At 42.2% G+C, this 50,600-nt stretch carries 41 protein-coding genes and 1 riboswitch; of the genes, 6 read left to right on the forward strand and 35 right to left on the reverse strand.

Annotation, left to right across the window (positions count from 1 at the left end):
* Window positions 1-339 precede the first annotated feature (339 nt).
* From HZA08_02175 to HZA08_02185, 3 genes are all read right to left on the reverse strand, one after another.
* Window positions 340-1,845, reverse strand: coding sequence for a hypothetical protein (locus HZA08_02175; GenBank protein ID MBI5192230.1), 1,506 nt, complete (start codon window positions 1,843-1,845; stop codon window positions 340-342).
* Between the two features lie 113 nt (window positions 1,846-1,958).
* Window positions 1,959-2,843 (reverse strand): alpha/beta hydrolase, encoded by an 885-nt coding sequence (locus HZA08_02180; GenBank protein MBI5192231.1) that lies wholly within the window; start codon window positions 2,841-2,843, stop codon window positions 1,959-1,961.
* 169 nt (window positions 2,844-3,012) lie between these two features.
* A complete protein-coding gene (locus tag HZA08_02185; GenBank protein ID MBI5192232.1) occupies window positions 3,013-3,477 on the reverse strand; it encodes a YbaK/EbsC family protein in 465 nt (154 codons plus the stop codon).
* A 155-nt stretch (window positions 3,478-3,632) separates the two neighbouring features.
* On the opposite strand from HZA08_02185, the gene HZA08_02190 reads away from it, so the two are divergent.
* Window positions 3,633-5,603 (forward strand): ABC-F family ATP-binding cassette domain-containing protein, encoded by a 1,971-nt coding sequence (locus tag HZA08_02190; GenBank protein MBI5192233.1) that lies wholly within the window; start codon window positions 3,633-3,635, stop codon window positions 5,601-5,603.
* Between the two features lie 3 nt (window positions 5,604-5,606).
* Here HZA08_02190 and HZA08_02195 read toward each other — a convergent pair whose 3' ends face one another.
* The 18 genes from HZA08_02195 to metF all read right to left on the reverse strand — a co-directional run bounded on the left by HZA08_02195 (window position 5,607) and on the right by metF (window position 21,500).
* Window positions 5,607-5,834 (reverse strand): hypothetical protein, encoded by a 228-nt coding sequence (locus tag HZA08_02195; protein ID MBI5192234.1) that lies wholly within the window; start codon window positions 5,832-5,834, stop codon window positions 5,607-5,609.
* On the reverse strand, window positions 5,818-6,621 hold the full coding sequence (gene panB / locus HZA08_02200) for a 3-methyl-2-oxobutanoate hydroxymethyltransferase (protein MBI5192235.1): 804 nt from the start codon (window positions 6,619-6,621) through the stop codon (window positions 5,818-5,820). Before panB ends, HZA08_02195 begins: the two co-directional genes overlap by 17 nt.
* An 86-nt stretch (window positions 6,622-6,707) precedes the next feature.
* Window positions 6,708-7,583 carry a bifunctional methylenetetrahydrofolate dehydrogenase/methenyltetrahydrofolate cyclohydrolase FolD gene (gene folD / locus HZA08_02205; GenBank protein ID MBI5192236.1) on the reverse strand — a complete coding sequence of 292 codons (876 nt, stop codon included), beginning with the start codon at window positions 7,581-7,583 and terminating at the stop codon, window positions 6,708-6,710.
* Window positions 7,584-7,768: 185 nt separating this feature from the next.
* Window positions 7,769-8,359: a 5-formyltetrahydrofolate cyclo-ligase gene (locus HZA08_02210; protein MBI5192237.1), complete on the reverse strand. Its 591-nt coding sequence runs from the start codon at window positions 8,357-8,359 to the stop codon at window positions 7,769-7,771.
* 190 nt (window positions 8,360-8,549) lie between these two features.
* Window positions 8,550-10,220, reverse strand: a complete 1,671-nt coding sequence (gene recN, locus HZA08_02215) for a DNA repair protein RecN (GenBank protein ID MBI5192238.1) — start codon at window positions 10,218-10,220, stop codon at window positions 8,550-8,552.
* Between the two features lie 19 nt (window positions 10,221-10,239).
* Window positions 10,240-10,569, reverse strand: coding sequence for a thioredoxin (gene trxA / locus HZA08_02220; protein MBI5192239.1), 330 nt, complete (start codon window positions 10,567-10,569; stop codon window positions 10,240-10,242).
* A gap of 133 nt (window positions 10,570-10,702) precedes the next feature.
* Window positions 10,703-12,052, reverse strand: a complete 1,350-nt coding sequence (locus HZA08_02225) for a S41 family peptidase (protein ID MBI5192240.1) — start codon at window positions 12,050-12,052, stop codon at window positions 10,703-10,705.
* A 53-nt stretch (window positions 12,053-12,105) separates the two neighbouring features.
* On the reverse strand, window positions 12,106-14,259 hold the full coding sequence (locus HZA08_02230; GenBank protein ID MBI5192241.1) for a peptidoglycan DD-metalloendopeptidase family protein: 2,154 nt from the start codon (window positions 14,257-14,259) through the stop codon (window positions 12,106-12,108).
* Between the two features lie 175 nt (window positions 14,260-14,434).
* A complete protein-coding gene (locus tag HZA08_02235; protein ID MBI5192242.1) occupies window positions 14,435-14,806 on the reverse strand; it encodes a YraN family protein in 372 nt (123 codons plus the stop codon).
* Between the two features lie 22 nt (window positions 14,807-14,828).
* Entirely contained in the window at window positions 14,829-15,500 is a 672-nt protein-coding gene (locus HZA08_02240) for a ribonuclease HII (GenBank protein ID MBI5192243.1), read from the reverse strand.
* The gene (gene rplS / locus HZA08_02245; protein ID MBI5192244.1) at window positions 15,457-15,855 is read right to left on the reverse strand and encodes a 50S ribosomal protein L19; all 399 of its coding nucleotides are present in this window, start codon (window positions 15,853-15,855) and stop codon (window positions 15,457-15,459) included. Before rplS ends, HZA08_02240 begins: the two co-directional genes overlap by 44 nt.
* A gap of 105 nt (window positions 15,856-15,960) precedes the next feature.
* The gene (gene trmD, locus HZA08_02250) at window positions 15,961-16,713 is read right to left on the reverse strand and encodes a tRNA (guanosine(37)-N1)-methyltransferase TrmD (GenBank protein ID MBI5192245.1); all 753 of its coding nucleotides are present in this window, start codon (window positions 16,711-16,713) and stop codon (window positions 15,961-15,963) included.
* Window positions 16,714-16,803: 90 nt separating this feature from the next.
* Complete coding sequence (gene rimM / locus HZA08_02255) at window positions 16,804-17,346, reverse strand: 16S rRNA processing protein RimM (protein ID MBI5192246.1); 543 nt, start codon at window positions 17,344-17,346, stop codon at window positions 16,804-16,806.
* Window positions 17,322-17,552, reverse strand: coding sequence for a KH domain-containing protein (locus tag HZA08_02260; GenBank protein MBI5192247.1), 231 nt, complete (start codon window positions 17,550-17,552; stop codon window positions 17,322-17,324). The genes rimM and HZA08_02260 overlap by 25 nt, the downstream gene beginning before the upstream one ends.
* 54 nt (window positions 17,553-17,606) lie before the next feature.
* Window positions 17,607-17,879 carry a 30S ribosomal protein S16 gene (gene rpsP, locus HZA08_02265; GenBank protein ID MBI5192248.1) on the reverse strand — a complete coding sequence of 91 codons (273 nt, stop codon included), beginning with the start codon at window positions 17,877-17,879 and terminating at the stop codon, window positions 17,607-17,609.
* A gap of 91 nt (window positions 17,880-17,970) precedes the next feature.
* A complete protein-coding gene (locus HZA08_02270) occupies window positions 17,971-18,843 on the reverse strand; it encodes a diguanylate cyclase (GenBank protein ID MBI5192249.1) in 873 nt (290 codons plus the stop codon).
* Window positions 18,844-19,188: 345 nt separating this feature from the next.
* The gene (ffh, locus tag HZA08_02275; protein MBI5192250.1) at window positions 19,189-20,535 is read right to left on the reverse strand and encodes a signal recognition particle protein; all 1,347 of its coding nucleotides are present in this window, start codon (window positions 20,533-20,535) and stop codon (window positions 19,189-19,191) included.
* Between the two features lie 101 nt (window positions 20,536-20,636).
* Window positions 20,637-21,500, reverse strand: coding sequence for a methylenetetrahydrofolate reductase [NAD(P)H] (gene metF / locus HZA08_02280; GenBank protein MBI5192251.1), 864 nt, complete (start codon window positions 21,498-21,500; stop codon window positions 20,637-20,639).
* A gap of 140 nt (window positions 21,501-21,640) precedes the next feature.
* Between metF and HZA08_02285 the strand changes: the two genes are divergently transcribed.
* Window positions 21,641-23,344, forward strand: coding sequence for a hypothetical protein (locus HZA08_02285; GenBank protein MBI5192252.1), 1,704 nt, complete (start codon window positions 21,641-21,643; stop codon window positions 23,342-23,344).
* 394 nt (window positions 23,345-23,738) lie between these two features.
* Window positions 23,739-24,380, forward strand: coding sequence for a HEAT repeat domain-containing protein (locus HZA08_02290; protein ID MBI5192253.1), 642 nt, complete (start codon window positions 23,739-23,741; stop codon window positions 24,378-24,380).
* Between the two features lie 74 nt (window positions 24,381-24,454).
* Here the strand turns inward: HZA08_02290 and HZA08_02295 are convergent, their stop codons facing one another.
* The 5 genes from HZA08_02295 to HZA08_02315 all read right to left on the reverse strand — a co-directional run bounded on the left by HZA08_02295 (window position 24,455) and on the right by HZA08_02315 (window position 34,285).
* Window positions 24,455-29,155, reverse strand: coding sequence for an Ig-like domain-containing protein (locus tag HZA08_02295; GenBank protein ID MBI5192254.1), 4,701 nt, complete (start codon window positions 29,153-29,155; stop codon window positions 24,455-24,457).
* Between the two features lie 285 nt (window positions 29,156-29,440).
* The gene (locus tag HZA08_02300; GenBank protein ID MBI5192255.1) at window positions 29,441-31,780 is read right to left on the reverse strand and encodes a tetratricopeptide repeat protein; all 2,340 of its coding nucleotides are present in this window, start codon (window positions 31,778-31,780) and stop codon (window positions 29,441-29,443) included.
* Between the two features lie 121 nt (window positions 31,781-31,901).
* Window positions 31,902-32,534, reverse strand: coding sequence for a hypothetical protein (locus HZA08_02305; GenBank protein ID MBI5192256.1), 633 nt, complete (start codon window positions 32,532-32,534; stop codon window positions 31,902-31,904).
* Window positions 32,535-32,721: 187 nt separating this feature from the next.
* The gene (locus HZA08_02310; GenBank protein MBI5192257.1) at window positions 32,722-33,573 is read right to left on the reverse strand and encodes a TPM domain-containing protein; all 852 of its coding nucleotides are present in this window, start codon (window positions 33,571-33,573) and stop codon (window positions 32,722-32,724) included.
* Window positions 33,574-33,703: 130 nt separating this feature from the next.
* Window positions 33,704-34,285 carry a LemA family protein gene (locus tag HZA08_02315; GenBank protein MBI5192258.1) on the reverse strand — a complete coding sequence of 194 codons (582 nt, stop codon included), beginning with the start codon at window positions 34,283-34,285 and terminating at the stop codon, window positions 33,704-33,706.
* Between the two features lie 294 nt (window positions 34,286-34,579).
* Here HZA08_02315 and HZA08_02320 point away from each other — a divergent pair, with 294 nt between their 5' ends.
* On the forward strand, window positions 34,580-37,201 hold the full coding sequence (locus HZA08_02320; GenBank protein MBI5192259.1) for a PAS domain S-box protein: 2,622 nt from the start codon (window positions 34,580-34,582) through the stop codon (window positions 37,199-37,201).
* Between the two features lie 200 nt (window positions 37,202-37,401).
* On the forward strand, window positions 37,402-39,249 hold the full coding sequence (locus tag HZA08_02325; GenBank protein ID MBI5192260.1) for a hypothetical protein: 1,848 nt from the start codon (window positions 37,402-37,404) through the stop codon (window positions 39,247-39,249).
* A 111-nt stretch (window positions 39,250-39,360) separates the two neighbouring features.
* Here the strand turns inward: HZA08_02325 and trpS are convergent, their stop codons facing one another.
* The 9 genes from trpS to HZA08_02370 all read right to left on the reverse strand — a co-directional run bounded on the left by trpS (window position 39,361) and on the right by HZA08_02370 (window position 49,921).
* Window positions 39,361-40,341, reverse strand: coding sequence for a tryptophan--tRNA ligase (trpS, locus tag HZA08_02330; protein ID MBI5192261.1), 981 nt, complete (start codon window positions 40,339-40,341; stop codon window positions 39,361-39,363).
* Between the two features lie 135 nt (window positions 40,342-40,476).
* Window positions 40,477-41,124 (reverse strand): site-2 protease family protein, encoded by a 648-nt coding sequence (locus HZA08_02335; protein ID MBI5192262.1) that lies wholly within the window; start codon window positions 41,122-41,124, stop codon window positions 40,477-40,479.
* 163 nt (window positions 41,125-41,287) lie between these two features.
* The gene (gene oadA, locus HZA08_02340; GenBank protein ID MBI5192263.1) at window positions 41,288-43,147 is read right to left on the reverse strand and encodes a sodium-extruding oxaloacetate decarboxylase subunit alpha; all 1,860 of its coding nucleotides are present in this window, start codon (window positions 43,145-43,147) and stop codon (window positions 41,288-41,290) included.
* Window positions 43,148-43,265: 118 nt separating this feature from the next.
* Entirely contained in the window at window positions 43,266-44,684 is a 1,419-nt protein-coding gene (gene accC, locus HZA08_02345) for an acetyl-CoA carboxylase biotin carboxylase subunit (protein ID MBI5192264.1), read from the reverse strand.
* Between the two features lie 200 nt (window positions 44,685-44,884).
* Window positions 44,885-47,572 (reverse strand): PD40 domain-containing protein, encoded by a 2,688-nt coding sequence (locus tag HZA08_02350; protein ID MBI5192265.1) that lies wholly within the window; start codon window positions 47,570-47,572, stop codon window positions 44,885-44,887.
* Window positions 47,529-48,554, reverse strand: a complete 1,026-nt coding sequence (locus HZA08_02355) for a DUF1566 domain-containing protein (GenBank protein MBI5192266.1) — start codon at window positions 48,552-48,554, stop codon at window positions 47,529-47,531. The genes HZA08_02350 and HZA08_02355 overlap by 44 nt, the downstream gene beginning before the upstream one ends.
* 77 nt (window positions 48,555-48,631) lie before the next feature.
* Window positions 48,632-48,773, reverse strand: a riboswitch (cyclic di-GMP riboswitch).
* Between the two features lie 100 nt (window positions 48,774-48,873).
* A complete protein-coding gene (locus HZA08_02360; protein ID MBI5192267.1) occupies window positions 48,874-49,116 on the reverse strand; it encodes a DUF4926 domain-containing protein in 243 nt (80 codons plus the stop codon).
* 143 nt (window positions 49,117-49,259) lie between these two features.
* The gene (locus HZA08_02365) at window positions 49,260-49,673 is read right to left on the reverse strand and encodes a PIN domain-containing protein (GenBank protein MBI5192268.1); all 414 of its coding nucleotides are present in this window, start codon (window positions 49,671-49,673) and stop codon (window positions 49,260-49,262) included.
* Window positions 49,670-49,921: a hypothetical protein gene (locus HZA08_02370; protein ID MBI5192269.1), complete on the reverse strand. Its 252-nt coding sequence runs from the start codon at window positions 49,919-49,921 to the stop codon at window positions 49,670-49,672. Before HZA08_02370 ends, HZA08_02365 begins: the two co-directional genes overlap by 4 nt.
* A 227-nt stretch (window positions 49,922-50,148) precedes the next feature.
* On the opposite strand from HZA08_02370, the gene HZA08_02375 reads away from it, so the two are divergent.
* The gene (locus HZA08_02375) at window positions 50,149-50,451 is read left to right on the forward strand and encodes a hypothetical protein (GenBank protein ID MBI5192270.1); all 303 of its coding nucleotides are present in this window, start codon (window positions 50,149-50,151) and stop codon (window positions 50,449-50,451) included.
* Window positions 50,452-50,600 lie beyond the last annotated feature (149 nt).

Consider the following 50,600-nt stretch of genomic DNA (forward strand, 5'->3'; position numbering starts at 1 on the left):
TCCCGCTGATTTTCATGGCCCTTTGTGAACCCTCTGTTCATGCGAGTTCATCCGAAAATCACCCCCCCATGCCCCCCCTTGAAAAAAGGGGGGGATTGCCGTTGGCCATTGAGAACCTTTCCCCCCCTTAACAAGGGGGGGCTTGGGGGGGTGATTTTCATCCTCATTTGTGAAACCTCCGTTTCATGACGGTTCATCCGAAAATCAACCCTATCCCCACCCTAACCCTCCCCTTGAAGGGGAGGGAATAAACTTAGCATTCTCTCCCTTGTTTCTAACGTCTTGCTTCTACCTTCTGACTTCTTGCTTCTGACTTCTGCTACCCTCACCCCCCCCGCCTCACTCCCTCGCAAAAAACACATCCCCCGATGTATTTCTATAGTCCGTCCATATAACATATCCCTTTCCATCAATAACTGCGACGGATGGTTTTTCATGCCATGTTCCGAGGTCATCATTAACAATCCGGTTTGTTGTAAATGTTACACCATCACTACTTTTTTTAGCAAAATAAATATCCTTTGTCCCATTCCTCTGGTCGTCCCAGACAATATATACGTAATTATTATCAGATGCAATAGAAGGATAAGCAGGCCCGCCGATATAACCTGCGTTGCTGCTATCCGGTATAGAAAGGCGTTGGGTAATAGTATCACTTGCAACATCAATAATTGCAAGGTCAATATCATAGGAATTTGTTACCTCTTTCTCAAACGCAGGGGATGTTATTTCTGCCCTCTGCCAGGAAACATAAACCTTATTGCCATCAGGTGTAACGGCAACCGATGGAAACCTTGCTTGAGAATCACTGCCTGTAATTGAATCAACCTGTTTAGGGATAGATGCTGTTGTATTTATAACCTTACTCATCAATATGTGCGTTTGTGAGGGAGTGGGAAATCCGGTAAGGTCCTCCCATACTAAATACGCTATGCCGTCAGAATCTACTGCAATTGAGGGGCGCCTACCGTTAACTGATATTTTCACCTGAGAAAAAGTCTGACCGGCATCAGTACTCCTTGCAAAATATATATCAGGATATTTATCAATATCAAGGGAGTTTTCCCTGTATTCCCATACAATACAAATTTCTCCTGAGTTACTGATTGCAATTGACGGAGAAGAGTCATAGTCAAGAGATCCGAAAATATCCTGATTAATCTTTTTTACAGCACTAAAACTATTACCGTTATAAATACTCATTAATATATCAGCATCACCTTCTCTATAATCCTCCCATACCGCATAAGCATTTCCGGAATTATATACGCCAATTGCCGGAGAATTCTGCTTAGCTGAAGAGGATTCGTCAATTGGAACAAGCTGAGGAAAAGTAACACCATTATCACTGCTTTTCGAAAACCATACATGTGAATTACCCAGAGAGTTATCAGCCCATACAGTGTAAATATTTACGTTATTACCTGAGTCTTTGAATACTGCTATACCCTTCTGTCCTGATGAATAAGTGTCGGCTTTGTTTTTCCCCTCGGCATAATGTTTTGTAAGCCTTTTATTATTGTTAAAGGTTGTGAGAAATGCAGTTGCACTTCCTGTTGTCCCGGAGGAATCTGTTGCAGTAAGAACTACCTTTTCAGGTGCGGTAGAGGGGTCGGATGGCGCCTTATAACTACCGGAGGAATCAATTACACCCAATAAAGGTTCAGAATCGTTTTTTATACCCCATGTTACAGAAGTCCCTGACGGAGAAACAGAGAATTGTTCGGTAGCGTCCATTTTAACTACTGTTGATTCAGGTAAGACTGTAATTAATTTCTTGGAAGGTTCTTTGCTTGTACAGGCGGTGAGTATAAGTAACGCAAAAATTAGTGTTATATATTTCAATCGAAAATCTCCAAAGCTTACCCCCACCCTGACCCTCCCCCCTCAAGGGGGAGGGAATTCTTTTCTTTATTCTTACTTCTTACATCTAACTTCTTGCTTCTCGCACCTTCCTTCTACCCTCTCCCCTTTATCTCCTCAACAAACTTTTCTATTGCAAATAAGGTTTCTTTTCTTGCCTCATAGAATCCCACATGCCCTACCCCGGCCAGCATTAATACCTCAGAATGGGCCGGCCTTGTTATCTGTTGAGGCATTTTATCATAAGGTATCAGCAGGTCATCTTTTCCAATAATAAACAGGACAGGGTAATCCGCTTTATCAAATATGTGCTGACGGTCTTTACGATCACGCATCCCTGCAAGAGCGGCAATCAATCCCTCTTTTGTGATATTTTTTGCGATTGCAAGTATCTTATCCACATCAACCTTTAATTTTTCAAGATTTGCTGCTGCAAACATCTTAGGTATCATTCCTTCGACAAAGGCATCTTTGTCCTTTTTAATAACCTCAATCGCCCTGTCCCGGTCAATCTTTTTCTCCTCAGTATCAGCCATTGCAGAAGAGTGAAAAAGACAAAGGCCGTTTACCTTTTCAGGAAACATCTCTGCAAAGGCAAGTGCTGTGTACCCCCCCATGGAATGACCGGCAATAGTGCATCTTTCCACGTTACATGCCTTCAAGACCTCATTAACACACTCTGCCTGCATTTCCATGGTGTTGGCAGGGGAATTACCCCATCCCCACCCTACCCCTCCCCTTGAAGGGGAGGGAATAGATTCAGCACCCTCTCCCTGAGGGAGAGGGAATTCTGGATCACCTGTACTCCCATGTCCTAATAGGTCAGGGGTAATTACACGGTACTTGTGGGAAAGCTCTACAACAAATTCATCCCATATCTCCATGGATTCACAAAAACCATGAATGAGTACAAGCGGTTCCCCTTTTCCTATATCACGATAGCGCACCATGAATTCTTTATAACGTATTTCTTTCAGCATTGAATTGCCTCCGGTATTAACTAACAAATCGGTGAGATTATAGCATAGTTGTTATTTATTTAAATGATTATTTGAGGAAATCTAATGAAATGAATAAGTCGCAGTTTTCCATCTTTGAAATCTATTCACCATTCACTACTCACTATTCACTACTCACTATTCACTGTCTTTAATGATGTATCGCAAATTCCGCAATCATTGGATGCACAAGTCTTGCATAATCTTTATAAGATATCTCAACAGTTTCATAATGATTACCGGCGTTAAAGAAGATGTGGTCATCGTCAGTCAGTGATCTGTCAACATAGGTATCAATATTATAGAGATTACCCATCGGCGGTTCAGCGCCTGCCTCACAATCAGGGAACAACATCTTAAACTCTTCTTCTGAGGCCAGCATTAAATCTTTCTCATGCACAATCTCTTTCAGCCTGTTTATATCTACCATCCAGCTCGCCGGCAATACAGTCATAATAAACCGCTTGCTTGCCTTTACCATAACAACCTTTGCAAGCTCTTTCCCCGGAATATGCAGAGACGCTGCAATCTCCTGTGCAGTGAATGCCTCAGGGTGTTTATATGTTTTGAAAGACACCCTGTTGTTTATTAACATATTCTCCATCCTTTCAACCATTGCCATCTTACTCACCCCCTTTCTGCTGCTTTCGTCTACTAACTTAACGCCCACAAAAATCAAAGTCAAGAAGGATAAATTTCAGACAATATTGAACTTTACCATCCATTAAAAATTTAAATCCGAAACCTTAATCTATGCTATACTAACCCACTATGATTTCTATACAACAAATATCAAAACGATTTGGGGGGCGCGTACTTTTTAAAGATGCTTCCCTCCGTATAGGTCTTGAAGACCGTATTGCACTGGTCGGGCCTAATGGTGCTGGAAAGACTACCCTCCTTGAGATGATTGCCGGAGGTGTGTCTCCTGACACCGGGACAATTACAATCAATAAGAAGGCGGCAATAGGATACCTGAAACAGGATCTGGAGGCACATCAGGGGAAAACAGTTCTTGAAGAGGTGCTGGCAGGTGGGGCCGAGGAGTCAATCCTTGAGCATCATCTGCGTTTATTAGAAGAAGAGATAGCCTCAGCCCCGCCTGAGACCGCAAATGACCTTCTGACCCATTACGGTGAACTCCAGTCGAGGTATGAACAACTGGGCGGGTATTCACGTGAGTCGCGGGCAAGGGAGATTATGTTCGGGCTTGGATTCAAAGAAAGGCATCTTGCTCAACCAATGGAAGAGTTGTCCGGAGGCTGGAGGATGCGTGCTACACTCTCGCGGCTACTGCTTTCAGGGCCGGATATACTGTTGCTTGATGAACCGACCAACCACCTTGACCTTGCTTCAGTTATATGGCTTGAGGAGTTTCTGTCACAATATACAGGTGCGATCCTTTTAATCTCCCATGACCGTAATTTTATGAATCGCATTGTCACCAGGATTGTAGAAGTAGAGCGTCAGGACCTTATATCTTACACAGGTAATTATGATAAGTTTGTAACCTCAAAGGCTGAGGCACAGCTAATACTGGAAGCCACTGCCAAAAATCAACAGAAAAAGATTGAAGATACACAATCATTTATTGATCGTTTCAGGTATAAGGCGAGCAAGTCACGCCAGGTTCAGAGCCGTATTAAGATGATAGATAAGATGGACAAGGTAGAATTAGCACCGCAGAGGAAACAGGTAAAATTCTCCTTTCCGCCTCCTCCACGCAGCGGTGAAGTCGTCATCAGCCTTATTAATGTAGACAAGTCGTATGACAACAACCCGGTTTACAAGGGACTTAATATTGAGCTTAAACGCGGGGATCGTGTTGCATTGACCGGCCAGAACGGTGCAGGAAAATCCACACTGCTTAAACTGCTTGCCGGTGTCCTTCCATTTGAAAAAGGGGAACGCAAACCGGGGCATAACGTGACAACGGCCTATTATGCACAGCATCAGTTGGAACTGCTTAATCCCAAGAATACAATCCTTGAAGAGATTACTTTATCAGCGCCATTGGAGGAACAATCATTTCTACGTTCCATCCTCGGACGCTTCCTTTTTTCAGGGGATGATGTTAAGAAAAAGATTGCCGTACTATCAGGTGGCGAGAAGAGCCGTCTTGCACTTGCAAAGATGCTTATACGTCCTGCAAACTTCCTTCTGCTGGATGAACCGACAAACCATCTCGACATACCGTCACGTGATGTGCTTGAGGATGCACTTAAAGACTTCCCCGGTACGATCTGCTTTATCACACATGACCGCCATTTCATAAGGTCAGTAGCCAATAAGATTATTGATGTGAAGGATGGAACTGTTATTCAATACCTTGGCGACTATGACTATTTTCTTTACAAAACACAGGTTCTTGATGCAGCAAATTCTACTGTTGCCGTACAGGGGAAAAAAGATTCAGCACCATCTACGGCAGTAATGGAAAATCCGGTCAAACCGGCAGTTGTTAAAGTTAGGAAAACCGCAGAACAGAAAAGGATGGAGGCAGAGGAACGAAACCGCCTTCACAGACAATCAGGCAATGTAAAGAAGAGATTACCACAGATAGAAAAGGAAATATCCGAAACAGAGGATTCCCTGAAAAAGTTAACAGAGATACTCGCAGACCCTGAACTCTACAAAGACAAAGACCGCTTCTTCGATACCATGGAAACACATAAAAAGTTAAAAATGAGAATGGAAGAATTAATGCAGGAGTGGGAGAAGATGGCGGTGACAACTGAATAAGGTTCATCCGAAAATCTCCTCCGGCGGGACAAGAAAACCCCGCCTATCCATTTCTACGAGGATAGGCGGGACTTTCTTGTCCCGCTGATTTTCATGTCCCTTTGTGAACCCTTGTTCATGTGAGTTTATCCGAAAATACCCTAACGGGTTATCATGGTTCGACAAGCTCACCATGACACCAGATTGTGTCACCCTGAGCTTGTCGAAGGGTTCATCAGTGATAGCTCTCATTATCACCCGGAAAGCGGCCGCTTTCTACATCTTCTTTAAACCTTTTTACAGATTCTATGCATGTACTTCTGAGGTCTGCGTATTTGCGTACAAATTTGGGCATCGGATGATGGAGGAGGCCAAGGAGGTCGTAGAGTACCAGCACTTGTCCATCGCAATTAACTCCGGCACCAATCCCGATTGTTGGAATTGAGACTGAATCGGTTATCCTCTTTGCAAGTCCTTCAGGTACCCCTTCAATAACTATGGCAAAGGCCCCTGCTTCTTCAAGTAATATTGCATCATTAAGGATGCTCTCTGCCTGTGCATCTTCCTTTCCCTGCACCTTGTAGCCGCCCATCTGATGATATGTCTGTGGCAACATTCCTACATGTCCCATTACAGGGATCCCTGCGGTTATAATTGCCTTGATTTTATCTATAACATTTATTCCGCCCTCTGCCTTAACCGCTGCTGCACCGCCCTCTTTGAGAAAACGCCCGGCATTATATACAGCATCACTCACATGGGTCTGGTATGAAAGAAACGGCATGTCTCCGACTACAAGGGCATTCTTTATTCCCCTCTTTACCATCTTTGTATGGTATATCATTTCATCCATGGTAACAGGTATGGTTGTTGGGTGTCCCTGTACCACTGTGCCGAGTGAATCACCGACAAGGACTATATCAATACCCGCCTCATCAACAATACCGGCAAAGAGATAATCATAAGCAGTCAACATGGTTATCTTTTTTCCTGTGGATTTGCGTTTAATTATGTCGGGAATTGTAATTGGCGTCATCATGGAATAACCCCATCCCCACCCTTCCCCTCCCCTTGAAGGGGAGGGGAAGTAAGGACATATAATTTCTAACCTCTTTCCTCTTGCTTCTAACTTCTTGCTTCTAACTTCTGCTTACTGTTTACTAACTTCGCTGCCTTAACAGTATTAAAAAGCAGCATAGCTATGGTCATCGGCCCTACACCGCCTGGAACAGGTGTAATCCAATCTGCCCTCTTTGATGCAGACTCAAAATCTACGTCACCGGCAAGTTTGCCGCTTTCCAGTCTGTTGATACCGACATCTATAACTACGGCACCATCTTTTATCATGTCTCCGGTAATCATGCCGGGCCTGCCTGCTGCTGCTATAATGATGTCTGCCATACTGCATATTTCCCGCATATTGGCTGTCCTTGTATGGCACACTGCAATAGTGGCATTCTTATTGAGAAGCATAATTGCAACCGGTTTTCCGACTATATTACTGCGTCCGACTATAACTGCAAATTTACCTCCAACAGGTATGTTGTAATGTTCAAGTAATTTTATAATCCCGAAAGGGGTACACGGGACAAGCCCTTCCTGTCCAGTAAAGAGTCTTCCCATATTTATCTCATGAAAACCGTCTACATCTTTTTCAGGAGAAATTGCTTTAAGAATTTTATCTTTATTTATATGATTTGGAAGGGGTAATTGTACAAGTATACCGTTGATTTTACTATCCATGTTCAAGCGGTCTATCAGCTTCAGAAGCTCAGATTCTTCGGTATCTGCAGGAAGCCTGTGCTCCTCTGAATATATCCCTGTAGACCTGCATGCCTCCCCTTTATTTTTAACATATATCATTGATGCCGGATTCTCACCGACAAGAACAACTGCAAGACCCGGTTCAATACCATCCTTTTTAAGGGCATCAACCTCTGCCTTCAATCCCTCTCTTATAGTTTTTGCTACAACCTTCCCATCAATAATCTTAGCCGTCATAATACCCTCTCTTTTTTCAGTCAAAAGCCTCCATAGCTCACCCTCCCCCTAACCCCCTCCCGTCAAGGGAGGGGAATAAACGTTAACGCCCTCCCCCCTCAAGGGGGATGGAATTAAAGGGAGGATGGCCGCCATTCACAATTCACTATCTTGCCTCTTACTTCTTGCCTCTTACTTCTTACATCTTACTTCTTGCCTCTAACTTCTACAATACGTTCCTCTGTAACAATCTTATCCATCTTTACATCATGACTACCCACCGGTATATACTCAACAATTTGCAACTCATAAGCCAATGCTACAAGTAATGGACGGTGTTCTTCATTTTCAAGCAGTTTATCATAATAACCAGCCCCATAACCAAGCCTGTGTCCATTCAAATCAAACGCAACACCCGGCAATATCATCAACTGTATTTCATGAACCGGAACCTCTCTGTGAAAATCCGGCAATGGTTCATATATACCATGCGAGGTTATACTTAATTCCATCTCATAGTCAAGCAGTTTTGATAAAAAGATGCGGTGATGCTTTTTATCTATAACAGGAACCACGACATCTTTTCCTGAAGTCATTGCCATTCTGACAGCCTCTTCTGTAATAACCTCACTCTTAGTATTTATATAAAAATGGACAACCTTTGCCTCCTTGAATTCACTAAGACCAAATAGCCGCTCACAAATTTCCCTGCTCTTTTCAATCCTGTCATTTAATGACAGGCTATTGCGTTTTCTTAGTATTTCGTGCCTTATTTCCTTTTTTTTAGCTATTATCATTAAGTTTTTCTTACTTCTAACTTCTTACATCTTACTTCAAACTTCTTGCTTCTTACTTCTGCTTACTTTTCAGCACCGTTATAACCCCATCCCCACCCTAACCCTCCCCTTGAAGGGGAGGGAATAAAATAGCCACATCTCCTTCAGGGAGAGGTAACCTCATTTACCATTCACCATTTACCATTCACCATTAACTATTCACTGCCTTTCCAAGCAATTCCTTCGCATATCTCAATGCTATGCTTGTATCTCCGGTGCCTCCAAGCATTCTGCCTATCTCAGCAATCCTCTCTTCTGCTTTCAATCTTTTGATCCTGGTAACAACCCTGTTATTTTCCAGCACCTTTTCAACTGAATAATGTGTATCTGCCATTGCTGCTATCTGGGGAAGGTGGGTTATACAGCATACCTGATGTACTTTTGAGAGGAGCTTTAATTTTCTGGCGACTTCTTCTGCTGTTCTACCGCCTATACCTGTATCCACTTCATCAAACAGGAGTGTATGAACACTGTCAATTGAAGATAAACAGCTCTTTAATGCAAGCATCAGCCTTGATAATTCACCACCGGAGATAACTTTTACAAGAGGTTTGGGTTCCTCATTGAAGTTTGCTATCATAAACTCAACGGAATCAATGCCATCCGTAGAAAGAGGGGTTCTTTTAATATCCACAACAAATTTAGTCCCTCCCATCTGCAATTGAGAAAGCTCCTTCATTACAGCACTCTCAAGCCGTGATTTAGACTCCATTCTTAAAGCTGACAACTCATCAGCCTTTTCTTCAACATCCTTTGAGACCTGTTCAATCTCATGTTTTATAACATCCAGTTCATCATCAAATGTTTCAAGCAGGTCTAATTCATTTTTAAGTTTAACCTGAAATGCCATAATTGCTTCGATTGTTGTACCATATTTCTTTTTTAATCGCTCAATTAAATAGAGCCTCTCTTCAATATTTTCCAGCCTGGAAGGGTCATATACAAGGCGTTCTCTGAAGTTACGTATAAACTCCGCTGTCTCTTTCAGATTTATCCTTGATGAACTTACAAGGCCCTTTGCCTCAGATGCTGACGGGTCAATACCTGCGATTTCATTTATATTGTTTTCAACCCTGTTAAGCAATGACAGGACAGACTCATCACTCTCATACAGCAGTTGATACGCATCATCACTAAGGGCGGAAAGCCTCTTTGAATTTATCAGGATGTTTTTTTCTTTGGCGAGTTCAGCATCTTCACCGCCCCTGAGGCCGGCATTATTTATTTCTGAATATTGAAATCTTGTAAAATCCTCTTTTTCCCTTTTACGCCTGATGTCATCTTCAAGTTTTGCAAGTTTGTTTCTTATCTGAAACAGATGCTGATAACTTTCTGTGACTGCCTGCTTTTGGACTAAGAGTTTTCCGAACAGATCAAGGAACTCAAGGTGTAATTCTTTTTTTAGGAGGCTCTGATGCTCGTGCTGGCCGTGTATATCTACAAGGCTGTTGCTAATGTCATCTAGTATCAGAAGTGTTGAGAGGACACCATTTATGAAGACCCTGCTCTTTCCATTTCTGGAGATATTTCTTCGGATAATAATCTCATCACTATCTTCTGAAATCCCATACTTGTCCATCTTGTCTTTGAATGCAGGGACATATTCCAAATCCAAATCAAAAACAGCCTCTATAACAGCCTCTTCCTTACCATCCCGCACATCATCAGCAGATGCCCGGCCGCCTGTTATAAGACTAATGGCATCTATCAGGATGGATTTACCTGCCCCGGTCTCCCCTGTAAACACGGTAAATCCATCAGTAAAATCAATACTCGCCTCATCTATAATGGCAAAGTCTTTAACTCTCAGGCATCTGAGCACTGATGACTCCGGAATTTGTTTATACAGAAAGAAGGGTGTCTATCTTATCCTTAATCTGACCTTTTGGAAGAGCGCCGACAAGTTTATCAACAACCTTTCCATCTTTGAAGAACATAAGAGTTGGAATCCCCATTATCTGATAACGGCCCGATACCTCAGGATTTTCATCTGTGTTAAGTTTCACAACCTTAATGCGTCCATCATATTCCTTTGATAATTCATCTACTATAGGGGCAATCATTTTGCATGGGCCGCACCACACTGCCCAGAAATCAACCATTACAAGGCCTTTGTTCTGTACTACCTCTGCCTCCCATGAATCTTTGGTTACTGCTGATACATTACTCATTAACATTTCTCCTTTCTGATTTTATGTGTTGGTATTTTCGGAAATAACCCCATCCCCACCCTAACCCTCCCCTTGAAGGGGAGGGAATCTTTATCTAATATCTGACTTCTTGCTTCTTACCTCTTACTTCTGCTTACTGCTTACTGCTTACTGTTTTCGGAGATATTCCCTTGAATATGTTCCATCCTTTCAACAGGTCAATAGCCCTTTGTAACTGAATATCATTTTCTTCTGATGCCTCTTCTGTTAAAGGAATATCGCCATCTTCATCTTTTGTATCATCTATCTGCTTATCTTCTTCAGATGGTACTGTCTCATTGCTGAGATGTTTTTTAAGGTCCTTCTCCCTTATATGCTTTGGAGCAGAACCATTCCCGGCTTTAGCAGTTTTGACTACAATATCAGGTGTAATCCCGGTATTCTGTATGGAACCACCTTTTGGGGTATAGTATTTTGCAGTGGTAAGTCTCATACCGGATCCGTCACTAAGGGTAAGTACGGTTTGGACAGAGCCTTTCCCGAATGTCTGTGTACCTAAAACTACCCCTCTCCCCCAGTCCTGAAGCGCACCGGAAACAATCTCAGATGCACTGGCACTGCCTTCATTAACAATGACTACTAAAGGATAATCCGCTTTTGGAGTCTTAACTGATGACAGATATTCCTCTTTATCCCCATCCCTGCCTTTGACGGAAACTACGAGCTGACCATCTTTAAGGAATTGTTCAGAAACCTGAACTGCAGCCTTTAATAAGCCCCCCGGATTATTTCTCAAATCAAGTACCAGAGACTTCATGTTTTCCTTCTCAAGTTTCTCCAGAGCGGCTGATAAATCTTCACCGGTTTTTTCCTGAAACTGGGTAATACGTATATACCCCACATTCCCTTCCATCATCTTCGATTTAATACTCTTTATCTTTATGATGTCCCTGACCAATGTAAATTCCAGAGGGTCTTTTTCCCCTTCCCGCACTATAGTAAGTGTTACTTTGGTGCCTTTAATGCCGCGCATCTTTTCTACAGCATCATTGAGGTTCAGGTCTTTTGTTGCCTCGCTGTCTATCTTGGATATAAAATCTCCTGCCTTGATGCCTGCACGCCATGCAGGGGTATCTTCAATCGGTGCAATAACAACAAGTTTTTTATCTTTAAGACCTATCTGAATACCAAGGCCGCCGAACTCCCCTTTCGTATCTACCTGCATCTCCTTATAAACCTTGGGAGGCATAAAGTTCGTATGAGGGTCAAGCTCTGCAAGCATCCCCTTAATTGCTCCATATACAAGGTCCTTGGTCTTTGTTTCCTCAACATAATTTTTCTGAACCAGTGAAAGCGCCTCAGCAAATATCTTGAGGTCCTCGTAACTCTCACCCCCGAGCACCGGCGTCCCCATACCTTTTCCAAATATAAGCCACGCACCGGCAAATAGAAAAATTATTAATACTACAAATCCCCTTCTCCAGAGCCTCTTCTTGTCGTACATTATTACCTTCCTCCAGTTATTTTTTTGTCTGTTACCTGCTTACTGCTACCTGCTTACTGCTTACTAATACTAAGCCATGGAAGCGGATCCACCGCCTGCCCATTCTGACGAAGCTCAAAATAAATACCGTCTTTCTCTGAAGAATTGCCGCTGCCTGCCACAGCAATCACCTGACCTTCCTTAACCTTACTGCCTTTTGAAACAAATAGTTTTGAGGCATGTCCGTATATGGAATAAAAGCTGTTCCCATGATCTATTATCGTCATTAAACCATAACCTTTCAACCAATCTGCATAAGCAACGATACCATTATACACAGCCTTTACATTTTTTTCATTTCCTGCAATGATCTCAATCCCTTTTTTAAAAACATAAGCATCAAATTCAGGGTGTTTCTGCTTACCGAATCTTGACATAACATCACCTGCAAGCGGCCATGTCAATCTACCCTTTTCTTTTCCAATACCTGTACCGGGGCTGACAACCTTTTCACTGCTCCGTTTTCTTTCATAAGACTCAATCAGCCCCTTTAAAGCAGCGGATGCACTTTCAAGCCTTTGAAGGTCCTTTTCATACTCAGCCTTCCTGTCCTGAATACTGACAAGTTTTACGCGGCTCTCCTTAACCTCGCCCTCAATCACCTGTTTATCTTTTTGCAGTTTCCCCTTTTCAGACACAAGCGTGTTGTGCCTCCTGTTCAACAATGACAACTGACCGTGTAACTTATCAACTTCATCTCCGAGGCCCTGCATAATCCTGTTTGTCTCGCCGATCAATTTATCTTCATACTTGGACCTGAGCATAAAGTCATGGTAATCATTTGAGGCAACAATGTTTGCCGCAAGGCCGGTATTTCTAACTGAATGACTTTTATACACATAGATAAGAAAATCTGCCATCTCTCTCTTTTTTTTTACAAGGTCAGAGGTTAATGAACTCATATCACTCTGGGTGTTTTTAATCTCTTTATCTTTCTCTTCGAGGGTCTTATGAACTTTCACCAGTTCTTTTTTTTTACTATCTAAATCCTTCTCTTTTGTCTCAATGACCTGCTTTACCTTTTTTTCCTCAACAGCAGCCTCTTTGGATGCCTTTTTCTTTTCTTTAATCTCTTTACTTAAATCCTCTAACTTCTTCCGCTTCTGTGCAATCTCTTTCTCGATATTCTGAGCTTCAGGCTGACCTTCATGGGTGCGTCCGGATTTTGATTTTGCATAAGAAATATCAGTAACATTTAAGCACAAAATTAAAAATATAGCTACCCCCGTGTATCTCCCGCCTGCGCTTCTGCTGCCTGAGAATCCCCCGCCTGTAATTTTTCCGTTTGTAAATTTCCCTATTGATACCCAGCTCCCAAAACAACCTGTAATTATCCCTGTTGCAGGAAGCAATAACATCTCTTTAAAAGGAATAAAGGAAAATCTCAATCCTCCGAGCCATACATAAACCGCAGGTGGAATTTTATATAAGATAAGGTTATAGACAAGCAACAACAAAATTAGTGAACAAACACCGCCGATTAAACCTAATATCCCTCCCTCTATCACATACGGCAGTTTTTTTACGGAATCGGCATTACCTCCATACTGAATGTTTTCAAAATGCTCACGCCTTACCAGAAGGGTGAACTTAACTGTGTTGGAGATTGTTAAAAGGACTATCAGGATCATCAGGCCGCCGGAAACAACACCAATAACCCTTGCTGTAGAAATAAAAACATTAAGCCGTTCTACCCATTCTACTCCATATTCAACTTCATTAACTGCACTTATATCTTTTAGTCTTGCTGCAAGCCTCTTGATACCTTCCGGAGTTCTTGCATCAGACTTCAGGGTTATCCTCATTGAGTCCGGGAGCGGATTTCCCTTCAGCTCCTTCACAATTTCCCTTGCATTCTCTACGTCATGGGCAAGAATCTCAAGCGCCTGGTCTTTTGGAATATAAGTAACATTCCCTACCTCTTTAAATCCCTCTATTTCATTCTTTATGCTGTTTATTTCTTCATCAGCAAGTGCCTTATCAAAATATGCAATCACCTGCATATCCTTTTTAAGGTTTTCAACTAAATTATTTATATTATAAATTGCGAGCAGATACATGCCGAAAACAAGCAGAATAATAGAAATAATCCCAACCGCTGTGATAACAGAATGACTGTTGGACCTGATTTGATTTAAGGCTTCTTTTATGCTGTCTGAGAGATTCACGAATAAACCCCATCCCCACCCTAACCCTCCCCTTGAAGGGGAGGGAACTTGCTGAGAGACTTAACCTCCCCTTGAAGGGGAGGGAATTTCATTCTTCTGACTTCTTGCTTCTTGTCTTTACCATTCACCATTCACCATTCACCTTCTAACTTCTTACGATAGACTCTCTATGCTATCACCATGAGATGTTTTCATTCAGTTCAAATGCATCTTTGAATATTTCAATATTCCCCTTGTAAATAGATACAACATCAAACCTGCATGGTATATTATCACACTTCTTTTCTGCTATATAGCCCGCGGCTGTTTTACTTATCTTTTCTTGCTTCCGTATATCTACAGATAAAACAGGATGACCATAAGAACTCAGGTTACGCATCTTCACTTCAATAAAGACGAGTGTCCTATTCTCCTTAGCAATTATGTCAATCTCTCCAAAGCAATTTCTATAATTCTTCTCTACAATCTTATAGCCATGTTTTTCAAGATGCTCTGTTGCTAATTGCTCCCCCTGTCTCCCTTTTGCCCTGTTTTCTGATTTGGTCATAAAGTCTAAGCCCACCCCCACCCTAACCCTCAAGGGGAGGGAATAAATAGAGTTTCTTTAGGAAACTCCTCCTATGTATAGCTGACATGCCATGTTCCCTGATACGTTCATAATGTTCCTTTGTACCATAGCCCTTATGAGAGAGGAAATTATATTGAGGATATATGGTATGTTGTTCTGCCATCAAACGATCTCTTGTAACTTTAGCAATGATGGATGCGGAGGCTATTGACATGCTCAGGGTATCCCCTTTAATTATTGGTAACTGAGGTATCTTTATGGAAGATATTGACACTGCATCTATAAGCAGATAATCAGGGGGAATTTTCAAATCTGTCACAGCCGTTTCCATGGCCTTAATGGTTGCATTCAAGATATTTATCCGGTCAATATCCTCATTCCAGATGATCCCGATTCCGGTACATAACGAATGTCGGATTATAAGCTCATAAAGAGATTCCCGCTTTGCAGGGGATAATTTCTTTGAATCATTAACCCCTTTGATAGCAATATCTTTTGGAAGGATTACAGCCGCTGCTACTACAGGGCCGGCAAGACAACCCCGGCCCGCTTCATCTATTCCTGCAATATACCTGTAGCCCTGCCTGAATAACTCGTTTTCATAAGAAAGGTCAGGAAGGGGAGGCACTTTATTCCTCTGCTGATGCCTTTGCTTTTTTCTCGGACACGTTATTTTTTACAAACATCTCTTTCTCGGCAATACGAACATCACGACCCTTTTTCTTTCTGATATAGTACAGTTTTGAACGCCGTACCTTTCCTCTTCTTATTACCTTGATGTTCTGAACTGTCGGTGAATAAACCGGAAATATGCGTTCAACTCCTACCCCGTAAGAAAGTTTCCTTACAGTAACTGTTTCCCTTGTATTACTGCCTCTTCTCGCAATAACATTCCCTTCAAAAACCTGTGTCCTCTCCCTGTCACCTTCCACAACCTTCACAAATACCTGTACTGTATCTCCGATACAAAAGGAAGGTACTGTCTTCTGTACCTGCTGTCTCTCAATGCGTTCAATCGTACTATTCATCTTAGTCTCTCCTCCTTAAAATTATTGTTCTTACCGGTATTTCGAGTTTAACCCCATCCCCACCCTAACCCTCCCCTTGAAGGGGAGGGAATTTCTTCTAATTTCTTACTTCTTACTTCTTGCTTCTGACTTCTCTAATTTAATATCTTCCAAAATCTCTCTCTCTTCTACTGTCAGACTTTTATACTTTAACAGATCAGGTCTCTTATTTAAAGTATTGAGTAAAGCCTGCTTCCGTCTCCATGATTTTATCTTTCCATGGTCACCTGACAACAATACAGAAGGTACATGCATATCCATGTATTCCGCCGGCCTTGTGTAGTGCGGATAATCAAGGATGTCGTTAAAAGATTCATCTTGTACGGAAGTAGAATCCCCAAGAACTCCTGGGATTAGCCTCACAATAGAATCTATTACAACCAATGCCGCAAGCTCTCCACCTGTTAAAACATAGTCACCTATTGATAACTCTTCCGGTGACAGATATGTTTTAACACGTTCATCTATTCCCTCATAATGGCCGCACAGAAACACAAGCTTTTTTTGTTCTGTACTTAACTCTACCGCAGTCTCCTGTTTATACTGTTTTCCCTGAGGGGATAAGAGTATAATACGAAGGTCGGCGTCCTTTTCTCTTATAAAATCTATGGCCCTTATTATTGGTTCTACCTTTAAGACCATCCCGGCGCCGCCGCCGTAAGGGTAATCATCAGCAGTACGGTGTTTATTAAAGGTAAAGTCACGGATGTTAATGACTCTAACATCCAACAGACCCTTTTCCCTTGCCCTTTTAATAATGCTGGCATCCAAAACCGGCGTTACCATTTCAGGAAACAGGGTTAGTACATCGCATCTCATTTTATAAAACTATAAGTCCTGAGGCCCTTGCAAAAGTTGTCATTCCCCAAATGACATTATCTCCAGACTTTTGTAAAAGCCTCATCTGATTTATAAAAGTCCTTCAATTAAAGCTACAACCATACGGTTTTCTGCAACATCAACATTCTTAACAACATAATGCACAGCAGGTATCAGTAATTCCTTCTCAGCATCTTTTACAACGTATACATCATTGCTTCCTGTGGAAAAGATGTCTTCAATCTTACCGAGATATGTCCCATCTTCTGAAAATACCTCCATACCGATAATTTCAAAATGATAATAGGTATCTTCTGAAAGCTCAGGGACCTCGTCCTCAGGAACCTTTATATAACCACCAACAAGGTCTTCACTTTCTGACACAGAAACAGGCGGTAAAAAGGACAAAATTATTCGTCCCTTAACCTCCTTAATGCCATGTATAAGATACTCCCTTTTAATTCCCTTTTTTGTAAATACATAAACTCTGCTTAAGGAATCAAAACGGCCCGGCATGTCAGAAAGGGGGAGCACCTTTACATCCCCCTTAATACCGTGGGTTCCGGTTATATATCCAATTGAAACAAAACCTTCACTCTCAGGCCGGTTTATTCCAGGATTTCCAGTACGCACCTTTTACCCAGTTTTGTACCTGCAGCGCTGAGAATAGTCCTCATAGCCCTTGCTGTATTCCCTTTTTTACCGATGACCTTTCCGAGGTCCTCTTTAGCTACCCTAAGCTCAAGGACTGTTGTCTTTTCTCCCTCTACTTCTGCTACCTTTACATCAGATGGACTGTCAACAAGTGATTTGGCAATATACTCAATTAGTTCTTTCATAGCACCCACCTCCCCACCTCCATTTTCTGGTTATTGATAAGGGACAAAGCTTAATCAGGAAGCCTGTTTAATCTCATTGAACTTCTTTATAACTCCGCTTTTGGTCAGGATCTGTCGTACAGTATCCGACAGTGTTACGCCTTTTGAGAGCCAGTACAATGCCTTCTCTTCATCTATCTTAATTACAGCAGTAGACTGAAGAGGGTCATAAGTCCCGAGCATATCAAGAAACCTTCCGTCTCTAGGCATACGCGAGTCTGCAACCACTAATCTGTAAAATGGTCTCTTACTCCGGCCCATTCTTGTAAGTCTTATTGTTGTAGCCACTACATCACCTCCTTTGTTTTAAGATTAAATATTAAATCTCAAATATCAAAAATTCAAAAAACTTTTTAATTTTTGATTTTAAATTTTTAATTTATAATTGTTCTCCCTTATGTTCATCTATAGTATCTTTCATCCTCTCAAGCAGTCCGTCAAAATCCCTTTCCAACACAACAAGGTTCATATTGAGTTTCACTTCTATTGAAAGTTTATTAGAATTATTCCACTTCTTAAGATTCTCCCTTAATCTCTGGATAAACCCCTGTGCCTTGATTTCATCTACACCATACAGCAGGATTATATATTCATCATCACCATAGCGGCCGGCAATATCAACCTCCCTGATCGTCTTCCTTATCAGCTTTCCTATGCCCTTTAAAACCTCATCACCGGATTTAGTCCCAAGCCTCTGATTTATCTCCCTGAGTCTTTCTATGTCAATCATAAGGAGTGTGACAAATCCACCGTGACGCTGTGCCCTTTTTGCCTCAATATGGAAAAGCTCATCAAAATACTGACGATGGTAAAGCTGAGTAAGAGGATCGAGTCTCTCGCCTGACATTAACCTCTCTTCCAACTGCTGTTTCTCAAGTTCATTTTTAACGATGACTGCTGCATAAGAATTGGAATCATTATTACCGGAAAGCAAGACACATACTCCGGGAAGTATTACCGAGTGTCCTGATTTAGCAGTTACCTTAACATCAAACGATTCAGATGTATCTTTTGTAAGCATTACACTCTGCTTTGGACAACCTTCATCGCATAACTGATTGCTGGCCGAGCCGAAACATATAAATATCTCTGTACAAAGTCTCATTGAGGCAACTTCAGCATTAGACCAGCCTGTAACCTCCTCAGCAGCATGATTCATGGCTACTATTCTCCACTCTTTATCAAGGATAAATATGGCGTCTGATGAATTATAAAAGATGTCTTTTAGATTTAGGTTGTTAATATTAAACATAAATTCACCCGAAAATCCCTTCCGGCGGGGTAAGAAAACCCCGCCTATCCATTTCTATGAGGATAGGCGGGGTTTTCTTGTCCCGCTGATTTTCATGCCCCTTTGTGAGCGCCCCGCTCATGAGGGTTCATCCGAAAATCATCATACCTCACCCCCACCCTAACCCTCCCCCCTCAAGGGGGAGGGAATCATCTAAGCATCCCTCTCCCCTTGCGGGAGAGCTGCAATTAAATTCCTTCCAAATCCCTCCCCCCTCTTTTGCGGGGGGGGGCAGGAGGGGGGGGACCCGGGTGAGGGGGCCTCATTTTCATCATCCTTTGTGAGCCGAAGGCTTATGACGGTTCATCACGAAAAAAGCCTCTTTGCCTTTTTCAACATTGATAATTTTCCTTTACCGCCGCCTGCGGCAAGCCCTTTCATCATCTTCCTTGCCTCAAGAAACTGTTTAAGAAGCCTGTTCACCTCTTCAACACTTGTGCCGCTGCCATGAGCAATACGTTTCCTTCTACTGCCGTTTAATACAGTATGATCACGCCTTTCTTTAAACGTCATAGAATTTATAATTGCCTCAACGCGTTTAAGCCCGTCTTCAGGGATTTCTCCACCCACATTCTGGAGTATCTTTCTCCCTCCGGGTATCATGCCTATCAAATCCGTAAGCGAGCCGAGTCGTTTAAGCTGTTTTAACTGACCTTTGAAATCCTCAAGTGTAAAATTATCTGCCCTGAATTTCTCCTTCATCCCTTTAACATCTTCAATGGAATATTCCTTCTGAGCCTTTTCTATCAAAGAAAGAACATCACCCATCCCAAGGATTCTTGAAGCCATTCTGTCAGGGAAAAAAGGTTCAAGCTGATCCAGTTTCTCACCAATTCCCATAAGTTTGATCGGCTTACCTGTAACGTGCCGGATTGAGAGAACAGCGCCGCCTCTTGCATCCCCGTCCATCTTTGTAAGTATCACGCCTGAAACATCCAGTGAGTCATTAAAGTGGGTTGCAATATTTACTGCATCCTGTCCTGTCATAGCATCAACAACAAGAAGTATCTCATGCGGTGATACCTTATTTTTTATTGAAACTAATTCACCCATCAGCTCATTATCAACATGAAGTCTTCCGGCTGTGTCGAGTATGACTACATCATGTCCATAAGTTTTCCCATATTCTACCCCATCAATACATACTGATACTGCATCCTGACCTGGCTTAGGTGTGTGTACCGGTATCTTAAGACCTTCTCCAAGTACCTCAAGCTGTTTAATTGCCGCAGGTCTCCTTATGTCAGCCGCAACAAGAAGCGGCCTCTTACTGTCCTGTTTGAACATCCTTGCAATCTTACCTGCTGTTGTAGTCTTGCCTGAGCCTTGAAGACCTGCCAGCATTATAACTGTGGGAGGATTTGGAGACAGGTGAATCCCCTTACTGCTTTCTCCCATAATAGTGCACAGTTCTTCATATACAACCTTTACTATCTGCTGCCCCGGCGACAGGCTTTTCATAACCTCCTGCCCCATGGCCCTCTCTTTTATGCCGTCAATAAAGGACTTCACAACCTTGAAATTCACATCCGCCTCAAGTAATGCGAGACGGACTTCCCTTAGTCCTTCCTGTAAGTCCTGTTCAGTAAGTATCCCTTTCCCCCTGAACTTTTTAAGGACAGCGTCTAATTTTGAAGTAAGATTCTCAAACATTTAAAAATAACCTTTAATTTCCAATTTGTATAAATCTAAAACTATAAGATTTTAAGGAAGTTCACTTGACTTGTCAAGAACCAAACCACATTTTTCCTTTTTTATCTCATCAGGTTTCTAAGAATCGTTCGTGTAGCTGATGAACGATTTAGTGTATAGAAATGGATTCCCTGGACACCCTTTGAAAGGAGTTCCCTGCACTGCTCTGTTGCATAATCTATCCCTAATTTCATGACAGAATTAGGGTCATTCCTATTTTCCATTATCTTTTCTTTAAGAGTCTTAGGTATGGTTGCACCGCATAGAGTTGTAAACCGCTCTATCTGATCTGCACTGGTGATAGGCATAATCCCAGGGATTATTGGCTGCTCAATGCCTGCTTTCACTGCCCGGTTGAGTAGATCAAAATATAATTTATTATCAAAGAAAAGCTGAGTAATAAAAAAATCTGTGCCTGAAGATGCCTTCAATTTCATATAGTTTGTATCTGACTCTAAAGTCGGGCTTTCAAGGTGCCCTTCAGGGAAGGCAGCAGCGCCGATCGAAAATTCATAATTATTGTGTATGTACTCAATGAGCTCATTTGCATGAAGATAGCACTGAGGAAATTTCTCCCCTGCTTTAGAATTTGCAGGAAAATCTCCTCTTAATGCAAGGACATTATCAATGCCATTATCCTGTAGTTTGCTGAGAATTAGCCTGAGATTTTCCTGACTTGTACCCACACAGGTCAGATGTGCCATTGCCTCTATGCCGAGGTCTTTCTTAATTCGGATGACCCAGTCTGCTGTTTTGTCCCTTGTACTGCCGCCGGCCCCATAAGTAACCGATACAAAAGCCGGACCTAACTCCCTTAGGCTCTTAATGGTTTCAAATAATTTAATCTCCCCTTCATCTGTCTTTGGCGGGAAAAACTCAAAAGAGAATACCTGTTTACCCTCTTTTAATAAATGACCAATTTTCATTGGGCGTATTATAACTTAATTCATTGTAATTATTCAAATCATTATAAAAATATTATATGGCATAATTATTGCAAGTAACTTTTGTCATATATTTATATGATATATAATCTACAACTTAAACGAATGGAGGATTAGTAATTATGCAAAGTTCTGTCATCAATTATAAGCAAGTCACAGGTAGGATTATTCCCTTATTGATCTCCTCTCTGCTCATTTATTCTTCTGCTAATGCACAGGAAATAAAACCGGCTGGAACATACAGGATGGAACCATATACCACCACAATAATGGCTGCACCTTCACTTGCAAATGCCGCCACTAATACAAAACTCCATATTAAATTACACAGTCCTTTAAGTAATACAGAGTTTAATATTAAGAAGGGAACAGCAGTTATCCAGCCTGATAATCAGGCAACAGATTTTGTTACACCCCCTTCAGGTCCTTCTCCTATGGCATCTACCATAACCGCTACCTTTACCGGGTTAGATCGTCCCAGTGCAACAAACAATGGATATGTATTCTTTCCACCTGATACCATAGTAAGCAAAAGCTATACAAAAGTTCTGGAAGGTACAAATAGTGCATTGCGTCTTTTTGATACAACCGGCGTAGCTCTTGCGACAAAAGACCTCAACACATTCTTTGCTGCTCCAACAGCAAACGGATTACTATTTGATCCAAAAGTCTATTTTGATCGCAACGGCACAAATAAAAGATTCTATGTTCTTGCATTACAGCAAAGCAGTACCACGACCCCAAAGACATCAAGGATATGGTTAGGAGTTTCAAGAAGTCCGGACCCTGCTAATCTTGATCCTGTAAACTGGTGTTTTTATAACTTTGAAGGCAGGCGAAATATAGGCACTGCAAATGAAAGCTGGGCTGACTATCCTGGGCTTGGGGTTGGGGCAGATTCTATTATCATAAGTGTAAATCAATTCAGATTTTCTAATGACAGTTTTACTTATGCCATTGTACATGCCATTAGAAAGTGGATTGCAAATAATGCTGTATCATGCCCGGCATCCACAAGATTTACATTCCAGCCGTCGGCAGTGATAGGCGATGGCTCTACATTTACACTACAGCCTGTCCAGCACTATACAAGCCCTATCTCTTATGTTGGGACAACAAATCCTGCATACCTGCTCAGTACTACTTTTGGCTCTTCCAATCAATATAGTGTATTCCAGGTCAGAAATGTTGCGAGTGTCACACCAACACTGAGGCGGGTAAATGTTACAGGCACCTTTACTTATGACGTGCAGGCGAATGCACCGCAACTGGGTACAGCCAGTCTGCTGGATACCGGCGATAACAGGATGACCCAGGCAGGGGGAGTTTATAACTCATTACATGGGGTACACAGTACTTTTTGTAATATTGCCGGAGGTGCTGCAGAGTCCTGTATCCGTTATGTTAAAATTATTCCCGGACAGGACGGCATGGGCAATCTTACCGCAACGATAGGGTCACAAAGAACCTTCGGCGGTGGTGCCGGTCAATTCTTCTTCTGGCCAGGAATTGCAGTAAATAACAGAAACCAGGTTGCAATTGATTTTCAGAAGAGCAGCGCTGTAACTTATTTAAGCTCTATGTACACAATGAAAGATTCTGCATCAACTATATTTGAAGCTGTAATGCCAATAACAACCGGAACCTGCAGTCGGACAGTGTCAAACAGAACAGGCGATTTCATGGGCGCACAGACAGACCCGTCTGATTTATACAGTTTCTGGTTTGCAGGCGAAAGGGCTAACACAATCGGCGGAAGTTGTGTCTGGGAAACACAGATATTAAAGATGACCCCAGGCACAGATATAATAAATTTAACACCGTAAGAAGAGTGAAGGCACAAGAAAGAAGTCAGAAGCAAGAAGTTAGAAATAAGAAGCAAGAAGGAAACCCCTTGCAAAAATAAGTCTTAGATTTCCCCCCTTTAGAAAAGGGGGGTCAGGGGGGATTTGAAGTCTTGGTATTATCGTCAGGAGAATTCCAATTGATACTCTGACAAAAAAACTTACAAATATAATATTTTTATTACTATTCTTTACAACCTGCTATGATTGCAATTTCTCTTATGCCGGTACTGAAAAACCAACTCCTCCCGGCAACATTTCAATTTCAATTGATCAACAATCTAATCTTATCTCAATATCAGCCTCCAACATATCTCTGAAATCACTACTGAAAGAATTATCTTCAAAAGTAGGATTTGAATTTATCAACTTAAATATGGAAGACAAAGAGATTACATTTTCATGCGAAAAGTGTCCCCTTAATAAGTTAGATAAAACATTAAAAAATATTCTTAAAGGTAATGGGGTAAGTTCAGCCTTTGTCTATAGTAAGGGTGAACCGGTTAAATTGAGGCGGGTTATTGTTTTAAAAGCTGTAAATGGGAAGGGTGACGTTGAGCATCCTGATGTAGAAGAATCTGATTCTGCAATAGAAAGTCAGGTTGATGTTTTAAACAAAGAGGCAACCTTAGAGCAACTATTAACAAGGGCTGATGATACATCTGACCTGAACAACCGCATCTCTGCCATAGAGTCACTCATACTCCATCTTACAGACAACAGGGTTCGTAAAAAACTATCTGAGCTTTCTAATGACCCTGACTTTCATTTCAGACTTTTAGCATTAGGATTACTCGGTAACTTTGTCCCTGATTGGCCTGAGGTCGAAGATATTCTGATCAAGGCTATGTATGACACTGAACCATCAGTACGCCAGCTTGCACTTCAGACACTCATTGAAAATGAAGGGGAAAAAACCAAAGATGCCTTAAACATAGCCATACATGATAAAGACCCTCTCATCTGTAATCAGGCAAAAGAGTACTTGAATGATGACAGCATTATTTGTAAACCTTGATTTTGCAAAAAAGAAGGGCGTGGAAAACTCCCCACGCCCTTTGTGAATGGTATATCAATTCAGATTACGCGTTACTACCTGCGTGATCTTGGATCAAGACTGCTTGGAGCATGTCCTGCATCACCTGAGTCTGATATACTGCCATACAGATGAGGTGCAATATTGGAAGGTATGGCATGGTATTCAATACCGCCCACCTTCACCTTTGCAACTGAGCCCTTGCTGCCGGTTGTACCGAATGTCGGAGTCGCCAGATAGCTCGGTAAGGATGTTGTAGCAAACATCCTCGGCTCAAAGGTATCACCCAACGGTTCAGGCTTACCGCCTGCAAATGCTGTGGCAAGCTCTGCCTGTGTCTCCTCAAATGCAAGGATGCCCCATGCATAAGCCTTACCTTCTTCAAGTGCAGTCAGCGCTGATGTAAATGGGAAGTGCTCATCATTTTTAAAGGCAAGGAGCACATCTGCTGTAATATCATCACCGCCTGAACCTAATGTAAAGGAACGTGCACCGGTTGCAGTATCTGTAGTCACATCAGATGCAGCAATAGAAACCATCATTACTGTAGTAGGCTGACCGGCACCTGTAGTCATAGCCTCTGTAATCTCCTCTATATGGATCAGGTATGAACCAATCGTACCTTTTACTTCTGAATCATCCCATACAAAGGTCGGTGTTACCGTCTGATTAGCAGGCGGCCCAGACATTGGGTCTCCAGCGGGGCTTATCATCTTTAAGTGTGCAACCTCTCCGCCGAACTGCTTTATATCACCGCTGGCAACCTGCTGAGCATAATCCTCAAGACTATCCACAGGCTGAATGCCGGTCATTAGCCATTTGGAAGATGATTTTTCCATATTAAAGACCATTGTCTCAGTCCATGTGTTTACATCATCCGGCTCACCATCATGATTAAAATCATCACCCCATGGATTGTGCGGCGTCCATGTCTCGGTGTTAACAAGATTGACTATGGCAGTAGCCTTAGTGCCTGCTTCATCAATCACTATATCAGCTACTTCAAGACCGGTATGTTTTGTAAGATAGAACATATCTACCACAGCATCAGTAGTCTCCTGATAAACCTTTGCCCACTGTCCATGGTCATTCATACGGTCTCTCTCATAACTGACGGGGTCTTCATCCTTACGGCCGTCACCATCATCATCATAAGCTGCAGTTGTATCACCATTACCATCTGCATCATTTGGATCGCCTGGCGGATCTTCATCCAGTTTACCATCTCCATCATCATCAAATGGCTCTACTTCATCAATCTCTCCATTGCCATTGTTATCTATGCCATCGGAAATATCAAATGAAGTGGTGCTTGTACCATCCTTTTTATGCAACACAAGCTGGTCTGTACTGCTGTCACGTGTCATACAAGGATAATTCGCTTGTGTTAGACATACTTTCAGGCTTCCGTCACTATTGAAGTAATCAGAGTAGAGACCATCTTCATTAAACTGTCCGTCTCCATCATCATCACCTTCCATACGCGCCCAGTCTGCCTCAACATCCCAGACAATTGATGGGTCACGAACAAGCTGAAGGTCATTGCTGACACGCCATGTATCCCAACCTAATGCAAGGTAATCAGCAGAAGACATAATACCGCCGGTTGCCCTGTCATGCGGAACCCTGCGAAGGCCGGCAGTAGGATTTGTATTGACATTCCAATCACCGTCTGCGTTGTAATCAATATGATCCATCAAAGGACGGTTAAACTGCCAATCAATGCTCTGGCCATTACTGTTGGACAGGTGTCCTGAGCCATCCCACCGGAATATTGCCGCAGCCTTCTCTCCTGACTGCACACGTTCTGTAGGATTGGTTATTACACCATCTACAATATTAAAGCCGGCAGCAGTCAGATCCAAATATACATTCCGGTCATTGTCTGAAAATGCGCCTCCAGACTTATCATCATTCCGGAAATATACCTTGCCGAGGATACTTACATCTGCCCATGTGAACACATGACCATTTAGATCAGGGCCATTATTCTGGTCAAACTCATCCCCGCTCCAGGGTTTACCATCCTGACCTGCTGCATAAGGATACGGCCATCCCCTTGGACCAGGAATCTCATAATATACATTATTATCAGCGTCTCTCCATTGTGCTGCCCCGCTTGGAGCAAACAGAGGGTCAATTATAAGATAAGTCTGAGCCCAGAATTCATCATTGGAGATTATGTTCTCATTATTGGCAAGATTCCAGTCAGAATGAGGCATAGGATCATTAGTGAAGTCGCTATCCCCGTCTATAGGCTGGGGGTTATTACCCAAACCATCACCATCTTCATCTATCTTTCCATCATTATCATCATCCATGCCGTTCGGCATGTCTTCATTGATATGACGGTCTATAAAACCACCCTGCGAATGGTCATCAGGATTGAAGTACATTATACGGCTGTCGCCATCATTATCCACACCTTCAATATCCCAATGGTTGTTTGCCGCCACCCGCATGGCTGCTGCAACATTAAGACCACCACCGGCGCTAACCAGTGCAGACGTGATGTCCTGTTCGTTTGCTGACCTCATGTGGGTATTCTGGTCTACATTCTCATAGTACCTTACAGCCTTATCAGGAATACCATCAGAATTAGTATCCTTGAGACTGATTAACCCGTCTTCATTCTGACAATCCCACATTCCATGTGAACAATCCTGGTCATTATCTTCCCAAACATTTTTGGGACCTGTCCAGTCAGAAGGATATACTTCATCATCATTTGCCCATGAGTTTGTAGAATTTGCATCGCCATCATACACTGGACATATCCTGGTCTTCATCTCATCTCGTTGGGTCTGCTGATTCCAGTAATGATAGCTTGCAAGTACCTCACCTGCTCCTGCCTTTTCTGAGGCGCTTGTAAGATCACGACATTCCCCGCTTAAACGATATGTAACAAACTCACGGCGGGTTCCATTTGGGTTCATTGAATCCGGAACATCAATCTCGCTGTTTACAAAATCAACACCTTCTCTACGATTCGGCATTCCAACATACAAATCCTTACCAGTCGGATTCCTGTCAGCATCAAAGTCACTATTAAAATGTTCCACTGACATCTTTGAACCGGTCGCGTTGGTCAACATAAGACGTTGTACCTCGCCAAACCCTTTAGACATGTTACGTTCTTCTAACATATCTTTTTTCATATTAGCCAAAAATTCAGCAAGGGTAAATGTATTGGTTGTACAGACCTCTCCCGGAGGAGGCATTACAGCACCGGAAGGAGCCGGACCGGTACCTGTTGCTGTACCATTCATAATCGGATCGCCTTCCTTAGCAAGTTTTGGACCTGAAACCGTACCTGTTCCTCCATTAGTACCGGTCATCCCGGCATCCGGATTAAAGGAACATTTTTTCTCTTTCATTGTGAATGTCGGTGCAAAGAAGCTTGCAAAGCTGACAATGTCCTGATTGTCCATAGCCAGTTCAGCCTTAGTAACATTTGCAACAATTGCAAGTAAATCATCCGCAGTGCCGCCGCCTGCATCAAACCCTTTCACTGAATTTGCATCAACTCCGGCACCTGTATTAAATTTTAATGCCTTTGCACTCCCTAATTTATTTCCTGCAAGGTCTTCTACATCAGCCCCAATGGTTACTGTATACTCTGTATTAGCTGCCAATGGACTGTTATGGGAGAATGTAACTCCATCGCCGGACGGCTCAAGACGGCCTGACACAGCAGGAGAAATCGTTGTATGATCCTTAAAACTTACAAAATCAACCGGCCTGTTAAAGGCAACGTTTAAGTCCTTATAAACACTGACTCCTGTATCACCATCTTTTGGACTGGAGGAAAGATATGAAAAGGAATCTACATGGTCTGTAACTGTAATCCTGGCAAGGGCCACGACGCCATCACTGTCAGGGTCATTTATACCATTGTTAGAAAGATCTTTTACCTTGTTTGAGATATAAAGTATATATGTAGCACTGGTTGTTAGAGGTGAATTCGGCGTGTATCTGAACTCAGTACCCTGACCATTAAATGAAAGGGTAGTAGGCACTGTATTCCCTGAACTATCCTTTAAAACTACTCCAGTTCCTGCCGCCATTGTACTTGTATTCATTGCCTCACTGAAAATAATTGATATAGCCTGACTCGGTAACACATCTGCTGCCTCGTAAAGAGGGTCAGGGTCACCGTCTGATAGTGAGGTGTCTGCGGTATTATCGGCTAATACCGACACAATAGTCGGTGATGTGGTGTCGGACTCAACTGTAGCCTCACCGACTGTAACACTTTCACCGGCAACCGCTGCAATATCATCCATCTTTGTTGTTTTAATTGTTAAAGTAGCAAGGTCAATATAGACCCCGAAACACACATAATTTCCTTCTGATACATCCATTGTCCATGTTCCGGTACTGCCTGTTGTAGATGAACCTGCTGCTGCTGTTGATACTGAATCAGTATCAAAACAGAGTACAGTTGCCCCGGAAACAGGCAAGCTTGATGTTGCTGCTGCAGATTTTTTAAGTTTTTTGAATAGACTGCTTCCACTGCTGCTGCTGCTGCTGAGTAATGTTCCGCTCAAAGTAGCTTTAGCGGATGATGTTCCACCGCTTGTTCCGCCTGTGGAACCTGTAGATCCGCTGGTATCACCACTTGTACCGGATGTATCGCTTGATGCCGTTACCCCGCCGCCCCCTCCACTGCATCCTGCTGCAATTAAGATTACAGCAATCAACAGGGATATCAGGGTAAGTGGGAACTTCTTCTTACCCAAAGTTGTAATGCCCATTTATAGGTCTCCTTCCATTGAATTAATATCTACGAATTTTCTTTTTAAACAAATTGAAGACAAAAAAAGAGTACGGTTGATAAAACCGATTCCAGAATCACCTCCTTAATATAAGATTTGCTTTTTGTTTTTGATTAAGAAATTATGAAAGAACTCAGATGTTTAATCAGATGTTTTATTAATTTGTTATCAGATTTTTTATCGGTGGAATCAGTAGATAACTTTAGACGTTTGTCGCAAGTTTTTTGTGGAAAATGACAGCAGCTTCTAAGGAAAACAACGATACTATCTGCCTCTCTGGAGAGTCAACACCTTTTCTGATACATCACGGTAGGTAGCATCAAAGAAATATATCTGCCTGAAAATACTCAGGGCATCATCTCTTTGACCTGTTATCTCCAGCAATATCCCCAATTCATATTTTAATGCAATATGTCTCTTTTCATTATATTGATCGTTCTTTATCGCCTTATTGAGGGCATCTATTGCCTCTCTGTATTCACCGAGTTCTTTATGGCAAAGAGAGATCATAAAAGATGCATCAAAATATCTTGAAGTTAATGGTCCGCAGGATTTAAATTCTTCAACAGCCTCATGAAATAAACCCATCTCTTTGTAAGATATACCGAGGTCATAATGGGACTCATAGTCACCTGTATCAATCTGCAATTTGACCCCTTCATTAAACTCTTTGAATATCTCATCCAACGGTCGGAAAGGAGGCTCTTCAACTACGTCCTCTTTCAGCATATCTCCAAGGTCAAAGAAAGATTCAGATGATTCTTTTTCCGGTTTAATAACTTCCATCTCAGGGATTGGAACATTCCTGTCTTCAGGTCCTAATAATGTTAATTGTCTTAAAGCAACCGCATTATTTGAATCTATTTTCAGAACCTTTCTATATACATTTATTGCCTCTTCAATCATACCCTGCTGTTCATAAAAACCGGCCTCTTCAAGCAGTTCGTCCGTTTCATCCGCCCACCCCCTCTCCCTCTCCGTCTTTTCCAAAGTAGGCAGATGGGATTGTGAGGGAATATTAACTTTCATATAAAGTCTATCTTTGTACCCTTTTACTCTCCTATCCTCCGGACTAATGGCCGATGCCTCATTAATCATACGTTCCATCTTGTCCCGCTCGCCATTTGCTTCAAATATGTTGAGAAGAACGAGGCACTCCTCAACAACCTTCTCTTTTTCTCCGGTAATCCTGTAAATATCTTTTAACTTTATATGTGCCGCTTCATTCATGGGATCAATGGTATTTATAATTTGCTGAAGTTCAGCAATGGCCTTTTCCATTAACCCGTATTTTATATATACATCTGCTGATGATAGTTGATTGGTAATGTCAACTTTCTTGTCAATTGGAATCTCTTCTATAATGCTCTTTTCAAGCGGTATTACCTCCACGGTTGTTTCTTCATCAGTCTGGAATATCTGCTTCTCCGCCTCTATAGCAGTCAGTCTTTCCTTTGCCTCCACATTGAAAGGGTCTTCTTTCAGGATTCTAAGATAATAATCTACGGCCTTTTCAACATCACCGGAATCCTGATAATGTCCCGCAAGGAATAAACCCTTTCCAACTACATCCTCTTTCATGTTATTTCTTAAATAGATATCAAATAATAACTCATGGGCTAAAATCATTTCAGGGGCAATCTCAACGGCCTTTTCTGTAAACAAGCGAGCCTTATCTATATTCCTCCGATTAAGGTACTCCCGCCCGATCTCAAGATATTCACACGCTGCATTCTCAACATCACCTTTATTGAAAAGGATTGATGCACGGGTTTCCCTGTAAGACAACTCACCTGGGTTTAATTCTATAATCCTTGTCAGGCTCTCTTCTGCTTTATCAAAAATACCGGTGCTATTATAAACTTCCGCAAGAAATGAAAGGACATCCTCAGAATCAGGAGACAGGCTTAATGCCTTTTTCCCATACTCAAGCGCACTCTCAACCTTTCCGTTTTTTAAATGGAACCTTCCTGTCTCTATAACTGCATTAATGTTATCCGGCTGTAAATCCAATATCACATCATACAGATGTTCTGCTTCTTCTCTTTTTCCTGCTTTCAGATATGCGCCTGCGATCTTATTGTATTCCTCAATTGCCGCATTCTTCATGCCCTCTTTAAGGAACATCTCTGCAATCTTTGTCCGGACTGATAGATTCGATGGATCAAGGTCAGCAATCTTCCTGTAGACCTCAAGTGCATCTTTTATTAACCCCTCCTGAGAAAATAATTTAGCAGCCATGAGATAATCTTCACGGGCATTTCCAATAAGCCCTCTTTCACAATCAAGATTACCGAGACGCATGTAAACCTCTTTATTATTTGGTGTTATTTTCAGTACCTTCTTATAGACAGCAATCGCCTTGAGGGCAAAACCGGTGGACTCAAATTGTTCAGCGGCCTTTACATAAAACGAGACAGCGTCACCGTGTGGATTTGAAGAGGATGAATTTTTTAGGGAAAGGTCACCTATTGTATTATATATATTTGCATCATTAGGTGTGTTAGTTAGAAGTTTCTTCCACTCCTCAATAGCCTTCTGAATCTGAGCTCTGATAGTGTATTGCTGTGCATTTTCTAATATCTTGCTCTTTTCAGAAGACAAATTTAACCTCCATGATCTTTACTTTCACCGAAAATAACATAACAGCCTTATGAGTGTCAAGAAAACGAAATTTGATTGTTGTATCGGAAAGATATGGCCCTAACTGATTAAATTAATTGACTTATTCTGTTATAATTTCATTCGAGAGTTCATTTATATCATCAGGTGTCACAGGAAAATGAGCAGCGAGTAAATTGCCGACATCCTGCATAACTTTGCATAGAGAGTCACAAGCACGTTTATCCTTGACCCCATTTGAAATGGTATTAGCGAAGCTATTTAATGAATCCTGTTCAATCTTTTCATAGATACCCTTATCAGCAAGTATCCAGACCTTGTGTTCAAGCAAAGAAAGAAAAATCAGTACACCGGTATTATCCTTTGTTTTATATAACCCCTTTTCATAAAATGCCCTTATTGCCCTTTCTCTAACTGCAATATCTTTTCTTCTCAGGCTGATCAAGGGTGTTTTTAATAAAGGGAATTTTTTAAATATGGGTAATGATAGAAAAAGAAATAAAAAGCTGAATGGGATATATACCCATACAGAGGAATGGAAAAAAAAGACCGTGAGGATTAAGGATATAAAACCTCCGTAAATGAGGCTGCCCAATACCTCTGCTTCAGCATACTGACCACTGCTGTCAACTACCATTACCGCAACCTCCCCGATAGTACGCAGCTCTATCTGTTGAATGGTATCCTGTATCCTTGTTTTTTCTTCAGGACTGAAAAACTTATCTGAGTTCGACATTTGATCAAAACCCCATTGCCGTGCAACCCCATCCCCACCCTACCCCTCCCCTTGAAGGGGAGGGAATTCCATGGCTTACCCATTCTTACTTCTTGCCTCTTCCTTTCTTAATCTTAATCTCAATCTTAATCTTACTTCTTACTTCTATCTTCTTCCTTCTCCTCACTGCTTCCTACTTACTATGCTTTTACCAGTCCCCCGACGCCCCGCCGCCGCCGAATCCGCCGCCGAAATCGCCCCCGCCGAATCCGCCTCCACCACCATAGAAACCACCTCCAGGGAATATGCCTCCTCCCCTGCCTTGACCTCTTGATGTTGAAAACATTGGAAGGAACATGCCTGCCCCAAAACCGACAGCAGCAAGTACAATTAAAGGGATAAGTCCTATGGGGGTCAGCAAAAGATGGACAAGCGCCGGTAAACCGACTGCACCTGCGACCCCGCCTAATACACGTGATATTGATCCGATGACTATAATTGCAATGCCGGCAAAGATGATAAGTGTTAAGAATGGTGACAGACCCCTCTGCTTCTTACGAACAGGTGCATCATCAGCCTTAAACTCCCCACGAACAACCTCGATAATTGAAGATATTGCTGATATGAATCCTTCGTCAAAGTCTCCCTGTTTAAAGAGAGGCTTCATTACAAGGTCAATTATCCTTCCTGACATCAGGTCTGTCATCTTACCCTCAAGACCTCGTCCTACCTCAATCCGCATCTTCCTATCATCTTTTGAAACAATGAGGATTACACCATTATCCTTGTTCTGCTGACCTATCTTCCACGCATCTGCTACCCGGATTCCATAATCTTCAATAACATCCCCTTCAAGAGATGGAATTGTAAGGATTACTATTTGTGTCGAGTCTGTCTGCTCAAAAGACCGCAGATCTTCCTCAAGCCTCGATTCAACAGCAGGAGAAATCATATCCGCATAGTCATTGACATAGCCTTTTAACTGAGGGATATCGAGGGCATGGGTGTAGTCAGGGAAAAGTAAGAGAAAAAAGATAATTGTGTAAATATATCGTTTCATTAGTAAATAACCTATGCCCACCCTCCCCCTAACCCCCTGCCGTCAAGGGAGGGGGAATAATAACAGGAGGGAATTTTCATCACCAATCTTGCTTCTTACTTCTTACTTCTAACTTCTTGCTTCTTGTCTATTAAAACTTCACCGCCGGTGCCTTCTCTGCCCCTGCTTCTGCCTTAAAAGGTTCCCTTGGTTTTAATTGTAACAAGAACTTATTTGTAATAACATTGGGAAAGATTCTCAAAGATGTGTTGTAAATACTTACTGACTCATTATAACGTGTACGTGCAACATTAATCCTGTTTTCAGTTCCCTCAAGCTGATGCTGGAGGTCCTGAAAATTCTGATTGGCTTTAAGGTCAGGGTATTTCTCAACAACCACCATCAACCTGGAAAGGGCGCTGCTCATGGCTGATTGCGCCTGATGGAATTGTGAAAATGCCTGAGGGTCGCTCAGCATATCCTTTGACATCTGAATACTTCCGACCTTAGCCCTTGCCTCTGTTACCTGTATAAGCACATCCTTTTCGTGTTTTGCATATCCTTTCACAACCTCAACAAGATTAGGTATAAGGTCATTTCTCCTCTGATAAGACGCCTCCACATCCCCCCATGCCGCCTTCACTCCCTCTTCATTTGCCTGCATCTTGTTATAACCACACCCTGATACACCCAAAATTAAGATCATAATAAAAATATAAAATATCTTCTTCATACTCTCCTTTACCCCTCCCCTTCCCCCCCTCCTGCCTCCCCCTGCAAGTGGGGGAGGAATTTGGAAGGAACATTATTACAGCCCTCCCGCAAGGGGAGGGGAAATTACGAAAATTATATAAACATCACACTTTTTCTTACTTCTTACTTCTTGCTTCTTGCTTCCACCTTCTTGCACCTACCTTCAGACTTCAGCCTATTACCTGCTGTTATAACACACCTGACCCAATACTTCAAACTTCTGTTGACCCTGCTTATCCACAAGGATTATACTGTGGTTAGAAAGGTTCAATAAATGAGTATACAGAAGAAGGTGGTTTCGGCCATCCTTTTTTCCAGTCTTATATTTCTGACAGCCAGCCTGCTTGTAACTTACTACCATGTTAAAGACGTCTTAATAAATGTTACAGGAAGCGATTTTGCAGAGATCGCAAAAAAAACAGCCGAGAGGTTTGACAGTACATTAAAGGAAGAGATTACTACCTTTAAATATCTGGCATCAAACAAGACTTTTATTAAAGGTGTCAAAGAAAACAGCAGGGATTCTCTTGATGTCTATCTCACCTATTATCTTAGCTATATGGAAGAGGAAAAAGAACACCTCGGTCTTTTTATTGTAAATGACAGGGGCAGGATAATTGCCGGCGACAGCCATAGTACCGGCTATTACAATCCGGATCAATCGGATGAGCATTGGTGGAAAGTAACATACAGCAATGGAAAGGGAAGTGTATATGTAAGTAATATATATTTTGATAAGATTCGGGGTGTAAGGGCTTTTGACATTGGAATCCCTGTGTCAGACCCGGCAAACGGCAGGATTGTCGGCGGTATCAGAAGTGTAATGAATGTTGACCTATTCTTTGATTTTATCCGTGAAATGGGATTCGGCAAAACCGGGCATGGTATGCTGGTAGATTCTAATGGAACACCGCTTATCTGTGCACTCCTCCCTCCGGCAGAACATTATTTCAATAATTCATTGATTAATCTCTTTAAAAACAAGAAAAACGACCGGGCTATTGCTCATGATGATGCACACGGCGGGAAAAATTCTATAATAGGATTTAGTGAACTGCCATATACAAATTCTTTTGGTACAGAAAGTCTCGGAGGAAGGAAATGGTATACGTTTGTTCGTCAGGATCCAAAGGAAACATTTGCACCGCTTTACCAACTTATGAAAAAGGCCCTCTTTTTTGATTCTCTTATAGTCATGCTGCTTACACTTCTCGGCCTAATTACAGCAAGGAAGATGCTGTTGAGGCCGGTAAATATACTGCACAGCGGAATAGACAAGGTATCAGGCGGAGACCTGAGTTACAAGATCACTATACATACAGGGGATGAGCTTGAATCGCTTGCATACGGTTTTAATAAGATGAGTGACTCCCTTAAAGAATCTTACGACACTCTTGAAGCAAAGATAAGCGACAGGACTATTGAACTTGAGAAAACAAAAAATTATCTTGAGAGCATACTTAAATACTCGACTGATATGATTATAACAACCGACATGGATGGGAAAATTGTTACCTTTAATGAAGGTGCTGAGAAAATGTTAGGGTATAAAAGCCATGAAGTAATTGGAACCATTATGGCTGATTATTATTTTAATAAAGCAGACAGGGAGAAGGTCATAGGGATTATTAAAAGTTCTGAGATGATAAAAAATTTTGAGACACAGCTTGTAAGAAAAGATGGAGGTGTAATTGACATCAGCCTTTCCCTATCATTATTAAAGGATGAAAACGGCAAGGTAATCGGCACTGTAGGAATAAGTAAAAACATCACCGGATTAAAGACCGCCCAGAACGAACTCAAAGAATATTCGCAGAAGCTTGAATCAATGGTGGAACAGAGGACAATAGAACTGGAAGAGAGCAAAAGCCATCTTGAGGCAATGCTGAGCGGCATAGCAGATGGCGTTATATTTACCAATCAGGATAATAAGCTTACCTTCATAAATGATGCTGCAGAAACAATATTTGATATTAAAAAGGATGAATGGATCGGAAAGGATTTCCAGTATGCACATTCTGCAGACTCCCATAAAAAGGCCATTCAATTAATTGCAGATATGCGTGCAGGAAAACTGACTTCATACTCCGGTGAAATCCGATCAGGCAACAAAACAATATTTGCCAACTTCTCCCCGATTATGCATGGTGAGGAATACCTTGGAGTAATCTTCATCTCAAGGGATATCACTGAAATGAAAAGACTTCAGACAAACCTTGTGAAATCTGAAAAACTTGCACTTGTAGGAAAGATGTCCTCACAGATAGCACATGAGCTTAGAAACCCTCTTGTTCCTATAGGGGGATTTGCCAGGCTAATCTCCAGAAGATTGGAAGAGGATTCACCATTAAAGAATTACTCCAACATTATTGTAAAAGAGATTGACAGGCTGGAAAAACTCCTGCACAACATACTCTACTTTACAAAAGAGATAAAGCCTGTAACACAGCCCGGTGACCTGAACAACATATTAGAAGAGATTATTGCACTTTATAAAGACTCATTTACAGATAAATTCATAAATACAAGAAAAACATTATCATCGGACATACCGTTAATTTCCATTGACTCAGCACAAATCAAACAGGCTATGATAAACATTATGAACAATTCAATTCAGGCCATGCCGGTTGGAGGTACGCTGACAATAGAAAGCAGTATTGTAGATCAAGACAAAATACCTTTTGCACAGATAAAGATTAAAGACACAGGCAGCGGCATTCCAGAAGAAATAAGAAAACACATATTTGATCCATTCTATACTACAAAGATACAGGGCATGGGACTGGGCCTGACACTTACAAAAGAGATAATTGAGGCACATAACGGAGATATAGAGGTTGAAAGTAAAGAAGGCAAAGGAACAACATTTATTGTAAGACTACCGTTGTCATAGTAAGCAGTAAGCAGAAGCAAGAAGTTAGAAGTAAGACATAAGAAGTAAAACATAAGAAAAACCCATTCATATCTGTCATTGATTCTCACTTATTTCTTATAAAGAAAGTTCTTGACTTATGATAGATAATAAGACTATTATAGTCCTCTTATTTCTAAGACTACATTAGTCTTAGAACTCATAATATAAAGGAGAGCACTATGAAACGATTACAATCACCACTGTTTAACGCATTGTTTTTTGCCTTGATGATTATTTTGGCAACAGGTAATACAACTCAGGCCACTACCCTTTACGGTACCCTGAGCAATTTTGATGTTATTGATGACACAGGCCATGAAGGTCATGGTTTTGAGATCGAGCTTGAAGGCATTTCATCGTCAGATGTAGTTTACACCTTTGGCGCCCCATATCAACGCTATGGAAACCCGACGCTGGTACCTACACCAACCGGGGTAATTGTCCGGTATGCAAGTCCATACAATCCCGGAACAGGCTGGGCAGCAACAACACCTCTGGCCCCAAGCCCGACTCCAGTTACTCTGGGACATCAGTGCTGGACACACGGTGACCCAAATTACCCAAACAGCGGTTGTGAACACTTCGGTGTATCTCTGATGAGGAACCCGACAAAGACCATTTACCGTTGGTTAATAGAAAACACCAGTGCACCCGGTACACTGACACCATTCGGCAGTAATGTAAGTATCCCTGCACCGGTATGGAACGTTATCCCCCAACCGGTTATTCCTCCTGTTGTCAGGGCTGTAATCCCTGCTCCTCCTCCCCCGGCGCCGGACCCGGTTGTTCCAATACCACAATGGGGTACACCTATTTGGGCTAAGGTCTTCAAGACTGAATCACCGATTCCGGCAAATCTCGACGCCCTTGTTCTTGGTAACCCTGCAGTCCCTGATGGTCAGGACCCTATACAGGTAGAGGTAGAGTGGAAGCTTATGCAATCTCCTCCGGCTGGAAAACCACATAGTAGCAGAGAAGTGGAGATTCGCGAGGCACAAGCAGGTGCCGGCAACAAGTCAGTAACCAGGCGTTATGAGTTCTATAAATACCTGGGGCCGGTAATTCCTGAAGACAATGAGGTGTTATGTGATAACCCGTTGAACTGCCCGGGTGCAGTGGGTGATTTTATCGGGGCACAGAATGCGGCAGTAAATATAAACCCAATCAACCGTCTCGAAGTTACAAAATCAGGGGTTGGGACAGGCACAGTTACATCCGACATACCAGGGATTAATTGCGGCGCATCTTGTCTGGCAATCTTTGACGCAGGTGCGGTTGTAACACTAACTGCAACCCCTGATGCAGGTTACTATTTCGCCGGATGGAGCGGTAATGCAGATTGCATTGATGGTATTGTGACTATGGATGCAGCAAAGACCTGTACCGCTGAATTTACAGATACTGCAAGCATAGTCGGTGCAATCATTATCAGTAGTGGTAATGTCTGGACAAAAACCACTTCTGTAACCCTCTCCTTAAGCTGTATTGATAACATTCCCGGCGGCGGGGGATGTAAGGACATGCAGATTTCATACGATGGTGTATTTGACACAGAACTATGGGAGCCTTATGCAACCACTAAGGCATGGACATTAAATCCAGGCAATGGCTACAGGGCTGTATACGTCCGTTTCAGAGATAATGCCGGTAATATATCATTAAGATACGTTGACTGGATCAGATTAGATACCGCTAAGCCAGTGGTCAGTGGAGTTTCGGACACCCCAGACCCATTTAGCCCTAACCTCGGACAGGCATCTACAATTGGATTTACATTGTCCGACAATCTGTCAGGTACATGCTCGGTTATACTTAAGATATTCAATTCAGCAAATGTAATGGTAAAAAACATCCTTAAGACATCGGTACCATGTACTTCCGCAGGTACGGTCACTTCAGTAAAGTGGCTTGGCAGAAACAATGCAGGAGTCATCGTACCGGCAGGTATTTATACTTACAAGATACAGGCTTATGACAAGGCATTGAACTATTCATACGTAAAAAGCGGGACTACTACTGTGCAGTAAAAAAGGTAATTCCACCTCACCATTCTATAAACTTAGCGGATAGAATGGTGAGGTGGAATTACCACCCTCACCCTAACCCTCTCCCTGAGGGAGAGGGAATAACAAGGGATCTTATATACCTACTGCTTCCCTTACCTCTGAAAGCACTACTGAGGTAACTTCGCGGGCTTTTTTTGCACCTTGTTCAATTATATCTTTAACAATATCAGGATGGTTGCTATATTGTGCACGTCTCTCTCTTATTGGTTCAAGCCTCTCTATCAAAGAATTGTTAAGCCACTTCTTGCAGTCAATACATCCGATGCCGGCCCTTCTACATTCTGTATCCACCTTCTGAATGATGTCCTGCGAAGAATATACCCTGTGAAGTGCAAAGACAGGACATACCTCAGGGTCACCGCAGTCTGTCCTTTTAACCCGTTTAGTATCAGTCACCATTGTCCTGAGCTTTTCCCATATATCTTCTTTTGTATCAGATAAATAGATTGCGTTGTTGTAACTCTTACTCATCTTCCTGCCATCGGTCCCCGGTAACTTGGGGTATTCAGTCATTAGGGCCTGTGGTTCAGGGAATACATTGCCGTAGAGAAAATTGAACCTCCTTGCTACCTCTCTTGTAAGTTCAAGGTGAGGCAGTTGGTCAATTCCCACCGGCACAAAATCTGCTTTGTAAACAAGTATGTCTGCAGACTGAAGGAGCGGGTAGCCTAAGAAGCCGTAAGTAGACAAGTCCTTTTCTTTCAGCTCCTGCTGCTGCTCTTTATAAGTAGGAACCCTTTCAAGCCATGACAACGGCGTAATCATTGAAAATAATATATGTAGTTCTGCATGTTCCGGAACCTGTGACTGAATAAAGATAGTACACTTCTGCGGATCAAGCCCTGCCGACAGCCAGTCCACAAGCATGTGCTGAGTGAATTCCCTTAAATGTGAAGCACCCGCATATTCAGTAGAAAGTGCATGCCAGTCTGCTATAAAAAAGAATGATTCATATTCTTCCTGAAGCCTCAGCCAGTTATCGAGTGCACCGCTGAAATTCCCCAGATGAAGTTTACCCGTTGGTCTCATACCGCTCAAAACACGTTTTTTCATGATTGTCTTAGCTCACCCTCCCCTTAATCCCCCCTCACCCCCTCCCTACCCCTCCCCCGTCAAGGGGGAGGGAATATGAGAGGTGATCTATCTTCTGTTACCTGCTTACTTCTAACTGCTTACTGCTCACTGTATTTAAAACACAGGCATCCCCGCAAACAGCCTTGTCAATATGCTCATGATAGGCCATATAATCCGCGACATAAACCCAAGCGGGTTTAGAAATACCAGAAATGTTATTATTAACATTCCATAAGGTTCAAGTCTGCTGACGGCCTCGGCTTGTTTGTAAGGTAACAATCCTACCAATATCCTGCTTCCATCAAGCGGCGGGACAGGGATAAGGTTAAATACCATTAACAGGACATTCCATTTTATACCTTCTTTTAGCATCAGCATTACAGGGAGAAGGATTACAGAGGCAATGCCTGACCTTACTGAACCTGTCCTGAACATAAAGAACAATACCTGAAACAGGATTCCACAACCTAATCCCATTAAAAGGTTTACTGCCGGCCCTGCTGCGCCGACCCAGATCATATCCCTTTTAGGATTCCTGAGATTATTAAAATTTACAGGGACCGGTTTTGCAGAACCTATCACAACCCCTGCAAATAAGTAGGTGATAATCGGTAAGATTATAGTCCCGAACGGGTCAATATGGGCTATCGGATTTAATGTTAATCTTCCTGCATACTTGGCTGTGGAATCACCAAATTTATATGCAACCCACCCATGCGCAGCCTCATGAAGCGTAATCGCAAATATGACAGGGATTGCCATGACGGCGATCTGCTGGAGAATTGAATTTATATCTGTATGCAATGTTATGTTTTTTCTTCTTGCTTCTTTCTTCTATTCACCATTCACAGTCTTACTTCTTACTTCTATCCACAAGACACCATCCCCACCCTGACCCTCCCCTTGAAGGGGAGGGAATATGTGGTCATTGCCTTATCACGACAAGAACTTCATCAGGATTGACAGAGTCCCCTTCTGATACATGAATCTTCTCAACCTTCCCCGAGATTGGCGTATGTACCTCATTCTCCATCTTCATAGCCTCAACAATAAGCACTGTATCGCCGGCCTCGACATTATCACCGACCTTTACCTTTATCTTGACAACCGTACCGGGCATTGGGGTTGTAACGTCTCCTTCTTCCCTTGCCTTTGGCCTGATAGAATGTCCTGTGGCCTTCGCATCTATAACACCTGATACACTTGGGACTACTTCAACGAGTGAGTCAACAAGTATCTCTTCCAACTGGTCATCAACATATATGAAATAAGGCCTCCCCCCTTCACTTGGATGGCCCATACCCCCTACTTTAACATGATAAGTCTCACCATGCAGTTTGATATTAAACTCACTTGGAGCAAGATGGGCAAGTGCAGGCTCTTCATTATTATCAGTCGAATTTACTGTCCCGTTCACTACTGCCTCTTCAGGCTTTATCCCCTTCTCCCTCGCATCAAAAAAATCAAGGGCAACCTTTGGGAAGAGTGCATATAAGAGCACATCCTCAACACACTTTGCCTTATCACCTACCTCTGCTGTAAGTTTCTCCATCTCAGGTTCAAGGAGGTCTGCCGGCCTTTTTTCAATAAACTCCTCCTCACCGATAACCTTCCTGCGGATTTCCTCATCTATCGGGGCAGGCGGCCTGCCGTACAGACCCTTAAAATAATTTTTGGTCTCTGTAGTTATCACCTTGTATCTTTCGCCTGTAACAACATTCAGGGCGGCCTGTGTCCCTACTATCTGGCTCATCGGTGTAACAAGCGGCGGATAGCCGAACTCCTTCCTGACATTCGGTACCTCTAATAATACATCCTTCATCTTTCCTAATGCCTGCTGTTCATTTAACTGGGACGCAAGATTTGAGATCATGCCGCCGGGTATCTGGTATATAAGCACGCCCGGGTCAACCCCTGTATATTCACTTTCATACGCCTTGTATTTTTTACGGGCATCTCTGAAATATTCCGCAATCTCTGAGATTAATTCAAGGTTAAGCTCTGCCGTGTATTTAGTTGAACGTCTCAAAATATTTGCAAAAGTCTCTACCGGCGGCTGAGATGTACCGGATGCAAGTGTAGATACTGCCGTATCAACTATATCCAGACCTGCCTCAACAGCCGTTACATAAGTTGCAATTGACATCCCACTTGTATCGTGGGTATGAAGATGAAGCGGAATGGAGACACACTTTTTCAGTTCACTGACCAGGTCAAAGGCATCATACGGTGAAAGAAGGCCCGCCATATCTTTGATGCAGATTGTATCGCACCCCATATCCTCAAGCCTCTTCCCCATGTCAACAAATGCCGCATTATTATGCACAGGGCTGATAGTGTAGCAGATAGTTCCTTCAACCTTTCCGCCATTTTTTAATGTAGCCTTTACTGCTGCCTTGATATTCCTGAAGTCATTCAAGGCATCAAAAATCCTGAGTATCTGAATACCGTTTGAAATTGCATGTTCAACAAATGCCTCAACTACATCATCAGAATAGTGGCGATACCCAACGAGGTTCTGTCCGCGAAGAAGCATCTGAAAAGGGGTATTCGGCATCTGTTCTTTAAGCAGTCTTATCCTCTCCCATGGGTCTTCCTTCAGATACCTCATGCTTGAATCAAATGTTGCACCGCCCCACATCTCCACAGACCAGTAGCCCACCTGATCAATCTTATGGGCAATCGGAAGCATATCAGCCGTTTTAAGTCGGGTAGCCAGTAAAGACTGATGTGCATCCCTTAAAGTTGTATCTGTGACAAATACCTTTCTCTTCTTATTCTTCAATTTAATCTCCAATCTATTTTTCTTCTTACCGCTTACTTCTGACTTCTACATATAGCCTATCTGACTATGCTCACCCCCACCCTGCCCCTCCCCCGTCAAGGGGGAGGGAATATTGGAGTTATCTATACGAATACGCCGTTATTGCCGCGGCTATTGCAAACACCATGTCTATCTTTTCCATCTCATCTTCATATAACAATTCATTGAACCTATTTTCAATATAATGAGTATCAAACTCCCCCTTTTTAAAAGACGCATCCCTCATTATCATCCTGTAAAACGGTATAGTGGTCTTAACACCCCTTATCACAAATTCATCCAGACCCCTTGCTGTCCTTGCCACAACCTCATCCCATGTCCTGCCCCAGACAGTCATCTTCGCAAGCATGGAATCATAGTATGGAGGCACAACATAGCCCCTGTACACGTTACCATCTATCCTGACACCGAATCCACCCGGTGAGTAGTATGCACTAATCCTTCCTGTTGTCGGCAGGAACCCATTTCTCGGGTCCTCGGCATTTATCCTACATTCAATGGCATAGCCGTCTATCTTCACATCTTCCTGAGTTACAGAAAGCCTTTTACCTGCGGCAATCCTGATCATCTCTTTAACTATATCAATACCTGTAACCTCTTCAGTTATGGTATGTTCCACCTGCACGCGGGTATTCATCTCAAGGAAATAAAAGTTCTTATCTTTATCCACAAGAAATTCAATAGTCCCTGCATTGGTATAACCCGCGGCCTTTGCCGCTTTAACTGCGGCCTCGCCCATCCGTCTCCTTAAATCAGGGTCAAGAAAAGGTGAAGGTGCTACTTCGATTAACTTCTGATGCCGCCTCTGAATAGAACAATCACGTTCACCGAGATGAACAACGTTACCGTAATTATCAGCTAGTATCTGGAATTCAATATGCCTCGGACACTCGATATATTTTTCAATATAAACGTCACCCTTACCGAATGCCTTGAGTGCCTCTGACGAAGCAATCTCAAAGTTTTTCTTTAACTCTTCAGGTGTGCGGCACAATCTTATCCCTCTGCCGCCGCCCCCTGCTGCTGCCTTCAGCATTACAGGATAACCTATATCCCCTGCAATCTTTTCTGCGTCAGATGCAGAATCAATTGCGTGTTCTATACCAGGCACAACAGGAACACCCGCCCTCTTCATCATCTGACGGGCAAGTATCTTGTCCCCCATATTTTTCATAGCATCAGGAGACGGGCCGATAAATGTAATCCCGTTCTCCTGACAAGCCTCAGCAAACTCATGGTTCTCTGCAAGAAACCCATATCCCGGATGAATGGCGTCCACACCTTTTTGTGTAGCAAGGTCAATAATCCTGTAGATATTAAGGTAGCCTGCAACAGGCCCTGGGCCTACAAGGCAAGACTCATCCGCCTTCTTAACATAAAGGGTAATCGCATCTACCTCAGAATGAATGGCAACAGTAGGGATATTCAATTCCTTACATGCCCTGATTATCCGTAAGGCAATCTCACCCCTGTTAGCTATAAGAACTTTTTTAAACATTGTGGAATATTACTCCATTACGCCAATTTCTTCAAGAACTCTTTGATTAAGTCCCTTAGAATTTACCGGCCTTAATTTCATGCACGGCAGAATAACACAGCACAGATAAGGCGGTCAAGGCAGGTATTACACTGATTTCAGCACTGATTTCAGGGACAGATTTATTTTTATAAGGTGTAAAATAAATCTGTCCCCTTTTATTATACTCTATTGATTCCTCTACCCCAGGAAACACTATGAGTCCAAGCATAATTGATATTGTTATTCCCCATGATTAATTGAGGGTTTGATCCATCAGCATTTGCGATCATAATCGAAAACTTAGTAGTTGAATAAGGGTTATACTGCACATAACAAAATCTACTTCCATCCGGTGAAAATTTTGGTGCCGAAAAAGTATTCCCTCCAGGGACCTTCATTATTGGGGTTCTCCCTGTAGAACCATTATTTGAAGTTTTTGCGATCCAGTGATAATCTGCCCCTGTTGGCGAATTGTCTATATAATAAATCTGGTCACTATTGGGTTGGTACACTGGTCCCCATGCACTTCTATTAATGCCATAAAGGATACCGGGCATATTCGTAATCTGCTTTTGGTCGGTTCCATTGATATTAATCGTCCGGATATTCGTTATTCCATTTGTGGTACTTTGATAAACAATGCGACTGCCATCAAGAGACCATGAAGGCTGGACACTACTCCCATTTGTTGTAACCTGCATAGAAGGCGGCATACTGTCTTCGGCAGAAAAATCAACTCCTGTTACATCTGTGCCTGCCACTGTCACTGGTTTACTTGCAGGTGTGAAGGCATACCAATTCAAGGTCGGAGTAATTGTATAGCTGCCATCGGCCAGGTTGGTAAAACTGTAGGTTCCATCCGATGCGGTGGTAGTTATAGTAGAGGTGAGGTCGGTTATAGTCAAGGATACACCACTCAAGCCAACGCCATTTTGAGTTACTTTGCCGTGGATCGTCCGCGCAGAGCCAGCATAGTATATCTTGATATCGTCTATCCATGCCTGTCCAGCTCCTCCGCCCCAATTGCTAAAATTCCAAATCAATGTCTTAATACCGGAGCCAGGAACAATAAAATGTAAATCATTCCAGCACTGGAAATTGTCTCCTGACTCTGACAGTGCTATATAACCAGGTATAGTAAATCCAATGCCAGAGTATGTAGGTATATTCACTCTAATCTTAAAACTTACTGCTACGGCATCAGTGACATCCAGAGAAATGCTTGAATTCTGACTGGTATTTATATATAGAGAATGTGATGAATTATATCCGTCATTAGTAACTGTCCAATTGCCCGTGCTATGAAAGGACGCCGGTATTAAACCATCTTCAAAATCATAAGTCACAGTGCTTCCATAACTAATCGTTACAGGTATTGCATCTGTTTTTACTTCGGCAATCACAAAATAAGAACTTGCTCCTGCATATTGATCACCGGATCGGAAATATATCTGAGTCTTATCAATGAACTGCCATTGAGCATCAGGAATTGTTTTCGTTTCACTGACGAATACAGATCCTCCATTAATGTCGTAGTTATTTGTAGATGTCACATGATTAAAGGTCTTGTCAGGATTTATTTTAATCCTCGTGTAGTACCATGTATCATTTGCAATAGCTTTTGTGTAAGTTTGGCAACAAGCACTAGGAGAGGAAAAATTGTCTCCTAAGTCAAGGACACCAAAAAGCCCCGGCCCAAATGCGGAAAATGAGCCTCCGTTATTGGCCTTCCATTTTATAAATAATTCTTTGCCGATAAAATTGTATATAGTTTTTGAAAGTATTTGATTATTAATTCTATAATCAGTCCCATACACTTTTAATCCATCAACCGTATTCTCCCACGGGCCACAGTACAGCTTCATCCAATCGTTCATTGCCAAAGAAATGACGGTAGTTGTACCAGATGTCGGGAACATATCTAAATAGGTTTGAGGCACATCAATAACATCAGGCCAACAGTTTACTTGCTGGCAAACCGCATTAGAAACATATTCCTTTTGTCCGTTATTGATTTTATAGACATCCGTCCCGCCGTATAATCTTATAAACATCCCATTTGATTCGCTGGCAGTAGAAATAAAATCAGGGGCAGGTGTGTATGCATTGGAAACAGTATAAACTCCCTGCCAGCTCCAGCCGGCTATACTGCTGTATCTCATAGTATCTATTAAAGTGCTATCAATCACATGATATCTTTTATTATTTTGAATCCAGTAGACTCTCGTTGAGTCGCCGTAAGGGTCAGGATTGAGGTATGTTAGAAATTTGTCAGTAGGAGCTATAGTCGAGTTTGTTATGGTTAGCGTTACTCCGTTAGACCATTGGCCGTCGGAGTTTTTGACATATACTGTATAGTCGCCAGGCGTTACGCCGTTCATATATTCCACAACAACGATCTGTGAAGCAGTCCTGCTCTTGATGGCACCATGTCCCATAAAGGTGCCATCGGTGTTATAGACCTGCTCTACCGCTCCGCTATCAAAGTTGACACCATCAATAGTCAGATTAAAAGTTCCGGTTCCAATTAAAGAAGGATTTATGGAAGTAATATTGGGAATGCTTCCTCCTGTCAAATCATACACCGGATCCATACCAGTAAATCCACCTACTAAGCCCGCTCTTTCAGAATTAAAATCCGCATCCGATTTGAATGCTTCCGGATCAGTCGCATTGCGTCCACCCAAAGGTGCACCTAAATGATATGATTTGGGCGTGCCTGCTGGATAGTAAGCATAAAAATAGTTTTTACTCGATGAATACTTAGGTAAGACATTTAAGTACATCGGAACAAGTTCATCCAAGGTTTTAGGGTACTGTAGTTTATCGTTGTAATATCTCTCTATGGCGGTTTGAATGTATTTCAAGTTCGATACATGCGCAGGATCTGTAGGATCTGTCTCGAGGATCTTCTCCGTTTCCGTCAGATTGGATGGGGGAGGAGGAGTAGATTCGGAGAGGGTTGAGCTTACTTAATAGTGCATTTTCTTCTGATCTGTTGCCTGCTGAGTCGTAGGCAATAATGACAAACTTGTATGTTGTGTTAGTCAATAATCCTGTGTATTTATATGAAGTATGCGAACCAGAAATGATAATATCTGGATCTAAATGTGTTGTTCCTTGAAATTTTTTAATTATATATCCAAACACTCCTACATTATCAAAAGGCACATTCCAAGTTAATCGAATTTCTGACGTGGATAATGGACTGGCAGAAAAATTTGGGACTGGAGATGGCGGAGTGGAGTCAGTAGAACTTGATATTACATCGCCATCTCGCACTGCCCAAGCATAATAGTAGTTGGATAACTTATCATTCGACTTCTGCTCGCCATAGCCAAAATAGAAGTTCCAAGCAAAGTAAGGATCAGTAGCCCATAACGTACTTGACCAGTAAGATGCATAACTCAGGTCGATATTGCTAAAGGGACCTGTATTGGGCAGTGGGCTTCCTGGGCCACCCAAATTCCCAAGCTCTGTGTAGTAAAGATGCCCTATCTCACTACCCCTGCAGTTAAAACCATTACTTGTTAATGGCCAAATACAACTGGGATCAGGCTGGAGTGTAACAGGTAGCCGCCAGTCACTGTAGCCCCCATAGACCAGGTTGTCCGCCCAGGTCATGGCCTCACTCCATGTCATCAACCCATCTGCATCATATCCTGATATCTTTGCATAATTGGCGTCTTTAAGCCAGGTGATATTGAGATCCGTGTCATAGATCATCCCACCACCTCTGTCTATGAGTTCAGCATGTAGAGGTTGACTTCCTACGAGTAAAGTAAATGCCATCAGGGAAAATGGCAGGAAAAGATATACAAAGATACATTTCAGAATAGACTTACGCACAATTTCCTCATCAATAGAATTTATTTTAGCTTACGCAAAAAAAGCCGGACCGCCAATATAACAATAACCACACAATTATTGTCACCTCGGCTGGCTTGGTTATCCTACCGTTTAAATCCCCCCCCCTTTTTCAAAGGGGGGAATTTCAAGGAAGAAAAACATTGGATAAGCCCCGTGGCTTTGCGCCCTGCCCTCACGGACAGTTTGCCCTGATAGAAGGTGCTGTAATATTTCTGACAATTAAAGCGACTATAGCACACTGAAAGTCACAAATTCGTCACAGATTGGAGATTTTTTTAAGAAAATAAAAATTATTTTACTACGTTAAGGCCAGCTCACGGACACTTAATACCTCGTTTGCCGTTAATGATTCAATGGCAGATTCCTCAAGTGTTATTACAGCTATGGTGTCACCAAGTGCATTAAAGACTTCTAAGGAATATCCGTCTTCCCCATCAGAAACCTGGTGGAACTCTACTATTGTGGCAACATCACCTTTTTGCAATTTTTTTCCAGGAATATCCTTTTTTAATACTACCTCTACAAATAATTTGTATTTCATTGCTTTCTCCTTTTGTTTGGATACATGGTTATGAATTTTGTGATATTATTTTCACTCTCTGTCATCCAGATTGTGATCACTAAATGAGTTTTTTATGTCAAAATGATCTAATTGAATGGGCAGGAGTTAAAGGTTAAGATTTCTTACACACCAGGTGGAATCAGTGTATATCGCTTTTTATGGCGAGGCTTATATATAGAAAAATCCTTATGATCAAGTGTAAATACTGTTGAAAGCCTTTTTTCTTCTCCCAATACTACTAAGGTTGCATCAGCAAGGTCCATAGGCAGGTCATGGTATTTTTTCATCAATTCTCTGATTCTGAAATAGATATTTTCCTCTAATTGTTCTATCCTTATACCTCCCCTTTGAATAAACTGCCATAAGTCATCCTGGATGTTAGCGGAAAAATTCAGAAGGTAAAATGCCTCAGTAATAACAGGCCATGTTGTGATAAGGGGTTCTTTTATCCCCTTGAGTATTTCTATACAATGACTATGATACCGGTCATCCTTATCGAAGAAGGCAATGATAGGGCCTGTATCTATTATTATCAATCTTTCCTCCTAAATGCCTTCCGTAGAATCTCTTCTCCTCTGCTTGAAAGGTCACCACTGCCGCTCCCTTCTTTATCTATAAGATCTGAAATGAGTTCGTAAGGGTGATTCCTATTCTCCTCAATAATGCGGGTGCAATATTCCCGCAGTGACCGCTTAATCACTTTTCCTTTGTTGGTTTGAAGAATCTTTGCTGTCTTGTTTAGAATAGTCTCTGTCTCTTTATCAAGGCGGACGCTCATGCTCATTTTTTTATCATCTCCTCTACCTGAATTGTAATACAAACAGTATCACACAATTCTGGATAAGGAGTCAAATCGGGTCTACTACAAATTTATTGGTATAGTGTAACCCTTTTATCCTGTGATCCTTTTTCATGTGATCCTTTTATCCTGATCCTTTTATCCTTGACTCACAACCGTGGTCAGAGTATCTTTGTTTATGTAAATTGTGCTGCATCCAAAAGGAGGAACTCATGGACAAGGATGACCTGTGGGTAGTAGAACACTTCGGCGAGCTTGTAACAAAATATGCAGGAAAGTATGTGGCTGTGGTCAATGAAACTCTGGTAGCTGTAGGGGATTCCCGAAAGGAAGTGGAAGAGAAGGCAAGAGCAATCGCTCCGGATAAAATGCCTTCTGTCATGCGGATACCACGTGAAGAGGATATGGCATGTCTGTTACGCACAGATGTGAACCACTTTGCGACAGGAGCGCAGGATATCCGAAACATGCCTCCCTTACTTAAGGAGAGGGTGGGAAGAAGAATATTGTGCTAATTGAGTTAAGGGTCTGTCATGAAATAACCTATACATTTATGCATCTCATCTTCCGGCCATCTTTGTGTGCTCCTCAATCGCAACCCCTCAGCGTAGATTCAACTACGCCTTCGGGTTTGCTCAATCGGTCGCACTCAAACCTGACCGAA

This window comes from Nitrospirota bacterium (genome assembly GCA_016212215.1).
In the GTDB taxonomy this organism is placed as follows: Bacteria; Nitrospirota; 9FT-COMBO-42-15; order HDB-SIOI813; family HDB-SIOI813; genus JACRGV01.

Bases quoted from the DNA above. Each gene is read 5' to 3' on its own strand.
- HZA08_02180 (MBI5192231.1), bottom strand. From the start codon at position 2,843: ATGCTGAAAGAAATACGTTATAAAGAATTCATGGTGCGCTATCGTGAT.
- HZA08_02185 (MBI5192232.1), bottom strand. From the start codon at position 3,477: ATGGTTGAAAGGATGGAGAATATGTTAATAAACAACAGGGTGTCTTTC.
- HZA08_02190 (MBI5192233.1), top strand. From the start codon at position 3,633: ATGATTTCTATACAACAAATATCAAAACGATTTGGGGGGCGCGTACTT.
- HZA08_02195 (MBI5192234.1), bottom strand. From the start codon at position 5,834: ATGAGAGCTATCACTGATGAACCCTTCGACAAGCTCAGGGTGACACAA.
- panB (MBI5192235.1), bottom strand. From the start codon at position 6,621: ATGATGACGCCAATTACAATTCCCGACATAATTAAACGCAAATCCACA.
- folD (MBI5192236.1), bottom strand. From the start codon at position 7,583: ATGACGGCTAAGATTATTGATGGGAAGGTTGTAGCAAAAACTATAAGA.
- HZA08_02210 (MBI5192237.1), bottom strand. From the start codon at position 8,359: ATGATAATAGCTAAAAAAAAGGAAATAAGGCACGAAATACTAAGAAAA.
- trxA (MBI5192239.1), bottom strand. From the start codon at position 10,569: ATGAGTAATGTATCAGCAGTAACCAAAGATTCATGGGAGGCAGAGGTA.
- HZA08_02225 (MBI5192240.1), bottom strand. From the start codon at position 12,052: ATGTACGACAAGAAGAGGCTCTGGAGAAGGGGATTTGTAGTATTAATA.
- HZA08_02235 (MBI5192242.1), bottom strand. From the start codon at position 14,806: ATGACCAAATCAGAAAACAGGGCAAAAGGGAGACAGGGGGAGCAATTA.
- rplS (MBI5192244.1), bottom strand. From the start codon at position 15,855: ATGAATAGTACGATTGAACGCATTGAGAGACAGCAGGTACAGAAGACA.
- trmD (MBI5192245.1), bottom strand. From the start codon at position 16,713: ATGAGATGCGATGTACTAACCCTGTTTCCTGAAATGGTAACGCCGGTT.
- HZA08_02260 (MBI5192247.1), bottom strand. From the start codon at position 17,552: ATGAAAGAACTAATTGAGTATATTGCCAAATCACTTGTTGACAGTCCA.
- HZA08_02270 (MBI5192249.1), bottom strand. From the start codon at position 18,843: ATGTTTAATATTAACAACCTAAATCTAAAAGACATCTTTTATAATTCA.
- ffh (MBI5192250.1), bottom strand. From the start codon at position 20,535: ATGTTTGAGAATCTTACTTCAAAATTAGACGCTGTCCTTAAAAAGTTC.
- metF (MBI5192251.1), bottom strand. From the start codon at position 21,500: ATGAAAATTGGTCATTTATTAAAAGAGGGTAAACAGGTATTCTCTTTT.
- HZA08_02285 (MBI5192252.1), top strand. From the start codon at position 21,641: ATGCAAAGTTCTGTCATCAATTATAAGCAAGTCACAGGTAGGATTATT.
- HZA08_02290 (MBI5192253.1), top strand. From the start codon at position 23,739: ATGGAAGACAAAGAGATTACATTTTCATGCGAAAAGTGTCCCCTTAAT.
- HZA08_02295 (MBI5192254.1), bottom strand. From the start codon at position 29,155: ATGGGCATTACAACTTTGGGTAAGAAGAAGTTCCCACTTACCCTGATA.
- HZA08_02305 (MBI5192256.1), bottom strand. From the start codon at position 32,534: ATGTCGAACTCAGATAAGTTTTTCAGTCCTGAAGAAAAAACAAGGATA.
- HZA08_02310 (MBI5192257.1), bottom strand. From the start codon at position 33,573: ATGAAACGATATATTTACACAATTATCTTTTTTCTCTTACTTTTCCCT.
- HZA08_02315 (MBI5192258.1), bottom strand. From the start codon at position 34,285: ATGAAGAAGATATTTTATATTTTTATTATGATCTTAATTTTGGGTGTA.
- HZA08_02320 (MBI5192259.1), top strand. From the start codon at position 34,580: ATGAGTATACAGAAGAAGGTGGTTTCGGCCATCCTTTTTTCCAGTCTT.
- HZA08_02325 (MBI5192260.1), top strand. From the start codon at position 37,402: ATGAAACGATTACAATCACCACTGTTTAACGCATTGTTTTTTGCCTTG.
- trpS (MBI5192261.1), bottom strand. From the start codon at position 40,341: ATGAAAAAACGTGTTTTGAGCGGTATGAGACCAACGGGTAAACTTCAT.
- HZA08_02335 (MBI5192262.1), bottom strand. From the start codon at position 41,124: ATGGCAATCCCTGTCATATTTGCGATTACGCTTCATGAGGCTGCGCAT.
- accC (MBI5192264.1), bottom strand. From the start codon at position 44,684: ATGTTTAAAAAAGTTCTTATAGCTAACAGGGGTGAGATTGCCTTACGG.
- HZA08_02360 (MBI5192267.1), bottom strand. From the start codon at position 49,116: ATGAAATACAAATTATTTGTAGAGGTAGTATTAAAAAAGGATATTCCT.
- HZA08_02370 (MBI5192269.1), bottom strand. From the start codon at position 49,921: ATGAGCATGAGCGTCCGCCTTGATAAAGAGACAGAGACTATTCTAAAC.
- HZA08_02375 (MBI5192270.1), top strand. From the start codon at position 50,149: ATGGACAAGGATGACCTGTGGGTAGTAGAACACTTCGGCGAGCTTGTA.